The 57,671-nt window shown below is 37.6% G+C and carries 54 protein-coding genes, 1 riboswitch and 1 other annotated feature (2 of these 56 cut by a window edge); of the genes, 16 read left to right on the forward strand and 38 right to left on the reverse strand.

Annotation, left to right across the window (positions count from 1 at the left end):
• From J2S08_RS13540 to J2S08_RS13560, 5 genes are all read right to left on the reverse strand, one after another.
• Positions 1–601, reverse strand: the 5' portion of a protein-coding gene (locus J2S08_RS13540) for an ABC transporter permease (protein WP_307230365.1). 308 nt of this gene lie to the left of the window's left edge; the window shows 601 of its 909 coding nt (coding positions 1–601); the start codon lies at positions 599–601; the stop codon falls past the left edge of the window.
• Between the two features lie 28 nt (positions 602–629).
• Complete coding sequence (gene opp4B / locus J2S08_RS13545) at positions 630–1,598, reverse strand: oligopeptide ABC transporter permease (protein WP_307230367.1); 969 nt, start codon at positions 1,596–1,598, stop codon at positions 630–632.
• A 16-nt stretch (positions 1,599–1,614) separates the two neighbouring features.
• Entirely contained in the window at positions 1,615–2,541 is a 927-nt protein-coding gene (locus tag J2S08_RS13550; protein WP_307230368.1) for an ABC transporter ATP-binding protein, read from the reverse strand.
• On the reverse strand, positions 2,522–3,550 hold the full coding sequence (locus J2S08_RS13555) for an ABC transporter ATP-binding protein (RefSeq protein ID WP_307230370.1): 1,029 nt from the start codon (positions 3,548–3,550) through the stop codon (positions 2,522–2,524). Before J2S08_RS13555 ends, J2S08_RS13550 begins: the two co-directional genes overlap by 20 nt.
• A gap of 217 nt (positions 3,551–3,767) precedes the next feature.
• The gene (locus tag J2S08_RS13560) at positions 3,768–3,995 is read right to left on the reverse strand and encodes an XRE family transcriptional regulator (protein WP_307230372.1); all 228 of its coding nucleotides are present in this window, start codon (positions 3,993–3,995) and stop codon (positions 3,768–3,770) included.
• A gap of 168 nt (positions 3,996–4,163) precedes the next feature.
• Between J2S08_RS13560 and J2S08_RS13565 the strand changes: the two genes are divergently transcribed.
• Positions 4,164–4,556, forward strand: coding sequence for a helix-turn-helix domain-containing protein (locus tag J2S08_RS13565; protein ID WP_307230373.1), 393 nt, complete (start codon positions 4,164–4,166; stop codon positions 4,554–4,556).
• A gap of 163 nt (positions 4,557–4,719) precedes the next feature.
• On the opposite strand, the gene J2S08_RS13570 is transcribed toward J2S08_RS13565, so the two are convergent.
• Entirely contained in the window at positions 4,720–5,223 is a 504-nt protein-coding gene (locus tag J2S08_RS13570; RefSeq protein ID WP_307230377.1) for a hypothetical protein, read from the reverse strand.
• A 172-nt stretch (positions 5,224–5,395) separates the two neighbouring features.
• Between J2S08_RS13570 and J2S08_RS13575 the strand changes: the two genes are divergently transcribed.
• On the forward strand, positions 5,396–5,842 hold the full coding sequence (locus J2S08_RS13575; RefSeq protein WP_307230378.1) for a YtoQ family protein: 447 nt from the start codon (positions 5,396–5,398) through the stop codon (positions 5,840–5,842).
• A 48-nt stretch (positions 5,843–5,890) separates the two neighbouring features.
• On the opposite strand, the gene J2S08_RS13580 is transcribed toward J2S08_RS13575, so the two are convergent.
• The 3 genes from J2S08_RS13580 to J2S08_RS13590 all read right to left on the reverse strand — a co-directional run bounded on the left by J2S08_RS13580 (position 5,891) and on the right by J2S08_RS13590 (position 9,556).
• Entirely contained in the window at positions 5,891–6,406 is a 516-nt protein-coding gene (locus J2S08_RS13580; RefSeq protein WP_307230380.1) for a DUF84 family protein, read from the reverse strand.
• A 58-nt stretch (positions 6,407–6,464) separates the two neighbouring features.
• Positions 6,465–7,538, reverse strand: coding sequence for a M42 family metallopeptidase (locus J2S08_RS13585; RefSeq protein WP_307230382.1), 1,074 nt, complete (start codon positions 7,536–7,538; stop codon positions 6,465–6,467).
• A 164-nt stretch (positions 7,539–7,702) separates the two neighbouring features.
• Complete coding sequence (locus J2S08_RS13590) at positions 7,703–9,556, reverse strand: LTA synthase family protein (protein WP_307230383.1); 1,854 nt, start codon at positions 9,554–9,556, stop codon at positions 7,703–7,705.
• Positions 9,557–10,499: 943 nt separating this feature from the next.
• On the opposite strand from J2S08_RS13590, the gene J2S08_RS13595 reads away from it, so the two are divergent.
• Positions 10,500–10,811: a PepSY domain-containing protein gene (locus J2S08_RS13595; RefSeq protein WP_307230385.1), complete on the forward strand. Its 312-nt coding sequence runs from the start codon at positions 10,500–10,502 to the stop codon at positions 10,809–10,811.
• Between the two features lie 33 nt (positions 10,812–10,844).
• On the opposite strand, the gene J2S08_RS13600 is transcribed toward J2S08_RS13595, so the two are convergent.
• The 9 genes from J2S08_RS13600 to J2S08_RS13640 all read right to left on the reverse strand — a co-directional run bounded on the left by J2S08_RS13600 (position 10,845) and on the right by J2S08_RS13640 (position 19,845).
• The gene (locus J2S08_RS13600; RefSeq protein WP_307230387.1) at positions 10,845–11,690 is read right to left on the reverse strand and encodes a YtnP family quorum-quenching lactonase; all 846 of its coding nucleotides are present in this window, start codon (positions 11,688–11,690) and stop codon (positions 10,845–10,847) included.
• 112 nt (positions 11,691–11,802) lie between these two features.
• On the reverse strand, positions 11,803–12,441 hold the full coding sequence (gene trmB, locus J2S08_RS13605; RefSeq protein ID WP_307230388.1) for a tRNA (guanosine(46)-N7)-methyltransferase TrmB: 639 nt from the start codon (positions 12,439–12,441) through the stop codon (positions 11,803–11,805).
• A 13-nt stretch (positions 12,442–12,454) separates the two neighbouring features.
• Positions 12,455–13,240 carry a phosphotransferase family protein gene (locus tag J2S08_RS13610; protein WP_307230390.1) on the reverse strand — a complete coding sequence of 262 codons (786 nt, stop codon included), beginning with the start codon at positions 13,238–13,240 and terminating at the stop codon, positions 12,455–12,457.
• Positions 13,241–13,489: 249 nt separating this feature from the next.
• On the reverse strand, positions 13,490–14,485 hold the full coding sequence (locus tag J2S08_RS13615; RefSeq protein WP_307230392.1) for a nuclease-related domain-containing protein: 996 nt from the start codon (positions 14,483–14,485) through the stop codon (positions 13,490–13,492).
• A 140-nt stretch (positions 14,486–14,625) separates the two neighbouring features.
• The gene (gene thpR, locus J2S08_RS13620; RefSeq protein ID WP_307230393.1) at positions 14,626–15,207 is read right to left on the reverse strand and encodes an RNA 2',3'-cyclic phosphodiesterase; all 582 of its coding nucleotides are present in this window, start codon (positions 15,205–15,207) and stop codon (positions 14,626–14,628) included.
• A gap of 341 nt (positions 15,208–15,548) precedes the next feature.
• A complete protein-coding gene (gene dat, locus J2S08_RS13625; RefSeq protein ID WP_307230395.1) occupies positions 15,549–16,409 on the reverse strand; it encodes a D-amino-acid transaminase in 861 nt (286 codons plus the stop codon).
• 31 nt (positions 16,410–16,440) lie between these two features.
• A complete protein-coding gene (gene pepV, locus J2S08_RS13630; RefSeq protein ID WP_307230398.1) occupies positions 16,441–17,856 on the reverse strand; it encodes a dipeptidase PepV in 1,416 nt (471 codons plus the stop codon).
• 140 nt (positions 17,857–17,996) lie between these two features.
• Positions 17,997–19,148, reverse strand: coding sequence for an ABC transporter permease (locus tag J2S08_RS13635; RefSeq protein WP_307230400.1), 1,152 nt, complete (start codon positions 19,146–19,148; stop codon positions 17,997–17,999).
• Positions 19,141–19,845, reverse strand: coding sequence for an ABC transporter ATP-binding protein (locus tag J2S08_RS13640; RefSeq protein ID WP_307230402.1), 705 nt, complete (start codon positions 19,843–19,845; stop codon positions 19,141–19,143). The genes J2S08_RS13635 and J2S08_RS13640 overlap by 8 nt, the downstream gene beginning before the upstream one ends.
• 328 nt (positions 19,846–20,173) lie before the next feature.
• On the opposite strand from J2S08_RS13640, the gene J2S08_RS13645 reads away from it, so the two are divergent.
• A complete protein-coding gene (locus J2S08_RS13645) occupies positions 20,174–20,395 on the forward strand; it encodes a DeoR family transcriptional regulator (protein WP_307230403.1) in 222 nt (73 codons plus the stop codon).
• Between the two features lie 244 nt (positions 20,396–20,639).
• Here J2S08_RS13645 and J2S08_RS13650 read toward each other — a convergent pair whose 3' ends face one another.
• From J2S08_RS13650 to J2S08_RS13680, 7 genes are all read right to left on the reverse strand, one after another.
• Positions 20,640–21,470: a GNAT family N-acetyltransferase gene (locus J2S08_RS13650; RefSeq protein WP_307230405.1), complete on the reverse strand. Its 831-nt coding sequence runs from the start codon at positions 21,468–21,470 to the stop codon at positions 20,640–20,642.
• A gap of 33 nt (positions 21,471–21,503) precedes the next feature.
• Positions 21,504–21,947 carry a GNAT family N-acetyltransferase gene (locus J2S08_RS13655; protein ID WP_307230407.1) on the reverse strand — a complete coding sequence of 148 codons (444 nt, stop codon included), beginning with the start codon at positions 21,945–21,947 and terminating at the stop codon, positions 21,504–21,506.
• 264 nt (positions 21,948–22,211) lie between these two features.
• The gene (locus tag J2S08_RS13660; protein WP_307230409.1) at positions 22,212–22,886 is read right to left on the reverse strand and encodes a sigma-70 family RNA polymerase sigma factor; all 675 of its coding nucleotides are present in this window, start codon (positions 22,884–22,886) and stop codon (positions 22,212–22,214) included.
• 553 nt (positions 22,887–23,439) lie between these two features.
• Positions 23,440–23,832, reverse strand: a complete 393-nt coding sequence (locus tag J2S08_RS13665; protein ID WP_307230411.1) for a hypothetical protein — start codon at positions 23,830–23,832, stop codon at positions 23,440–23,442.
• A gap of 156 nt (positions 23,833–23,988) precedes the next feature.
• Positions 23,989–24,237, reverse strand: coding sequence for a hypothetical protein (locus J2S08_RS13670; protein ID WP_307230413.1), 249 nt, complete (start codon positions 24,235–24,237; stop codon positions 23,989–23,991).
• The gene (locus J2S08_RS13675; RefSeq protein ID WP_307230416.1) at positions 24,234–24,950 is read right to left on the reverse strand and encodes a pseudouridine synthase; all 717 of its coding nucleotides are present in this window, start codon (positions 24,948–24,950) and stop codon (positions 24,234–24,236) included. Before J2S08_RS13675 ends, J2S08_RS13670 begins: the two co-directional genes overlap by 4 nt.
• Positions 24,951–25,072: 122 nt before the next feature.
• Positions 25,073–26,692 (reverse strand): putative polysaccharide biosynthesis protein, encoded by a 1,620-nt coding sequence (locus tag J2S08_RS13680; RefSeq protein ID WP_307230418.1) that lies wholly within the window; start codon positions 26,690–26,692, stop codon positions 25,073–25,075.
• A 426-nt stretch (positions 26,693–27,118) separates the two neighbouring features.
• Here J2S08_RS13680 and J2S08_RS13685 point away from each other — a divergent pair, with 426 nt between their 5' ends.
• Positions 27,119–28,396, forward strand: a complete 1,278-nt coding sequence (locus tag J2S08_RS13685; protein ID WP_307230420.1) for a BaiN/RdsA family NAD(P)/FAD-dependent oxidoreductase — start codon at positions 27,119–27,121, stop codon at positions 28,394–28,396.
• 78 nt (positions 28,397–28,474) lie between these two features.
• Here J2S08_RS13685 and J2S08_RS13690 read toward each other — a convergent pair whose 3' ends face one another.
• From J2S08_RS13690 to J2S08_RS13705, 4 genes are all read right to left on the reverse strand, one after another.
• Positions 28,475–28,654, reverse strand: a complete 180-nt coding sequence (locus J2S08_RS13690; RefSeq protein WP_307230422.1) for a sporulation protein Cse60 — start codon at positions 28,652–28,654, stop codon at positions 28,475–28,477.
• Between the two features lie 75 nt (positions 28,655–28,729).
• The gene (locus J2S08_RS13695; protein WP_307230424.1) at positions 28,730–29,038 is read right to left on the reverse strand and encodes a rhodanese-like domain-containing protein; all 309 of its coding nucleotides are present in this window, start codon (positions 29,036–29,038) and stop codon (positions 28,730–28,732) included.
• Between the two features lie 199 nt (positions 29,039–29,237).
• Positions 29,238–31,652, reverse strand: a complete 2,415-nt coding sequence (gene leuS, locus J2S08_RS13700; RefSeq protein ID WP_307230426.1) for a leucine--tRNA ligase — start codon at positions 31,650–31,652, stop codon at positions 29,238–29,240.
• Positions 31,653–31,721: 69 nt separating this feature from the next.
• Positions 31,722–32,132 (reverse strand) — a binding site (T-box leader).
• A 567-nt stretch (positions 32,133–32,699) separates the two neighbouring features.
• A complete protein-coding gene (locus tag J2S08_RS13705; RefSeq protein WP_307230428.1) occupies positions 32,700–33,890 on the reverse strand; it encodes an MDR family MFS transporter in 1,191 nt (396 codons plus the stop codon).
• A gap of 161 nt (positions 33,891–34,051) precedes the next feature.
• Here J2S08_RS13705 and J2S08_RS13710 point away from each other — a divergent pair, with 161 nt between their 5' ends.
• Both J2S08_RS13710 and J2S08_RS13715 read left to right on the forward strand, forming a co-directional pair.
• Positions 34,052–34,996 (forward strand): TIGR01212 family radical SAM protein, encoded by a 945-nt coding sequence (locus tag J2S08_RS13710; protein ID WP_307230429.1) that lies wholly within the window; start codon positions 34,052–34,054, stop codon positions 34,994–34,996.
• Positions 34,997–35,001: 5 nt separating this feature from the next.
• Positions 35,002–35,574, forward strand: coding sequence for a class I SAM-dependent methyltransferase (locus tag J2S08_RS13715; protein WP_307230487.1), 573 nt, complete (start codon positions 35,002–35,004; stop codon positions 35,572–35,574).
• Between the two features lie 102 nt (positions 35,575–35,676).
• Here the strand turns inward: J2S08_RS13715 and J2S08_RS13720 are convergent, their stop codons facing one another.
• Positions 35,677–36,678 carry an LLM class flavin-dependent oxidoreductase gene (locus J2S08_RS13720; protein ID WP_307230431.1) on the reverse strand — a complete coding sequence of 334 codons (1,002 nt, stop codon included), beginning with the start codon at positions 36,676–36,678 and terminating at the stop codon, positions 35,677–35,679.
• Positions 36,679–36,813: 135 nt separating this feature from the next.
• Positions 36,814–37,887 (reverse strand): tetraprenyl-beta-curcumene synthase family protein, encoded by a 1,074-nt coding sequence (locus J2S08_RS13725; protein WP_307230432.1) that lies wholly within the window; start codon positions 37,885–37,887, stop codon positions 36,814–36,816.
• Between the two features lie 716 nt (positions 37,888–38,603).
• Here J2S08_RS13725 and J2S08_RS13730 point away from each other — a divergent pair.
• Positions 38,604–39,116 (forward strand): gamma carbonic anhydrase, encoded by a 513-nt coding sequence (locus J2S08_RS13730; RefSeq protein WP_307230435.1) that lies wholly within the window; start codon positions 38,604–38,606, stop codon positions 39,114–39,116.
• A gap of 81 nt (positions 39,117–39,197) precedes the next feature.
• Positions 39,198–40,061, forward strand: a complete 864-nt coding sequence (locus J2S08_RS13735; protein WP_307230436.1) for a C39 family peptidase — start codon at positions 39,198–39,200, stop codon at positions 40,059–40,061.
• Positions 40,062–40,133: 72 nt separating this feature from the next.
• Here J2S08_RS13735 and asnB read toward each other — a convergent pair whose 3' ends face one another.
• Positions 40,134–42,014 (reverse strand): asparagine synthase (glutamine-hydrolyzing), encoded by a 1,881-nt coding sequence (gene asnB / locus J2S08_RS13740; RefSeq protein WP_307230438.1) that lies wholly within the window; start codon positions 42,012–42,014, stop codon positions 40,134–40,136.
• 682 nt (positions 42,015–42,696) lie between these two features.
• Here asnB and J2S08_RS13745 point away from each other — a divergent pair.
• Positions 42,697–45,354, forward strand: coding sequence for a calcium-translocating P-type ATPase, PMCA-type (locus J2S08_RS13745; protein WP_307230440.1), 2,658 nt, complete (start codon positions 42,697–42,699; stop codon positions 45,352–45,354).
• 142 nt (positions 45,355–45,496) lie between these two features.
• On the opposite strand, the gene J2S08_RS13750 is transcribed toward J2S08_RS13745, so the two are convergent.
• Together J2S08_RS13750 and metK are read right to left on the reverse strand one after the other, a co-directional pair.
• Entirely contained in the window at positions 45,497–45,943 is a 447-nt protein-coding gene (locus J2S08_RS13750; RefSeq protein ID WP_307230442.1) for a DUF2935 domain-containing protein, read from the reverse strand.
• 239 nt (positions 45,944–46,182) lie between these two features.
• Positions 46,183–47,385, reverse strand: a complete 1,203-nt coding sequence (gene metK / locus J2S08_RS13755; RefSeq protein WP_307230444.1) for a methionine adenosyltransferase — start codon at positions 47,383–47,385, stop codon at positions 46,183–46,185.
• Positions 47,386–47,722: 337 nt separating this feature from the next.
• Positions 47,723–47,829: riboswitch (SAM riboswitch) on the reverse strand.
• A 977-nt stretch (positions 47,830–48,806) separates the two neighbouring features.
• On the opposite strand from metK, the gene pckA reads away from it, so the two are divergent.
• A complete protein-coding gene (pckA, locus tag J2S08_RS13760) occupies positions 48,807–50,393 on the forward strand; it encodes a phosphoenolpyruvate carboxykinase (ATP) (RefSeq protein WP_307230446.1) in 1,587 nt (528 codons plus the stop codon).
• Positions 50,394–50,641: 248 nt separating this feature from the next.
• On the opposite strand, the gene J2S08_RS13765 is transcribed toward pckA, so the two are convergent.
• On the reverse strand, positions 50,642–51,442 hold the full coding sequence (locus tag J2S08_RS13765; RefSeq protein ID WP_307230448.1) for an alpha/beta hydrolase family protein: 801 nt from the start codon (positions 51,440–51,442) through the stop codon (positions 50,642–50,644).
• Between the two features lie 562 nt (positions 51,443–52,004).
• On the opposite strand from J2S08_RS13765, the gene J2S08_RS13770 reads away from it, so the two are divergent.
• From J2S08_RS13770 to J2S08_RS13780, 3 genes are all read left to right on the forward strand, one after another.
• Positions 52,005–53,006, forward strand: a complete 1,002-nt coding sequence (locus J2S08_RS13770; protein WP_370875690.1) for an ABC transporter substrate-binding protein — start codon at positions 52,005–52,007, stop codon at positions 53,004–53,006.
• A gap of 86 nt (positions 53,007–53,092) precedes the next feature.
• The gene (locus tag J2S08_RS13775; protein ID WP_307230452.1) at positions 53,093–53,869 is read left to right on the forward strand and encodes an ABC transporter ATP-binding protein; all 777 of its coding nucleotides are present in this window, start codon (positions 53,093–53,095) and stop codon (positions 53,867–53,869) included.
• Positions 53,862–54,653 (forward strand): ABC transporter permease, encoded by a 792-nt coding sequence (locus J2S08_RS13780; protein WP_370875691.1) that lies wholly within the window; start codon positions 53,862–53,864, stop codon positions 54,651–54,653. Before J2S08_RS13775 ends, J2S08_RS13780 begins: the two co-directional genes overlap by 8 nt.
• A gap of 13 nt (positions 54,654–54,666) precedes the next feature.
• On the opposite strand, the gene ytkD is transcribed toward J2S08_RS13780, so the two are convergent.
• Positions 54,667–55,167: an RNA deprotection pyrophosphohydrolase gene (gene ytkD, locus J2S08_RS13785; protein ID WP_307230456.1), complete on the reverse strand. Its 501-nt coding sequence runs from the start codon at positions 55,165–55,167 to the stop codon at positions 54,667–54,669.
• A 263-nt stretch (positions 55,168–55,430) separates the two neighbouring features.
• Between ytkD and J2S08_RS13790 the strand changes: the two genes are divergently transcribed.
• Positions 55,431–56,303 carry a DUF6612 family protein gene (locus J2S08_RS13790; protein WP_307230457.1) on the forward strand — a complete coding sequence of 291 codons (873 nt, stop codon included), beginning with the start codon at positions 55,431–55,433 and terminating at the stop codon, positions 56,301–56,303.
• Positions 56,304–56,339: 36 nt separating this feature from the next.
• On the opposite strand, the gene J2S08_RS13795 is transcribed toward J2S08_RS13790, so the two are convergent.
• The gene (locus J2S08_RS13795; protein ID WP_307230459.1) at positions 56,340–56,663 is read right to left on the reverse strand and encodes a M14 family metallopeptidase; all 324 of its coding nucleotides are present in this window, start codon (positions 56,661–56,663) and stop codon (positions 56,340–56,342) included.
• A 144-nt stretch (positions 56,664–56,807) separates the two neighbouring features.
• Between J2S08_RS13795 and J2S08_RS13800 the strand changes: the two genes are divergently transcribed.
• On the forward strand, positions 56,808–57,059 hold the full coding sequence (locus tag J2S08_RS13800) for a DUF6154 family protein (protein WP_307230461.1): 252 nt from the start codon (positions 56,808–56,810) through the stop codon (positions 57,057–57,059).
• Positions 57,060–57,294: 235 nt separating this feature from the next.
• Here J2S08_RS13800 and J2S08_RS13805 read toward each other — a convergent pair whose 3' ends face one another.
• On the reverse strand, positions 57,295–57,671 hold the 3' portion of the coding sequence (locus J2S08_RS13805; protein WP_307230463.1) for a Dps family protein. 64 nt of this gene lie beyond the right edge of the window; the window shows 377 of its 441 coding nt (coding positions 65–441); its start codon lies off the right edge, out of view; it ends in the stop codon at positions 57,295–57,297.

Genomic DNA, 57,671 nt, shown 5'->3' on the forward strand with positions numbered 1-57,671 from the left:
AACTGCCAAGCACTTTAGATGCACTGACATAATCCAATTCTCTTTCCGCTAACGTCTTCGATCGGATAAGACGAGCTTTGCCAATCCATAAGAATGCCGTCATGATCACAATAAAATTAAATACATTAAATTTTGGTACAATTGAAACGAAAACGATCACAATCATTAAGAACGGCAATACCATAATGAAATCAATAATACGCATGATGATGTTGTCAATGACACCGCCAAAATAGCCAGCCGACAGCCCTACTAGAAGACCAATAATGCCGGTAAATACCGTAATGCAAAAACCAATTGTAAACGAATTTCTCGTTCCAATAATGAGTTGCCCAAAGATATCTCTTCCGCCATAATCAGTTCCTAGCCAATGTTCGGCAGATGGCGGTGCATGAAGAGCAAATAAATCAATTGATACAATTTCCTCTTGGTCTAATATAAGTGAAGTTCCATATACAAATAAGAGGATGAGTCCAAGCAAAATTAATGAAAAAAGTGCCAACTTATCTTTTATTAACTCTTTCCCCATGATTCTCCATGCAGATGAACTTTTTTCAATTTCCGCTATAAGATTGGTGTCCTCTTTCACTTCTACATTCATTGTTGCCCTCCCCTAATCTTCTGCATCTTTAATCAATCCGAATCCGTGGATCAACAGCACTCAAAATAATGTCGGATAAAAGTGTACCTAGCAAGGCGGCTACCCCTGAAATCATTACTAATGCGGTTACGACACTAAAATCACGCGTGGTGATTGACTGTAGAAATAGCTGCCCCATTCCTGGATAGCTATATATTGATTCTAAGAAAATAGAGCCGCCAATCAATCCGGTAATTTCATAGCCCAAGAAGGCAGCAATTGGCAATAAAGAATTGCGGAAAATGTGCCGCGAATATACTTTCGTTTCAGGGACACCTTTTGCCCTTGCCGTTTTAACAAAGTCTTTTATTTTCGTATCAATGACTTCATTGCGCAAATATTGAATTGTCCCGACTGTTGCGAGCAGAGCACCTGATAAAGTTGGCAGCACTAAATGCTTCATTTTACTTAACATATGTTCAAAAGTGCCTTCTTCCACACTGATATCGACGCTGCCTCCGATCGGAAACCATCCGAGCAAAAAGCCAAAAACAAATAATACTAAAAGTGCAAAAATAAATAATGGCGTTGCAAAGCTAAGATAGTTATAGCCGATAATCATTTTATCTGCCCACGAATCGGTCCATCGTCCTGCTATGATTCCAAGTGGAATCGCGATCAAATAACTGACAATGAAGATACTTAAAGATAAGAGCATTGTATTACCAATTCTTCCGGCCAGCAAATTCGTTACTGGCTGCTTATGTACATATGACATCCCAAAGTCACCGGTAAATATATTTTTAACCCAACGGCCATATTGCACGTGTATCGGATCGTCTAAGCCAAGCTTTTCCCGCAATTCTAAAAGTGTCCGCTGATCGATCTCTGGGTTGGCTGCCATTTGGCCAGAAAGTGCATCCCCAGGCATCGCTTTCGCTAATCCAAAAATCAATATACTGAGGATAAAAAGTTGCGGAATCATAATGACGAACCGCCGCAATATAAATTTCCACATTTTTCATCAGTCCTTTTTACGGTAATGCAACAAAGTGTGTGTTAGAAATTGGTTTTAAATCGTATGATTTACCGTCTTTTGTAAAATATTGATCGTATGATTGCTCATATTCTTCGTTTACTTCCTTTCGAAGCAGAGATTGCTTTTCGCGATTTTCTGGATCGAGATCGGGAATTGTTGACAATAATCGCTTCGTATAGATGTGCTGGGGACGGTTATAAATATCTTCGCTCGTTCCTTGTTCAACAAATCGGCCTCGATACATAATGCCAATCCGATCACACATATGTTGAATGACTCCCAAATCATGGCTGATAAAAAGATAGGTCAGTTGAAACTCTTTTTGAATATCTTGCATAAAATTTAAAACTTGCGCTTGCACGGAAACGTCTAACGCAGAAACAGGCTCATCCGCTATAATCAATTTCGGCTTTAACGTTAGTGCACGAGCGATCCCAATTCGTTGGCGTTGTCCCCCAGAAAACTCATGAGGGTATTTATAAATAGATTCTGGATTAAGACCGACCTTTTCTAAATAGTCTTGGACTTTTCTTTTTTCTTCTTGTGGAGACAATTTTTCAAAATTGCGAAGCGGTTCAGCAACAAGATCTAATACACGCTTGCGGGGATTTAAAGAAGAATAAGGATCTTGAAAAATCATTTGTATATCTTTTTTGTATTGATAAAGTTCTTTATGCTTGAGCTTTGTTAAGTCCTTACCTTCGAAAATAATTTCACCTGCTGTCGCCTTCATTAAACTTGTGATTACTCGCCCTGTTGTTGTCTTTCCACACCCAGATTCTCCTACTAACCCAAACGTTTCCCCTTCCTTTAATTCAAAGCTAACATCATCTACTGCTTTTACATGACCGACTACTCTCTTAAAAAAACCGCCACGAACCGGATAATATACTTTTAAATGATTAACTTTTAGAAATGACATCGACCTTATCTCCTGTATGATTTTGTGGAAAATAAAAATGTTCATGGCACGTACATCGAATCCAATGGCCTGGTTCGATTTCACGTAATGTCGGTGCTTCTTCATGCACAGAGTCATTCATCCAAGGAATCCTCGCTTGGAAGCGGCATCCTTGTCTTGGAATCGCCTGTAAAGAAGGAACAATCCCCTGAATAACATGCAGCCGTTCTTTTACGGTGTTACCCGATGGTATGGAGTTTAATAGCGAGCGGGTATACGGATGCCGCGGCCTTTTTAAGATCGTATTTACATCAGCTATTTCAACTAATTCACCAGCGTACATCACCGCTACTCGGTCAGCGATTTCGGCAACAACTCCAAGATCATGTGTAATTAGAAGAATCCCGGTTTTCATCTGTTTTTGCAAGTCTTTTAAAAGGTCAAGGATTTGCGCCTGAATGGTCGCATCTAACGCTGTCGTAGGTTCATCAGCAATAAGCAGCGACGGTTTGCATGCAATGGCTATCGCGATGACAATTCTTTGCCTCATTCCTCCAGACAGTTCATGTGGATATTGTTTATACGTTAAAGTTGGATTTGGAATGCCAACGAGACGCAAGAGTTCAAGTGATTCCTTTTTTAACTGTGCACTTGAATAATTTGTATGATAAAACATCGTTTCTTCAATTTGCTTTCCAATCGTCATTAATGGATTCAATGCAGTGAGAGGGTCTTGAAATATCATGCCGATCTCTTTCCCGCGAACTTTGTTTAATGCTGCAGTTGACATGGATAATAAGTTTCTGCCCTTAAAGTTGATCGTCCCTTCGAGTTTCGTACGCTCCTGCGGATGCAGCCCGATAATAGAAAGCGCCAACGCACTTTTTCCACAACCCGACTCACCGACAATAGCTACTACCTCATTTTCACGAACCGTTAATGAGACATCATCAACAGCTGCATAATAATGATCTTGAATCCGAAACGAAGTATGCAAATGTTCAAGGCTTAAAAGTGGTTTCTGCCCCAAAACGTTAACCTCCTGTTATACAATAATCATAATGTTGGGAAATTTAAATATATGATCATGATAAACTCTTTATGATTAAAAAAAACACTGCTATGTAACTTCAAATTAAAAAACAGCATAATAAAAGCGTTTTCATTTTTTCGTTATCAACAGCGATATTAATTAAATATAACCATTTCTACGATTCTAATAAAAATATATGTATGTTTAAATTTCCCTAAACTGTCACCTTCCTTTTCTGCTTTTCATCATACTTTCCAATTCCTAATTCCTTTTCTACGATGCTTCTGTATCGTCTAACTGGACGCTTTCCGGTAATCAGCTCCGATAAACGAGCTTCTGGAATATTATGTATTTTGCAAAATCCTTTTTGATCAAGCTTCAATTCAGTGAGCCGTCTCTTGACTTCCCAACCAAATGGTGTAATTTCCCTGCCTTTTTCCAAAACTTTCAACCTCCACATCTGTATTTTTCCATGTCCTTCACAATGTGATGTTGATATAATTCTGATATGGTAATTTACAAGTCATGACTTTATTCTACACGCTTTTACGTGTAAGTCAATAGTATTTTTGGAAAAATCACGCAAAAGCGTGAGATGGAGGCAGCAACCATGAATGATATTGGGAAAAGGATTAAAGAATTACGAAAGAAGCATCATTTATCACAAACAACTTTTGCTAATAGAATTGGCGTTTCATCAGGGAACGTCGGTGATTGGGAAAGCGATAAAAAGAAATCTACCCCTTCTGCTAAAGCAATACTCGCAATTTCGAGAGAATTCCAAGTCTCTACAGATTGGATTATATCAGGAAAAGAATCAACTGTACGTAATAATGAAAAGAAAAAAACATTTTTTTCATTGGAAAAATGCGAATTAAATTCGCAAATTAAAAATTTAGCAGAAGAAGATCGGGAACTTTTAGAAGAGATTATTGAGCTTTTTATTCATAAAAAGGTGAAAAGAACAGAGAAAGAAAACGCTTCAAAAAATAAACATCATTAATGCATGTGTAGCAGACAAACATATAAGAAAATAAAAAAGTGCTAAGTGTATAAAGTGGAAAATGAAGGCGTTTTTTCCTGACTTTTTAAAAAACCTGTAAATGATAAAAGGGTATCCCTTCCACACTTTGATACTTTTAGGGTACCCTCTGTTTGTTACATGATTACTGTATAGAAGCAACGATTTCCATCATTTTTTTGGCTTTCTCCGCAACATAGCGAGTATTGGTCTCGGTCGTCATTTTAACGCCTCCAATGCCAATCGTCACTTCATAAAGGTCATCCGCTGCTTCATAAATAACGACATAGCCAAACTTGCCTGCTTCCCTATATGTTTCTTTCATCACTAAGTATTCATTTTTTTCCGACATTTTATATAATGTTTCACTATCAGCTTTTTCATTTGGATTGCTAAATAAAATATATGTTTGTTCTCCTTCAGCAATTAAAAGGTTATAAGGCTGCTCCTGCTTAATCGCCATGCTCGCGGGAAGATAGAATGACAGCCCTGCTATCTTTTTATTCGGTTGTTTAGGAGGGCTAGTTAGTGTTTTTTCTAGCGTCTCATGGATGATTTCTGTTTCTTTTTCGATAGAAGGGGAACTGCATCCATTTATCACGACAAGCAATAATACGCCAAGTAAAAAATAGATATTTTTTCTTAACATGTATTTCCTCCCTTTCATCTTCGTACCACTTGCATCATTCAATTTTAAGGAAATATGCCATTATATCGTATCTCTCTTCACTAGTATTGACAAGTGTCATATATTTACAAGCTTTTAAAGAATAAATATGTTAAAATAAAGGAAAATTTCACTATTAAAGGAGGGATCTTAAATGAAACTTACTGTTTACTTAGCAGGAGAGATTCATACAAGTTGGCGAGATGAATTAAAAGAAAAAGCAAAAGCACTGCAATTAAATATTTCTTTTGTAGGACCAATGGAAAACCATGACCGTTCAGATTTTATTGGGGAAGAAATTCTTGGAAAACAACCAGATGAGATTTTTAGAGATGAAGCTGCTTCAAGTGTCAATAATTTCAGAACACAAGTCCTTATGCAAAAGGCTGACGTTGTGATTGCCTTATTTGGCGACAAATATCGCCAATGGAATACAGCGATGGATGCGAGTGCTGCCGTATCGTTAGGAAAACCATTAATTATCATTCGCCCTAAAACATTGCACCATCCACTCAAGGAACTGTCTCGCAAAGCTAATATTACAGTAGAAACGGTTAATCAAGCGATTAAAGTGTTGGCATATCTATTTGAAGAGAAATAAGTTATGAACGCTTTTAACGTTGCTTAAAAGCGTTCATTTAGTTGATGTCTATTTATACCAATATTCATACTGGCCAATCAAATTTTGCATAATATGCAAAAACATTGCTTTCCGCGTTATTTTGCCATTTGTAAAAATGCCAATAGCACCTTCATTTGTTCGGACATGCAGTTTTTGGGCATAATCGTCCATAACCGGACCCAACTCCTCACCATCTCGCAGACGAGCTGCGATTTCTTTAGGAAGAAAAAACCTGCCTCCACCTGCAATAATCGGTTGTTGCCCTCTTGGGATGAGCACTCCCCAATTGCAAACACATAATCCATATGACGTTTCGGTGACACCGCCTTCAAGCCCTACACCGATATCACATTGAACATCCTCCAAACAATAGGCAGCGCGATTGCTGGCTCCTTGAATTGTTTCATCATCTGAAAAAGGCATCTCACTTACTAGAGAAGGTGCAGCAAATGCTTGAAACAAATAAGAAGTGTTGATGCGATGAAACGCCTCTTTTACTGCATTTATTTTCACTGGATTTTTAGAACCGATACCTATTTTCATTTATTCACCTCTAATGAAAGCAAAAGTTCGGACAACTGTGTCCGAACTCAGCTTAATATTAACCATTTTGATAAATCGATGCAACTGTCGCTTGATCACAGCTTTTTACCGCTTTTATGAGCAATTCCTTAGCAGCCGCATAATCATCTACATGAATGATAGACGCATGGGTATGAATGTACCTTGAACAAATTCCGATAACTGTACTAGGAACCCCTTCATTAGAAAGATGGACACGTCCAGCATCAGTTCCCCCTTGAGAAACAAAGTATTGATACGGAATATCATTGGATTCAGCAGTATCTAAAATAAACTCACGCATTCCTTTATGCGTCACCATGGAACGATCATAAATTCTTAGAAGTGCACCTTTCCCTAATTGGCCAAAAGCTTGTTTATCTCCTGATGAATCATTCGCAGGACTTGCATCTAATGCGAAAAAAATGTCAGGCTTAATCATATTTGCTGCTACTTGTGCACCGCGCAAACCAACTTCCTCTTGCACCGTTGCTCCTGAAAATAACGTGTTAGGCAATGTTTCATTTTGAAGCTCTTTTAGCAGCTCGATAGCTAATCCACAGCCATACCGATTATCCCAAGCCTTTGCCATCACTTTTTTCTTATTAGCCATCGGGGTAAAAGGACAAATTGGCACAATTTGTTGGCCAGGTTTAATTCCGAGTCGCTTTGCATCTTCTTGATCGTCAGCACCAATGTCAATAAGCATATTTTTTATCTCCATTGGCTTGCCGCGTTGCTCATCAGAAAGCAAGTGTGGTGGAATGGAGCCGATTACGCCAATAATTGGGCCATTGTCTGTAATGACTTGTACACGTTGTGCAAGCATTACTTGATTCCACCAACCGCCTAGCGGTTGAAAGCGAAGCAGCCCTTTATCGGTAATCGCCGTCACCATGAAACCAACCTCATCCATATGGCCGGCAACCATCACCCTCGGAGACGCTTCCTTGCCTTGCTTTACGCCAAAAATGCCGCCAAGACGATCTTGGATGATATCGTCAGCATATTTATCAAGCTGGGTGCGCATAAACTGTCTGACAGCTCCTTCATTCCCTGGAGCACCTGGCAATTCTGTTAATGTTTTAAATAATTCCAATGTCTCTTTTTGCATACTATAGCCCCTTTTCTTACATTTGTTTATGTACGCTCTTCTGTAAAATGATCCTCATGCTTTATCTTTTACGATTTTAAATGGATGGAGAATCCTGCTTCTAAGCGAGATTCTCCCTTATCTAATCGTGTTTAGCGGCACTAAGCAAGTTAGACGAAAAAGTGTTAACGGAGAAAACGCAATAAATCGCCATAGATAATACTATCTGAATAATATAATTCTTTTTGTACATCATCAAAGTAAGGCTGGCAGTAATCCGTTTCTATTTGCTCATCCGTTTCTTTGTCAAAACAAAGGTTTTCTGTAAAAATGTATTGATCTGTTACAAAGCTGCCATCACGAAAAACAACCAGCTCTTTTCTTCCCTTCATAAAAAGATCTTCACCAAAATCAATCAGCTCTTTCTTTGGTTCAACGCCAAGTAAATGAAGAATCGTTCGTCTTATATCCGTTTGTCCACCCGTTGTAGGGATGAATTCTCCCTTTTGTCCGGGAATATGAATAATAAGCGGCACCTTTTGTAAATGAACATTCTCAGCAGGTGTAATCTCTGTTTCTAAAAATGTGGATAACTCTTTATAATAGTTCTTAGAAACACCATAATGATCACCATACAAAATAAAGATAGAATCCTCGTAAAGTCCTGCTTCCTTTATTTTCCCAAAAAAGATTTTCATCGCTTCATCTGTATAGCTTACTGTCGCTGCATATCTTTCCACTAAGTTGCTATTAGAATCGAGAGAAGCACGAACTTGATCTTCTTCTTCTAATATAAATGGAAAATGGTTTGTTAATGTTAACATCTTCGCATAAAAAGGTTTTGGCAGTTTTTGCAAATAAGGAATAGACTGTTCCACAAATGGAATGTCTTTCAAACCATAGTTAACGGAGTTTTCTTCGGTTACATCATAATCCTTATCAGAAAAAAAGCGATCATAACCTAAGCTTTCATACATTACTTCTCTGTTCCAAAATGTCCCCGTATTGCTATGAAAAACAGCGCTATAATATCCTTTTTCCGACAAAATATGTGGCAAACTATAAAACTCATTTTGTGGTCGGCGAACAAAAACAGATCCTCCAGATAGCGGATAAAGCCCATTGTCAATCATAAATTCAGCGTCCGATGTTTTCCCTTGAGCCGTTTGATGGTAGAAGTTAGGGAAATAATAACTTTCTTTTATTAACTGATTTAAAAATGGTGTCATTTCTTTCCCATCAATTTCTCTATTGATTACAAATTCTTGAAGTGATTCTAGAGAAATGACAAAAATATTTTTTCCTTTTGCTATCCCTTGAAGCTTATTTGGCTCTAATTTTTTTTGTTTTTGATCCAAATAATGCTTAATCTCGGTAATTTCATCCGAACTGGCAATCGCACTTTGTACAGACATTTTAGAACTTAATAGAATATCAAAAAGATGGTAATTAAAATTGCCAATCGATTTAACAAGCAATTCCCGATCATAAGGTTTTTGAAATAAATGTTTCTCATGAATAAAACTAGCTGAAATCGTCAGCACAATCATAAGAATGCTCACTATAAGTATCGGCTGTTTTTCTCTTCTCGTTATTTTTTTTCTGATCATATTTTTTCTAAAAATGATAACAAAAAGAATAATCACATCAGCTAAAAATAGCAGATCAAGCCAATTCATTAACTCAAGCGTACTTTGACTTAAACCACCGACATTTTGAAATTGAAATAATACAGGAACTGTAATAAAGTCGGAAAAAAATCGATAATAAAGCAAGTTCCCATATAAAATAAACGACAAGACAAAATGAAGAGCTAAGATCACCTTAGATTTTAAATGATCGGAAAAAAAGAAAGCCATTCCTAATATGAGCGCAATGATGCCTATTGGGTTGATAAGTAAAAGGAGCCATTCAAAAAAGGAATGCACTTTCAGGTGAAACCCAAAAACATAGACAAGTATTGTTTTAACCCATAACATAAAGACTGCTAAGTAATAAATGGACAGCTCATTGATGTTTCTCTTGCTCCATTTTCCCATTATCACCCACCCTTTCTAATAAAGAATACTTTTTGGATTTCTCTATCGTTTAATTAAATTAAGTCTTTTTCAATGCATCTTTATCATCTCTATGATTCAGATAATCTTTTGAACTTAAACCTAGACATCCTATGTAACAAAAAAACCATCTTTTATTATTTGTTTTCATTCACTCTCTCCATCTTATCTATATGGAAAAGAAATTTCAATGAAAGGATTTCTATAAAATCCAAAATATAACCATATTTTCAAGACAGTTTCTGGTCAAAATGCCCGTATCTTCGGCAGCTGTCCCAAGTATACCTCCCTATTTCTTCTCTATTAAATAACATCACACGAAGAAAAAGGAATTTCTTTTCTAAAGGGTGTGTTTGTCATATTTTTCGTTGAGATCACTGTACGGGGATGAGAGCCCTCACTAATGGAAATTCCACTTTCATTTCATTGAACACTAATAGTTAGTATACACTTCCACAAGTACATTCGCTCTCTTAGAATTACCCCCCTAATTCCGCGATCCTTAAACATCATAAAAGGAGTGATGAAATGTCTGTTATTGTAGTATACTTATTTTAACTCACATTCACTGACTAAGCGAATGTTTCAAGTTTGCACATAGAAAGTCATGTTGTGTGAATGAGAAAGGACATGCTTTGTTTTCTATAACGAAGTTGTTTAAAAAGTTTCAGAAAATCGGCACATTTGGATGATGCAGTAAAAATGTTGGTTATGTCCAAAATGTAGTCCGTAACTATTTATTGCAGTCTATGACTTTTTAAACAGATACTTAAAAAGTCATAAAAATAATGACGGCATTTTAAGCTGCAGCTAAAAATGCATTTGTGCCATTTCAGCTATTATAAGATTTTCCTTGCTGATTCCATGACTTTTTATACACTGCTTTACATAGTATGTCCAATTGGTATTTGGAGGTGTTCAATAAATGAACTGGAAAGCGTTTATAACAGGAGCAGCTGCAGGGCTTATTGGCGGCTATATGCTAAGGGAGAAAATGAAACAGTCTACTTTCGTCTCTGGAGAAATTGCATTAGCAAATGCCAAAAAAGCCTTTAAAGCTCAAGGACCAATCGATGGTTCCTGGATTCAGCTAAAACGTGAAGATTATCGTAAATATGCACTCGTAACAAAAATTTATCGCGGCGGGATTTCATGCAAAAAAGATGGAAAACAACAGCAATTTGAATTTATAGCAGATGCTTATACTGGAAGGCTCCTTGATGTAAACCCACTTTAGTTTTGGACGACCTTCCTCATTTTCCGAGGAAGGTTATTCCGGACGAATCCTTTTTATTTCATCAATGATGCCTTCTTTATCCAATTTGATTGCCCGATAATAGGCATCATGGTAAAACGTAAACCAAGCTCCTTCTGCAATTGCTTTAGGAATCCAAGTTTGTTTCGCCCTAATTGAATCCATCGGATAATCATCATAAGCAAGCACCCATAAAGGGTTTTGATGCGCATGAGTAGGCATAAGATCAGCTAAATGAATCAGCTTTTCTCCTTTACTTTCTATGACTATAATCGAATGGCCATCACTGTGTCCACCTGTGTGAATCATTTTTATCCCATTTGCAATCACAAGCTGATCTTCGTATGTTTTAACTTGATGTACGATAGGCTCCCAATTTGCTTTCCAATATGTATTTTTTGAGCGAATGTTCGGCGCCAGCATCTCAGCCCATTCAGTCTGAGAAGTGTAGATCGTTGCATTTGGAAATGTCGAAACTAGTTCCCCATTTTCCCACTTTGTCAAACCACAAGCATGATCAAAATGCATATGCGTCATACAGATAATATCAATTTGATCTGTGGACAAGCCTAAGCTCTCTAATTGCTCCGCTACCGTAGATTCTTCTTGTACACCAAAATTTCGCTTTTGTATTTTCGTAAATTTTTCATTGCCAATCCCAGCCTCAATGAGAATATGCTTCCCGTTTGCTTCTAAATAAATTGGGTCTGTCCGCAGTTCAATTTGATTGCGATCATTGACAGGATATTTCTTTGACCAAAGCGGCTTTGGAACAACACCGAACATCGCGCCGCCATCCATATGAATGACTCCGCCATTTAACCATTTTAAAGTAATTTCTCCGAGCTGCAATATTTCCAACTTCCTATTCCCCCCCATTCTTCCCTCTCATACCGAGAATCATGTAATTTGGACATACAAATATGGGTGTCACTTTCGCTGAAAATTGCTTTGGGTCTTTTCAAAAATCTTTTTATGAGTATTGTACTTCGCATCGGTAGATACGATGGCCTTTTTGTGAAAATTTTTCTTCATATTCGGTCATGATATTGCCCTCGAAACTGCTTCGATGCAAGTCTAGGCTAATTTCTGTTAATAATAAACCATATGCAGAAAAGCTCATTAATGAATATTCAAATAGCTGCTGATTATCTGTTTTAAAATGAATGCAGCCTTTATCTATTAATATATCTTTATAAAGTGATAAAAACGAGTGATGTGTTAAACGTCTTTTTTCATGGCGCTTTTTCGGCCACGGATCAGAAAAATTTAAATAAATGCGGTCGACATCATCTTTTTTAAAATAATTCTTTAAGTCCATTCCATCAATATGTAAAAGCTTAACATTGGGGAGTTCCAATGCTACTAAACGATCTAAAGCTGAAACAATCACACTTTCTTGACGTTCTATTCCTATGTAATTGATATGCGGATTTGCCTCCGCCATTCCAATAATAAACTTTCCTTTTCCAGTACCTATTTCTATGTGAAGCGGCTGCTGCTGCTCAAAAACAGCATGCCATTTTCCTTTATATTGTTCTGGGTGCTGCAGTACATATTGCGGAAATGCTTGAAGCTTTGCTTTTGCACCAGGCTTATTACGTAAACGCATCTTTCATACTCCTCTATTCTTTTTCAAAAAAATGCAATTGTAAAAAATGGATTAAATGATTCATTTCATGATAGCGGTGTTTTCTTCTATGCCAATCAATAGAAAGCAAGGTTTGTGCAAGTACATACCATTTCATGCGAAGGTGCAAACTATCGGTAAGCGCAATTCCATATTGACTTAGCCATTCAGGCCATTGTTCCTCAGGGATGTACCAGTATAAAAGCATGCCAATATCAACAGCTGGATCAGCGAGCATTGCACCATCCCAGTCTATTAAATAGAGTTGATTCCCTTCAGACAAAAGCCAATTATTATGATTTACATCACCATGACAGACAACATATTCCCCACAATCAATTGTTTGAATGCTCATTTCTAAAAATCGTAAAGACTTCTGAATAACAATCAAGTGTTGTAATTCTTTATCCAATTTAGTCACCACATCCGTGAGCATCATTTGTGGTTCAAAAATGGTCTTTCCTAACCGCTGTAACATTGTTTGTAAAGGAGCAGAGCTATGGATTTTTCGCAATAGCTTGGCCACTCTTATATCTTTCATCTCGTGCGGTTCCAATTCTCTTCCTTTGAGCCATTCCTGTGCTGTGATCACATCACCATTCTCAAGGCGCTTTGTCCAGACTAGCTTTGGGACAATTTTCTCTACAGATAACACAGCTAAAAAAGGTGATGAGTTTCTTTTTAAAAAGAGTTTCTCCTTCTTATGCTTAGCAATAAATGCTTCACCTGTAGCACCACCGGCAGGTGTGATTTCCCAATCTTGTCCCAATAAATGTTCCACAATCATTCACCTTCATTTTAGCAGGCAGCTTTTTGTGCCTACTCAATAGTCACTCATCATTATTATGATGAAAGTGTTCCCATCCGAAAGAAAAAAGATAGCTATTTAAAGTCCAAAAAAAATAGCTATCTTCTATAGATTTTATCGTTAATTCACTTTTGTCGTCAAGTTGATTTTTTATAATCAATCCTTTATATTATATGGTTAACGAAAGAATTCGGTTTACTAGAAATACGATGTTAAGCATGATCACGCTTCCTTTTCATCATCAATTAAATCACTGGCATCCTGTTCTTCCCACTCAAGTCTTTTAAAGGAGGTTGTTTGACAATATTCAAGAAAAATTTGTGCAGCTTGCAACTGTACTCGTTTTAATGGCGAACTAGATTTCCTTTGTCTATCAAACCATTGGCGATAGCTCCTTTTATCTAAAATGTGAAGATCAAGGGGCATGGAAGGATGGTCAATGTAGCCATTTCGACTGATAATCGCTTTTCGAACTGGCATGGAAATATCATGTACGTGAAATAGTTGTTGAATAATATTCGCCATCCGGTTGACTGATAATAATGGATTTAAAATTCTCTTTTCCTGTTCAATGAACATTTTTGTCCAAAAGTTATCATTAGAACCAATAAAAGCAGCATTATCCTCTGCCTCTAAGAAAGAAATACACCACACTTCAGTAGGCGTCAGCAAAATGACATCCATTTCAACAGGTGCTTTTTTTAATAAAAAGATTGGTTCATATAGAACTAAAAAAGTGTCAGGAAATCGTTGCAAAAGATAACGAAGCTTTTCTTCTCGCCAATATTTGGAGTCTATATAAGACTTTGATGTAAGTGTAGAACTTGCCCATTTTAATTGAAATTTGTAGAGCTGGTCTAAAAAAACATGCTTTAAATCCTCTTCCGTCTCAGGAGCAGTGATGAAATGCGCCGTAAAAGTGAATAAAGTATCATCTTTTTCTTGTTTTTCCTCTTCTAGCTCAAAAGGTTCGTCAATTTCGGCATTTCTTTTAAAAAGTGATTTAAATTTTTCTTTCCATCCTCTACGTTCTTCTTCCTGATCAAAAACTTCTTCTGTCTCATTTTCCCATTCAAAGGGACTTTCCTGGTTGTTTTGCCAAGCAACATATAATTTATCCCATTGTTGTTTTTTTAAGCGAACGTATTGCGCTGGGTATCGATAGACATCTGCTTCATAACGTGAAACATAGTCTTGCAATTTAATGAGCTGTGCCATTTTCACTCACCCTTCCCTTTCACATGGCGAAGTTCTTCTATTCCTTGTGTCCTTCACCTCATCATTGCTCTGAAGCATATCGATGAGTTTTATTCCCCTTGTTAGGGTCAATAATCAGAATTAATGTTGTTCATGCAGCCTCATCTTACCGGGTCTTCACCAATCAAATGAAAACGATTCTTTACCTTATATTTCGGTATTTGCTGTGGAAGTGTTTCATATAAGACAACCTCTTTAACAACAAATGTTTCTTCTTTAACAATAGGCTGTAGATGATTTTCTAATCTCACAAGCGAGAAAGGTCGATCTCCAATCCATTTTCGAGCCATCGTAATATGAGGACGGAAAGGTCTCTCATCTAAATAAAATTCTGCCGCTTTCATTGCATCATTTACTTTTTGCTGTAAAGTACATAACGGTGATGAATGCTTGACACCTTTCCATAAAATTCGTGGAGAGTCTTGCTTTCCGAATATGCCAACACGATCAGTAGCAAGTGAAAACGGCGCAGTTGTACTTGTAACTTGTGCCAGTTTTTCCTGCGCTCGTTGCAGCATTTCTGGTGAAACATTTCCTAAAAAAGCAAGCGTCACGTGAAAATCCTCTCGATGCACCCATCTTTTAAAAGGAAACATAGACTTGCTCTCTTTACAGACAGCATCTAAATATTCTTTGACATGGTTTTCCATCGGAACAGCAAAAAAATAATGAGGTGCAGCCACTTGTCTTCCTCCTTTCTATCATCGTCAATGATAGATTTTTTTTTAGTTTTTTATTATCAGATCGAAAACTATTTTATCGTTTTACTTTATCGTTTTACTTTTTCACTTAGGTGTTGCATTACAATACGCTTGTATATGATATGTTGCATAAACAAATCATTTTTATGTATAGAAATAGACGACGCTACATACTGTAGCAGCGGCGTTAAGATATACGAAAGCAGAAGGCGCAGCCGTTTATCATGCTGCCATTGAAATGACAACAATCTCAACATCTGCGCCTATAAAAACCTAGAGGATGCCTAGCCTTATGTCAAGTAAATGGTTGAACAAGACATGCGTTAAACGTGAGTTAAACCACATTCTGCTTTGATTCTCTTAGTAAATAGCTGCTGCATCTTTTTCGTTATTGGCCCTACTCTACCGTCGCCAATTTGTTTGCCATCAATTTGTATCAATGGAATCACTTCGGATGTCGTACTTGTTAAAAATACTTCCTCAGCATTAAGCAGTTCTTGAACTGAGAATGGTGTTTCTGTATAAGCGATATTGTTTTCTTGACAAAGCTTGAGGACAACTTGACGAGTAATCCCATTTAAAATTAGATTGGTAGCCGGATGTGTCAGCAATTGCCCTGCTTTTACAATAAACATATTCGATGAAGACCCTTCCATCACTGTATCGCCTCGATGCAAAATAGCTTCAATGCAGCCAGCTTCCGACGCTTTCTGCTTAGCAAGAATATTACCTAATAAATTCAGGCTTTTAATATCGCAACGCAGCCAGCGAACATCTTCAACGAGAAGGCCTTTTGCTCCTTTTGTCATTGCCGCTTCATTTCTTGCCATCTCATTTGTATAAGCAACAAATGTAGGAGCCGTCTCCTCACTAGGAAAAGCATGCTGACGTGGTGCAGCACCACGTGTAATTTGCAAGTAAACAATTCCTGTTTGCAGTTGATTTGCAGCTACTAGCTCCTCGATTCTTGCAGCGATTGTCTCTTGAGGATAAGGAATGGTTAATGAGATTTTTTCTGCGCTTTCATATAAGCGATTCAGGTGCTCATCTTTTGTAAAAAGCCGTCCGTTGTAGACCCGAATGACTTCATAAACACCATCGCCAAATTGATAGCCTCTATCTTCAATATCGATTTTTATATTTTCACGCTCTACCAACGCTTCATTCACGAGTATTTTCTTCATTACATTTCTTCTCTCCCTTTTTTTATGATCGCTATTCACTAGCAAGCTCATAAATCGCTTGCGCATAGATTGCGGTTGCTTTTAATAAATCATCTATATCCATATATTCATCCTTTTGGTGGGCAACATCGGGACAACCCGGAAATAATGCACCAAATGCCACTCCAGCCTTGAGCGAACGTGCATATGTACCACCGCCAATCGAAAGCAATGCCGCTTGTTCCCCTGTTTGCTCTTCGTATACTTTTTGAAGAATTTGAATAAGTCTATGATTTTCATCTACGTAGTGCGGTTTTAAATCGGTAAAGCGATCAAGATGACCGTCAAAAGATTCAATGCATTTAGATAATAATTGTTTGCCTTTTTCTATATCAAATGTAACAGGATATCGCATGTTAATGCCAAAACGAGCACCTTCTGTATGGGAATACGCTATCATCCCTGCATTCACTGTCAATTCACCTGTTACATCATCCTCATAGGCAATGTCTAAAGCATTTCCCCTTGTATCGTTCCATAAAAATTGTCTGCCAAAATCTAAGAAGTTTTTTGCTTTTCCTGTTAACGAGAGCTCTGACAAAAATACGATTAGATGAAGACCTGCATTTACGCCTTTTTCCGGTTCCATTCCATGAGCAGACACTCCTTCTAATTCAAAAATCAAATCACCGCTCTCCACATAATAGCTTCCCTTTAAGTGATGTTTTTGACAATAATCGTCGAAACATTGAACGATGCTTGTCTGTTCTCCTCTCACATACAGTCTTGCTCTTGCGAAAGAAGGAACCATATTATACCTCTCTCCAGCTTGAAAGGAATGTAAAAATATATTTTTTGTTCCCTCTTCCTCTTTAGCTGGCATCACAAAATCGAAATCAGCAATCCCTTTTTCTGCATGAATGATTGGAAAGGAGGCGTCTGGAGCGAAGCCTAAAGTGGGCATTTCTTCTTCGGCAAAATAGCGATCTACACAGCGCCAGTTGCTTTCCTCATCAGTACCAACGATTAAGCGTACACGCTTTTCAATTGGCAAGCCAAGCTCTTTCACGATTTTCATAGCATAATAGGCAGCCATTGTTGGTCCTTTATCATCGATTGCCCCGCGTGCATAAATTTTGCCATCTTTCATTTCACCGCCAAAAGGAGCAAACGACCAGCCTTCCCCTTCTGGTACGACGTCAACGTGGCATAGGATGCCGACCAGTTCTTTTCCCGCTCCCATTTCTACATGCCCAGCAAGATTACCAACATTTTTTGTTTGAAATTCATCTTTTTTTCCTAAATCAAGGACATACTGCAAGGCTGCTTTCACGCCATCTCCTAAAGGAGCATCAGGCGATGTTGCTTGTTCGTCCAAAACGCTATTTATCCGCAATAACCCCTGTAGATCCTTTAAAAGTGATGACTTTCTTTTCATTGCCTCTTGCATCCACTGAATTTCTTGCATCTTATACTCCTTTACTATCACCACTTTGGGTGTGGCCTACTCAAGCTCAGGTTAAGCTCCATAAAGAAATTTTCTCTCTATGAAAGCATTGCTCTGTCTCCTTATTGTACTATTTTTCCTTTAGGAACAAAATAGCCTCATCATCGTATAGAAAGAATAAAGAAAAGGAGTAAACTTAATGCAAATGGCACCATCATGACAATCACAACAAATTTTCTGCTCTCGCCGGAAGCTGGATGGTTTCGATATTTTAGTAAAATTGGATGATGTACCATTACTTTACTCCACATAAGTGCAATCCACATGCGCAGCATGAATAACGAGCCAAGCGACAACAGGATTTTCATCCAAATAGGAGGAAGCAACAATACAACTGCATTTGTAACCCCAAGCAACTGTAAATAAGAAAGAAAATATTTCCGATTGCGAAGCATGACCTTGATAAACATTTCTATAAAAGCATTTCTAGGAGTGCGGTTTTTAAAAATGTGTCTTGAATTGGCAAAAAGACGCGGTGACCTTCTTGACGGAGCCTTTCCTGCTTTCTCTATTTCAAACGAAAACGTAAAAATGAATTGTATATATTTTACATGCTCTTGCTCTTCAATGACCAAGTCTTCTTCAAATGTATCAACACTTGTATAACTTTTCTTCATTAGATAAAATGACAACATCATTTGCACGAAACTAAGAGAAGCCAACAGCCAAATCTGTTGAAGTATGATTGCATAATAGCTAACGCCCCACGTTATCATAAGTATGAAAATGACAGCAAATTGAAAACCAAACCGCTTCCATTTTACTGGAAAAATGATCCATTTCCGTTTTATTGACATGATCAACCATTTATGTGCCAACCATGTGGCACCTAATAGCAACAGTGAACCAACACTCATACTGAAGCCTTTCATCCAAATTGGAGCAATAATTGCTATAAGCAAAGCGGCAATCATTATTTCAAAAATATAATGAAAGCGAATACCATATTTTTTTAACCCGATAAACAATGCTTCTTTTTTTAATAAATAGATTCGATCAGCATCTTTAATATAGGTTCGAAAGTGCCCATTCCATAACAATAGAAATAACAGCACAAATAAAAATGCAACAGGCAAACCTTCTGCCCACTGTGGCGTCTCTAGCCACCAAGAACGATAAACCAACCCACTGAAGAATAAAGCAGGAACTAAAATGTATAAAATGATTGTCCAATCAAAAATCGACATGATCGCGCGATACTGATATTTCCATTCTTGCTTGTTTCTTTGGAAAAATAAGCGGCGGCTATTCATCCTCTTCTTCCTCCATTGCAATACAAGCATATAAATCTTGTTCTTCTGCTCCGCATTGATTCAATACTTCCGCTAAAGTGCCACTAGCTTTTAATGTTCCTTTTTCAATAATGAGGAAACGATCGCAAATACGCTGTGCCGTATCCAAAACATGTGTACATAATAGAATACTTGTCCCTTTTTGTTTTTCAATATTCAATAAATGCAGCAACAACTTTGTCGCATTTGGATCTAATCCAATAAAGGGCTCATCAATAATAAGCAATTCAGGTTTTGTCAAAAGCGCTAAGGCAATCATTGCTTTTTGCTGCATTCCTTTTGAAAAATTATTTGGAAATTGATGAATATGCTTCGTCAATTTAAATTTTCTCAACAGCTGTTTCACATCAACTATATCACGCTCTTCCAGCTTCTCAACAGCAGCAACAAACTCAATGTGCTCCCATAACGTTAACTCATCATAAAAGATTGGACGTTCTGGAACATAAGAATAACGGATCTCATTTATTTCGCTTATTTTACCTTTAACATACGAAAGCTGCCCTAGGATTCCTTTGATTGTCGTACTTTTCCCGGCTCCATTTGCTCCTATCATGCCAACTAGCTCATTCTTTTTAATATCAAAATTGATTTGATGAATGGTGGCTTTTTCTCTTTCATACCCTGCTTCTTCAATATGGACACGTAAAATGGACATCTTGAATCCTCCTCTCTCATTATTTAAATACGAAAGAAGTGTAAAATAGTTTCGAATGGATGAGAAGTGGGTTTACAACCATTTCCCCATCCATCTTTATGACACAAAAAGTTTCTTTTACTTTAAAAATATGTAAATTTTTTGTTTCAACTAGAAATTTTTTAGGAAAAACGCTATAATAAAATTGTCTGACATCTTATATTCCATTTATTAAGGTAAAGGGGTTGCATGTCCGAGAAAAACTTTTTCGAGCATTAGTATTTTAACTAGTGCATAAAGCCGTCCGTAGTCTTAGCCATTGGAAAAAAGATGAGGGAGTGGTTTTTTTATGAAACCTTCAACGAATCGAATGTTAACCCGGATTAAGTCCATCTATTTGTTTATCAAAGATAATGGAACTGTCTCCACGGATGAACTAGTAGATGAATTCGGCATCACTCCTCGCACCATTCAAAGAGATTTGAATGTGTTAGCTTACAATGACCTAATAACGAGCCCACATCGCGGCAAATGGACCACTACTGAAAAGAAAGTAAAGATGTCATCATAAAGAAAAAGCTTCACTTAAAAAATGAAGCAAAAAAATAAAATTGAACATTTATTGGAATTGCGATTCTCTTGCAATTCCTTTTTTATCTTATATAGACGATGTTTATCAACTATTCTTCCACTCTGAATGATAGTGAAAAATTTGTTAAAAAGTGAATGGTTATAAAGATGCGCTAAAACCTAGGGTTCAAATAAGGGCGATCCTCTTGCTTTTTAAAGTAAAAATTGCTTTTAACTATCCATCTTTAAAATTCGAACTCAAGCGTCTTACACTTCGACTCAAATTCAAACCCTAGTTTTTTTCCTAATCGGTTCGACTCCACATTCGTCTCAAGCGTTGACCAGTATGGTGTTATCCCATTTTTAATACAGTGCTCCAAATAGGCTGTACATACCAACGTTGCCAGTCCTTTATTCATTTCTTCTTCATCATACGTTTCTACACTAATCTCATGATTTTTTTCGTTTACACAGCAGGAAAGGCAAGCACTGATTATTCTCTCACCTTTCAATACACAGTACCCGACTCCCTGTCTAAGAAAATCATCTATTGAATACCAAAACTCACCTAAGACGTCAGATAATAATTCATTCGGGTCGTTATGTATGACTTCTGCATTTATTTTTTTAATCGTATATCCTTGCGGCAGGGGTCTGTAGCTGCTCTTTCGGGTATTAAACAGTTCAGGATTAAATTGGTAGTAATACTCATAATCCGTCTCATACTCTCGGTGTGAAATGACATTTTTGACTACCATTTCCCACGTTTCATCAGGTACGACCGCAAGGAAATAAGTTCCGCCACATGAAAGATACGTATCTATTTTCAATTGATTATCAATAAATTCACGTAGGTGTTTAATAAATTCTTCATTTTCAGCATCCCCAATAAAGATAGAAATTGTTCCCGTTGCATCTATCAACGCCGTCCGGGGCTGCTCCAGATTATCTACGTAAATCGTTCCTCTATTCGTACGGTTAATAATCGCATTTAGTGTCAAATCATTTTTTTGCTCGGGTGTTCTCAACAATGTTCTTATCTTTGGATAATCTTTTTTATCAAGTTTATAAATCATGGAAAAATTCCTCTCTCTTTCTTATGTCAGCAGTTATAATTTTTTCTTAAGAAAAAATTGTTTTATTCCTTCAGGATAATCATCCAGAATTCCAAATACTTCATATCCCATGCTTTTATAGAAATAAGGGGATTGGTAGGAAAATGTAGATGTATGAGAAAAAGTACATCCCATTTCCTTTCCAATTCTCTCAGACTCAGTAATCATCACTTTACCATATCCCTTATTTCTGTATTCATCTGCTATCCAAAAAACATCAATATATAAGCAATAAGAGAAAGTTTCGCAAAAAATACCGCCTATCACTTGTCCGGATTCATTTTTTAAAAATAAATGAATATCTTTCGCTGGTTTTTTTAGCAAGCCTTTCGTTGTTCTCACATTATACTCATATAAGTTGTCAGATACACTGTCATAATCAGCTTCATTATAGTCATATGTTATGCTTATATTACTATCTATTATTCTTTCCTTCATATAGATCCCTCTCATTCTGTTCTCATTATGATCAATATGTATCCGCCTTTACCGAATATTTCGATTTCTAATAACATTACATCTTATTTAGTGATCAATTTGTCCTTTATTGGCCTCCGTGCACTTATCATTCATATCAATGAAGGTATTAGTCGTCCCGAGTTTCAAGTATAGAATCGAGGCTTCCAAACCTATATCGCTATTACCGCCCTAATAAGAGTCATATACTGACGATCTTTAGGGCGGTCATACTTGCTACAAAATCTAAGATATAACGGCATCGACTAGATGATATCCGTTTCTCTGAGAACACGGAAAGCGCTCCATTAATTTGCTCGCGTACAATAGAAAGCAGCGGAACAGAGTCATCATGACAATGCTCCCCTGCATTAATTGCTGGTCATAGTCCACTCTCCTTTCCTGAGAGGATTCTAGTTCTTCGGCTAAGAGTGTACGAGCCCTGTGCAGTCGTGATTTCACTGTACCTTCCGGGACCCCTACAAACTTAGCAATTTGTTTAATAGATAAATCCTCGTAATAATAGAGCTGGATGACGACACGTAGATCTTTTTCCAAATACGCTACAGCTTCCTTTAATTCAATAGCTTCGTATGGAACATTAACTGATTCAGCGTCGCATTCGGACTGATTGAATATTCGTGTCCGTTTTTGGACCCGTAGCAATTGAATGCATTCGTTAATAAGAATACGGAACAACCACGTTTTGAAATAAGCAGGTTCTTTTAAGGTATGTATGGCTCTAAACGATTTGAAAATCGTTTCCTGTACAGCATCAGCACAATCCTCATCCCGCTTAAGATATGTATGTGCCAGACCATACAAGTTACGTTCATAGGCAACAATCAACCTACTGAAAGCATGACTATCTCCACGCTTAGCAAGTCGAACATCCTGCTCAATACTTTGTTTGGTAATCAAATTGTGAGGCCTCCTTTTGTCCTCTTTATTTGTGTTACATTAGTTTAGACGTCGGGAATCGTATCTAGGTTCGTGAAAAAGAAAAATTTTTTCTTGGAAAGATTTCATGCTTTTTCTACTGTCCTCTTTTACCAAAGTACCTATGTTTATAATTAGAAAGCAAAAGGTTTCTCTGTACTGAATAAAATAATAAGTCTCGCATCTGCATACTTTACCGCGCAACTACAGCCTTTCGAGTGCTCAAAATCGAGAACAAGACAGTGATGAACGCAATACCTGCAACGACGAGGACACCGTAAGTCATGTATTGATCTAACCAAATATCGACCGAATTGCGACAAATGAATCACCACTGAAAGAAAGTAAAGATGTCATAATAAAAAAGCTTAATTTCGTTAGACACTATAGATAAATGAGACCATATGGGTGAGTTTGTATATGCCCCACTAACATGTAAAAGACATGATAGGCCATATCAACTTATCATGTATCGCACAATAAGAAGAATAGTTTGTAGTGTTGAAAACGGAGTGAATAAAAAGGAAGAAAATGTCTAATTAGTATATTTTGAAAAATCATGTTCCATTATAATTGTCTTGAATTCGTAATTGATTGTTAATTTAACATAATAATCATTCTCCCATATAATATTGTATTGTCCAGGTTCGTGAGCCCAATTGAGATTATTCACATGACGTTTTTCTGACTTCACTGTTTTTCCTTCTTTAACAAAACGAATCTTTATGTCTGTGAAAAAACCATGTCCTTTTTCTACGATTTCCACTTCATTTACATTATTTGGGGATTCACTTAATAAAAAAGGTGTTTCATCAAAATAAATCCAATAAATAGAACAAATAATAAATGCTATCACAATACTGAATATCAAAATAGCCGATTTTAATTTAGTTTTCTTTATCTCCTTTTCAGCAATCTCATCATCCATCCAGTTATTCATCCCAAATATCACCACCATCGTTACATCATAACATACCACGAAGTTGTCCAAAAAGGCTCCTCAAATTTAGAAAAGCCATAGACTGTTTTCAGAGTGAAAGTCATCAAAGAGAATCTTAAAAGGAAAGCTCCTTCACAAATTGAATTAAATTTGGATCGCCATGGAAGAGGAGGCATCGGAAGCCCTTCCATAAAAGCACAATAGTTGATAAAAAGTTAAATAACGGAAGAACATATTAAATGCTTGGAGGTAGAGAAGACTTTCTAAAAAAGCTAGGCTTACTCGAAAGGCATTTTGTATACCTTTGCTTAACGGATAAATTACACCTAATGCTAGCGTACCACCAAAACGACCAACAGCACCTGCGTCTGTTGGTCCCCTGTCTTTCATCAAGGCGTATATTCTTTTAATAGTGTTACCTCCGCCTCCGTTAATTCTCGATACTCTCCCAGCGCCAGATCATCGTCCAAGTAAAGCGGTCCCATAGATACACGCTTCAAATAAACAACCTTCTTTCCAACCGCAGCAAACATTCGTTTTACTTGATGAAACTTACCTTCAGTAATCGTTAATTCAATCTCTGAACGTAAACCAGATTTTAAAATGTTTAAAATTGCGGGCTTTGTTTGATAGCCGTCGTCTAACGTTACTCCGTTTTTAAATGTCAGGATATCCTGGGCTGTTACTTCTCCTTTAACAACCGCATAATAAGTTTTTGGAACATGCTTTTTAGGAGAAAGCAGCTGATGGGAAAGCAATCCATCGTTCGTCAGCAATAAAAGACCTTCTGTATCCTTATCAAGCCTGCCAACTGGGAACGGCTTTAACACTGTATCTTCTATTGCTAGTAAATCAATTACTGTTTGATCACGCAAATCTTCAGTTGCTGAAATGACTCCTTGCGGCTTGTTCATCATCAAATATATAAACGGACGATAGTGCAGCTCTTCACCGTTTAGCACAACTGTATCGATATCGGGATTGATATGAAATTTAGGGTCTTTCACGATACCACCATTCACACTAACTTTCCCTGTTTTTAATATCTTTTTTACATCTTTTCTACTTCCATATCCTAAGTTTGCTAATAATTTATCAATACGCATGAATGAGAGCTTGCTGCTAACCTAACTGAGATATCACTTCACAAGTACTCCTCCTTTGGTGCAGCAGGCCTCCCTCCATTTCTGTTTATTTATAAACTTGCATAAAAATCGTGATTATCAACCTACTGCAAGCGCAGTTTTTGTTTTATCTTTTGTAATCGTTGGCCAAACAATCGATCCGCAAGCTTTGATTTCAGTCCTAAATATCCATATATCAAGGCGCCAATGAGCGCACAAATGATAATGAGTACTAGAGCTTGCAGCTTATGGTCAGGACTTAAGATCATACTTAAACCTTTATAGCTGGCAATAACCCCCACTGTCATCGTAAGATTAAAAAGCACAATAAGAATCGTTCTTCTTACTACAAGTTTGAATGGATATCCAATGAACAATCGAATCACAATAAAATTAATCGTAATCGAAGCTAAATATCCAAGGGCTGTTGCATAAACCGCACCTTTCGTTTCAAACATTTTAATAAAAGGAATGTTAAGGCTTAACTTTACTAAAATTCCTACAAGTAAACTGAGCATCGTGAAACGTTGTTCATTAATTCCTTGCAATATAGCAGCAGTCACTGCAAATAAAGCAAACAATATTGCAACAGGTGCATAAGTCATTAACACTTCCGTTCCAAGCGTACTAGGTTCATAGAAAACCGTGTATATAGGCCTTGCTAAAAGTGCAAGTCCAATAGCTGCAGGCATTGTGATAAATAGGAGAATCTGAAATGTTTGATTTAGATTTCGAATCATCACATCTCTCTCGCCTTTTACATATGATTCTGTCACGAGCGGCACTAAAGACAGTGAAAATGCAGTTGCTAATGATACTGGAATAATGACAAGCTTATGGACGCTAAAGCTCACAATCCCTAATGCTCTTCGTCCCTCATCAGCTGTTTTCGCAATCGCATCAAATGCACGGGAAAAGGTAACGTTATCTATTAATTGATATAATGGGTTGGCAATTCCTACTAATACAAACGGAATTGCATAAATAATAATCTCCTTGTACATATCTGTCATAGATACATCGATATTGCCTTTATCATGTTGCAAAAGCTCATCTAAATAAGGCTTGCGTTTTTTCCAATACCATAGCAACACCATTAAACTGCCAATGCCGCCTATAAACGCTGCAAAGGTTGCCAGACTTATTGCTGTAACCGTATCACCGTTAAAGACATTTAATACAAAAAACGTACCAACTAATACAAATGCAATCCGGACAATTTGCTCAACAACTGTCGAAACAGCAGAAGGGCCCATTGATTGATGCCCTTGGAAAAAGCCGCGAATTAAACTCATAAAGGGTACAACAATTAGTGCAAAGCTAACTGCTTTTATCACTGTAGTTACTTCCTCGTATGTAAAGGAAGGGTTTTGTTGATTTGCAAGCATGATATGTGCAAAAGTTGGAGCAAAAAAATAGAGGACTGCAAAGGAAATGATCCCTGTTGCCATCATCAAGTATATGCCAGACTTAAATAACCTTCGTCCGACTGCGTATTCCTCTAATGAATTGTACTTTGCTATGTATTTAGCAACTGCAAGCGGAACACCTGCTGTCGCGATACTGATAAAAATGGAGTATGGGACATATCCAATTTGGTAAAGCGCAACATTCTCTTCACCAATCATGGCGTAGAAAGGAATGACATATAATGCGCCTAACACCTTAGATAGAATCGTTCCTAACGTGATTAAAAACGTACCTCTCATTAACTTAGAAGTCATAAAATCCCTATCTTTCCAAAATATTTATAGACGCTTGATGTATCATTTCCAATGAGAGCAAAATCATGTTGATGAGAATTTATTTAAGCTGCTCAACAAGGAAGACTAAAGAAACAAACCTATCCAAGCCCAATAAGGATGTAAATCACAGCGTTAAGCTCATGTTTCTGAACTTATTAGACAACCTTATTAGGGGAAACACTAAGAGTAGTTTACCTCTAAGATCGGTAATTGACAATGTTTTTCTTCTTTTATAAAAGGAATATGCATAATATTTTTCCATTTATACCTTTTGTTTTTTTAAAAAAGTTGCTTTCTCTACAACTGCCAATTAAAATAGGAAAAGAAAAAAATAGTTGAGCAACGGGGATCAGATCTCTCCTGTATATTGGTCTGAACCTATTTCTAACACAAAGGATGGACACGATGCAAACGTATGATTGTATTATTATCGGCGGCGGGCCTTCTGGGCTAATGGCAGCAATCGCTGCTGCTGAAAAAGGCGCAAACACACTATTAATTGATAAAGGCAATAAACTAGGCCGCAAGTTAGCAATTTCAGGAGGCGGACGCTGTAATGTAACGAATCGTTTGCCTGTTGATGAAATCATTGCTCATATTCCTGGGAATGGCCGGTTTCTATATAGTGCTTTTTCTCTATTCGATAACGAAGATATCATTGCATTCTTTGAAAATCTCGGAATTGCTTTAAAAGAAGAGGATCATGGAAGAATGTTCCCAGTTTCTAATAAAGCACAATCTGTCGTTGATGCAATGCTTCGTAAGCTAGCTTCTTTAAAGGTCGCCATACAAGTGAACAGCCCTGTTAAAGATGTTCTCTATGATCATCATAAAACATCGGGTATTGTACTGGCAAATGGCGATATATTGAAAAGTCAAGCAGTAGTTATTGCGGTTGGTGGTAAATCGGTTCCTTATACTGGGAGTACTGGTGACGGATTTCCGTGGGCGCAAAAAGCTGGCCATACTGTAACAGAGCTATTTCCGACGGAAGTTCCATTGACATCGAAGGAACCTTTTATCAAAGCTAAAACACTCCAAGGAATATCCCTTCGCGATGTTGCAGTAAGTGTTCTCAATCCTAAAGGAAAGTCGCTTATTACTCATCAGATGGATATGATTTTTACCCACTTCGGGATATCGGGTCCTGCCGTTTTGCGCTGTAGCCAATTCGTTGTGAAAGCAATGAAAAAATGGCAGCTTTCTCAAGTGCTGATGGAAGTTGATCTATTTCCAAATGAAAATGAAGAAGCACTTTACAATCGATTCAGTCAATTATTAAAAAAGGAACCGAAAAAAATTGTTAAAAATGCTTTTAAAGGATTAATTCAGGAAAGACTGCTGCTTTTATTGCTCGAAACCGCTGCTATCGATCCGCAAACATCTGGTGGCATACTGGCTTCAGATAAATTGAGAGCATTTACGACATTATGCAAGCACTTTCGTTTCCACGTTGATGGCACATTGCCTTTGGAAAAAGCATTTGTTACCGGAGGCGGAGTATCTGTAAAAGAAATTGAACCAAAAACAATGGCTTCTAAACTGATGCCTGGCTTATTTTTTTGTGGAGAAGTGCTAGATATTTATGGATATACTGGAGGCTATAATATTACAGCTGCTTTAGTTACTGGGAGACTTGCCGGCATGAATGCAGCACTCTACAGTAAGAATACGTGCTCATAATCGAAAAAAGAAGGGAACAATGCATCACATTATCACAAGTTATTAGGGGCAGCAGCGAGTAAAATGCTGCTCCCCCCTTTATTTTCTATAAAGGATCATGCCGCTAAAGCAAAAGATTTGCTCATCCTCATCAGAAAGCATGGCAATATGGTACTTAATATCAACAAACTTGCGTGCATCTAGATTTGAAAGGAAATCGTTCATTTCCTCTTCTAAATCTTTTTCGTGCTCACAATCAAAAACCTTTACTTGAATCATAGACTTTTTCCTTCCTCACTAGTTTTTCCACTAGTTTAGCCAAGAAATAAGATTCACAATCATCCAAACGCCTTGTTAAAATACTATCTCACCGGTCCACTCTAACATGCCGCCAACCATATTTGTCACATCATAGCCTTGCTCTTGCAAAAATAAACAAACTTGGCCGCTTCTGTTGCCAGACCGACAAATAAAAATATACGGTGTCTGTTTATCCAACTTATGTAAGGTGACTGGTATCTCTCCCATTGGGATATGTTGTGCTGTCGGTATCATACCTGTTGCTACTTCCTCATGTTCCCGGACATCAATTAGATGCAGAGGCTCCTTATTATCTAATTTTTGCGCTAACTCCGCTGCTGTAATTGTTTTTATGAAATTCAAAGCTTTTCCCATCCCTTCTATTTGTTCCAAATAAAAATTATTCAAATTACAAGTTTATCATGATATCCATTAAGATTTTATCTTATTTTGATCTCTTCTCAGTTATTTCCCGCTTTATGAAGGTATTAAAAAGGGGTACCATCAAATCTTGAATGACGGTACCCCTGATTTCTCAATGTGCAAGCATTGCTAGAAGTATTTAATTTGCAACAATATTGACAAGCTTTCCTGGTACTGCAATCACTTTTCGAACTGTTTTTCCTTCAATAGCTGCAGCTATTTTCGCATCATCTAGCGCTGCTTTTTCCATTTCTTCACGTGTTGCATCTGTTGACATTCGTATTTTCGCACGTACTTTTCCATTAATTTGCACAACTATCTCAACTTCGTTGTCACTTAACTTTTCTTCATCAAAAGTTGGCCAAGCTTCATAGGTGATCGTCTCTTCATGTCCTAGCTTTTCCCATAATTCCTCTGCTACATGAGGGGCAATTGGAGAAAGTAATTTGACAAACCCTTCAATATAAGTTTTATTCAACTGCTCTACTTTGTATGCTTCATTAACAAACACCATTAATTGTGAAATAGCAGTATTAAAGTGAAGATTTTCGTAATCCTCTGTTACTTTCTTTACTGTTTGGTGATACACTTTTTCCAACTCATTACCGCCATCTTCGACAATTTTAGGATGCAGCTCGCTATCATTCACAATCACTAAACGCCAAACCCGGTCAAGAAAACGTCTTGAACCATCTAATCCAGTTGTGGACCAAGCAATGGAAGCGTCTAACGGTCCCATGAACATTTCATATAATCGAAGTGTATCGGCACCGTGGCTTTCTAATACTTCATCTGGATTTACGACATTTCCTTTTGACTTACTCATTTTTTCATTATTTTCTCCAAGAATCATTCCTTGGTTAAACAACTTTTGAAATGGTTCTTTCGTTGGGACGATGCCAATATCATATAAAAATTTATGCCAGAAACGTGCATAGAGCAAATGCAATACAGCATGCTCAGCACCGCCAATGTAAATATCGACAGGCAGCCATTTTTTCAGCTTTTCTGGATCAGCCAAAGCTTCTTCATTAGTCGGATCGATGTAGCGAAGGTAGTACCAACAGCTTCCTGCCCATTGCGGCATCGTATTTGTTTCACGGCGTCCTTTTTTCCCCGTTTCTGGGTCAACTACCTCTACCCAATCTTTTATTCCAGCCAGCGGCGATTCACCAGTTCCAGATGGCTTGATTTGATCTGTTTTTGGCAGTATGAGCGGCAGCTCAGTTTCAGGAACTGCTGAAGATGTTCCATCTTCCCAATGGATGATTGGTATCGGTTCACCCCAGTAGCGTTGACGGCTGAACAGCCAATCTCTGAGACGATAAGTGACCTTTTTTGTTCCTAAGCCTTGTTTTTCAAGCCAATTGATCATAGTCTTGATTGCTTCTTCTTTCTCCAATCCATTGAGGAATTCAGAATTAATATGCACACCATCGCCAGTATAAGCTTCTTTCTCTAAATTTCCGCCAGCGACAACTTCCTTTATCGGCAGCTGAAAAGCATTAGCAAATTCAAAATCACGCTCATCATGAGCAGGTACCGCCATAATTGCTCCCGTACCATAACTCATTAACACATAATCGGCTATCCAAATTGGCATTTTTTCGTTATTTGCTGGATTTATTGCGTAAGCACCAGTGAACACGCCTGTCTTTTCCTTTGCTAAGTCAGTCCGTTCTAGGTCGCTTTTTGATTTAATTTTATCTAAGTAAGCTTTTACATCAGCTGCTTGTCCAGATGTCGTGATCTTTTCCACTAAAGGATGCTCTGGTGCAAGGACAGCATAGGTTGCACCAAATAATGTATCAGGTCGAGTCGTGAATACTTTAAAATGCTCTTCTGTTCCTTCAATCGTGAAAGTCACTTCGGCACCTTCTGAGCGTCCAATCCAATTACGTTGCATTTCTTTCAAGTTTTCCGGCCAATCTAACTCATCCAAATCTTCCAGCAAACGATCTGCATATTCAGTTATTTTTAGCATCCATTGCTTCATTGGACGCCGTTCTACTGGATGGTCGCCTCGTTCACTTCTTCCATCGATGACTTCCTCATTTGCGAGAACAGTTCCAAGTGCAGGACACCAATTCACTGGCACTTCATCAATATAAGCAAGCCCTTTCTCATAAAGTTTCAAAAAGATCCACTGAGTCCATTTGTAATATTGAGGATCTGTTGTATTGATTTCACGATCCCAATCATATGAAAACCCTAGTGCTTTAATTTGGCGGCGGAAAGTATTAATGTTATGCTCCGTAAATTCTGCTGGATCGTTTCCAGTATCAAGTGCATATTGTTCGGCTGGAAGCCCAAATGCATCCCATCCCATCGGATGAAGGACTTGGTAACCTTGCATCCGCTTCATTCGCGCCAAAATATCTGTTGCTGTATAGCCTTCAGGATGACCAACATGAAGTCCTACACCAGAAGGATAAGGAAACATATCCAGTGCGTAAAAGTATTCTTTATCATTTTCTTCTATTGTTTTAAATGTTTTATTTTTTTCCCAATAATGTTGCCATTTGGCCTCTATTTTTTTGTGATCAAAGCTCATTTCTAAATCCTCCTTATTGACATACACATCTTAGCATTTATAAAACACAAAACACCCCTCATCCCAACATGCTGGGACGAGAGGCTATTATATTCGCTCCCGCGGTACCACCCACATTAGTGCAAAAGAGATTGTTCAAAAAACTGAAGAGAAAGCAACAGACAGAATGTCTGCTGCGCACTGATGTACTATCTTGATATGTTAAGTAGATAGATTCAGCATTTGCAGCCTCTCATCATGAACAAGCACTTAAAGTCACTCGCTTCTTTCATCCATAACGCGGAAAACGGCAAGCACTAATGGAAAAAAACGATTTTAGCATCAGCAATTTGATAAAAAGATACTATACAAACCCATTGCTTTATTTCTTTCGCACTTGCAACTCAAAAGGCGAGTTCGCAATGTTCCTGGTTGACTTTCACCAGCCGTCAACTCTCTGGGGCAGGGTTCATTGTTACTATTCCTTTTCAACGTCTAAATATAAGGTTGTTTTAAAAAGTCAGGGAAAAATAACTACGTATTTCTGTGTCGTTTTGCTGTTCCGGTTCTCACGTATTGATATACGCTGCGAGCCTCACAGCTTCACTCCTTGAAATCCTTGTTCTTTTTGTCCTCCTTTTTAAAACTTTCATTTTGGGAGGTTGTTTTAAAAAGTCCGGGAAAATTACCGGCGTATTTCGGCGTCACTCTGCAAATCCGGTCCTCACGTATTGGTATACGCTCCGGTCCTCTTTGCGATCGGTTCCTTGAAATTCTTGGTTCTTTTGTCCTCCTTCTTAAAACTTTCATTTTGGGAGGTTGTTTTAAAAGTTCGGGAAAATCACCGGTGTATTTCTGTGTCGTTTTGCTGCTTCGGTTCTCACGTATTGATATACGCTGCGATCCTCACAGCTTCACTCCTTGAAATTCTTGGTACTTTTTGTATACATCATTGTAAGAAATATTGATACTATTATAGCCAATTATTTTAGTTTAAACAAGTATCTTTTCGCAACGATCACAACTGAAAACGATTTTGCAATACGCCGCTTCTTCTTGCTCCTTTTACTAAGTAGACGCAGATAATTTTTTATTGGATGACTCTTTTAAAGAACGATCAAATACAATCGTGAGCAGGATAGCAATGACTAATAGCACAATTAATACAATAAATAGCATAGACATCCCGTAAAAATCAACAAGAATTCCTCCTAGTAATGGCCCAATCATTCTTCCGCCTGTTCCAGTACTATTAACAATTCCTTGATAGAATCCTTCTCTTCCCTTTGGAGCCAATTGATTTGCAATTGTTGGCACTGCCGGCCATACGAACATTTCCCCGAAAGTCAATATGATCATTGCTGCTGCTAAGCCTTTAAATCCATCTGCTGCCCCAGCAATGATAAATGAAAGGATAAAAATGATGATACCAACGATGATCTGTCCTTTTAAATGAAGCGAGCTTTTCTTAATAACCGGTGACACGATCGGCTGTCCAAGTACAATCAGCGCACCATTCATTGTCCATAATAAACCGTATTGTTTTAAAGAAATATTTATATCCTGTGTATAAGAAGCAATTGTCGACATCCATTGTACATATCCAACCCAACAAAGGAGAAAAGCAGTACAGAGAATGAGAAGCGCTATTAATTTATGTTTGTTTCTTTTCGGAACTGGCTGCTTTAATGAAGATGCTTGTGGAATCGATTGATTAGAAATATGACGATAGCCAAAAACAGCAATAAAAAGAAATGCGACAAACATCCATAAGTTAGCCATGAAAATATACTCAAAAGATAACGATGCAACAAAACCTCCTAATGCAGAACCGACCGCAACACCGACATTTTGGGCAATATATACTGCATTAAACGCCCTTCTTCCCCCTTCTTTCCACACTGAACCAGCCATTGCATACATAGAAGGCATAATCATACCAGTGCCAAGACCGATAATAGCTAGAAAAATAACATAGTGCGGCCAGCCATGCCAAATGTTTAATCCTGCTAGCGCTAAAACAGTCATTATCGTACCAAGCAAGATTGAACGGTAGCCGCCGATTTTATCATAAAGCACTCCGCCAGAGAGATTGCCAACAACTGTAGCAGCCGCATTTAGCATTAAAACGAGACCTGCAACTGACAATGATTTCCCCAGTTTGTCGTGAATGTAAATCGTATTTAATGGCCACAAAAAGGATGAGCCCGTTACATTCACCATCATCCCGATGACTAAAAGCCATAGAACTCTAGGCATAAAAAGCACCCTCTCCAACAAGTATTTCGATTATCAAAGTAATTCTATTCCTTTTGCGAAAAAGGTGCAAGCTGTTCACACTATTTCTTTCTTTATACAAAACTAGATCAAAAGGACAAATTCATGATACAATTTTCTTTATGTTCAAGAGGAGGATCTCTATGTTGAAATTTAACAATCAAGATAAAAGATATCATACATGGAACGCCCATTTACGCAGCCATTTTGGCCATAAAGTATTTAAAATTGCTCTTGATGGAGGTTTTGATTGTCCAAACCGAGATGGTACAGTTGCTCATGGAGGATGCACCTTTTGCAGTGCTGCTGGTTCTGGTGATTTTGCAGGCGACCGCGGGGACGATTTGATTACGCAATTTCAAAAAATTAAAGCAAACATGCACCATAAATGGAAAAATGGCAAATATATGGCTTACTTCCAAGCCTATACAAATACACATGCGCCTGTAGATGTCCTGCGTGAAAAATATGAGCTTGTTTTAAAAGAAGAAGGGGTTGTGGGCTTATCAATTGCAACTCGTCCTGATTGTCTTCCTGATGATGTCGTAGAATATTTAGCAGAATTGCACGAGCGAACTTATTTATGGGTAGAGCTTGGTTTGCAAACTGTCCATGAAAGAACTGCATTACTTATTAATCGTGCCCATGATTACGAGACTTATGTAGAAGGAGTAAACAAGCTCCGAAAACACGGAATTAGAATATGTACTCATATTATTAATGGACTGCCATTAGAAACAACTGAGATGATGATGGAAACTGCAAAGGAAGTTGCGAAGCTCGATGTGCAAGGAATTAAAATCCATCTCCTGCATTTGCTTAAAGGAACACCAATGGTTAAACAGTACGAAAAAGGCTTACTAGAATTTCTTACTTTTGAACAGTATATTCAGCTTGTTTGTGATCAGTTGGAAATATTGCCGCCAGAAATGATTATTCATAGAATTACCGGGGATGGCCCTATTGATTTAATGGTTGGTCCGATGTGGAGTGTAAACAAATGGGAAGTTTTAAATGCAATTGATGCAGAATTAAAACGGCGTAATAGCTGGCAAGGAAAAAATTACAAAGCAGAGGATGGAAAGTGATGGCGATGGCATTAGAACGTATTTTGCCTTTTGCAAAAAGCTTGTTAAAAAAAGCTGCTGCTCCGGGAGACATCGTTATTGATGCTACCATTGGCAATGGCCATGATACCTGCTTTTTAGCGGAGCTGGTTGGAGAACAGGGACATGTATATGGATTTGATATTCAGGCAGAAGCGATTCAACAAACTACGAAAAAGCTAGCTGCATCAGGGCTGCTAGAACGAGTCACCCTTTTTCAGCAGGGGCATGAAACAGTGCTGGAAGTATTGCCTTCTGACGTCCATGGAAAGCTGGCAGGGGCAATTTTTAATCTCGGCTATTTGCCAGGTGGGAACAAAAGTATTGTGACCCTCCCACATACGACGATATCAGCACTCCTTAAAATTTTAAGTATTTTAAAAACAGCAGGCATTGTTGTACTCGTTATTTATCCTGGTCATGATGAAGGCCAGAACGAGCGAGATGTGCTGTTGGAAGAAGTAAAGAATATCGATCAACAGCAGTTCCATGTATTGCAATATCAGTTTATTAATCAGAAAAATAATCCACCATTCGTTATTGCCATAGAAAAAAGATGATAAGGCGACCCCAAAAGACGCAAAAGCGTTCTTTTGGCCACCCTTTATACGCATAACGAACACATTTGAATTTCCTATTTTCATTCCCGAATTAATCATTACTTATAAAATTGCATCGGCAATGAAAGAAAATGAGTTTAGTTTCTCTTGAAAATCATACATGATTGAAACAATCATCACTTCATCGGTTTCATAGGCTTCGCTTAATTGATTGAGAGAAACTCTCACTTGCTTTGGCGTCCCGACGATCATTCGTTTGCGATTTTCTAGCATACGAGCACGCTCGAAAGGGCTATAATCGTAAGCTGCTGCTTTTTCTGGACTTGGAGTTCCAACAATTTTCATACCTTGTTCCATCATGAGTAATAATAGGTCAAGACTGGATGCAATTCGCTCAGCTTCTATTTCTGTTTCTGCACAAACAACAAAGACGGCAACCATATTTTTGGGCGTGCTTAAAAGCTTAGATGGTTGAAAGTGTTGGCGATAATACTGGGAAAATTGCGGACCACCTTCACCATTAATAAACTGAGCAAACGTATAAGGCAGCCCTTTTTCAGCTGCTAATTGTGCACTTGATGGACTAGAACCAAGCAGCCATATTGCTGGAATAGTTTTCGTTATAGGCGCAGCCTTTAATCCAAAGAATGGATGGTCTTCCTCTAAAGTATCATAAAGGTAGTCTAACAACTCATCAATCTGAGCCGGAAATCTATTCAGATTGCGAGGCCGGCCATCATGAAGAGCCATTGTTGCCCGCGGCATGCCTCCTGGAGCCCTTCCAATTCCTAAATCGATCCTGCCTGGATTCAATCCTTCCAACACACGGAAATTTTCGGCCACTTTATAAGGACTATAATGGGGCAGCATGATACCACCGGAACCAACTCGAATTGTTTCTGTTTTTGCTGCAAGATGAGCTGCCAGCACTTCCGGCGAAGAACCAGCAAGCGATGTAGAATCATGATGCTCTGACACCCAAAAACGGTTATATCCTAATCTTTCCACATGCTGGATAAGTGCAACGGTTTCCGATAAAGCTTCTTCTGCTGTCTTTCCTTCTGATATTGGAGATTGATCTAAGACACTCAATGTTAATGACATGATATATTAACCGTATAAAAAACGGTCTCCCTCCCTTGCTTTTTGCATACGATCACGTTTCTTACGCCGCGGGTTATTCTGCTGCATCGAGAACAGACAGGAGCAATTCCGTTTTTTTAAAACATAATTAAGATTTTATCCTCGTTGAAAAGTATGCTGGATTCTTCGATATGCTCTTCCATTCCAATAGAAAAAATGACTGATCATCCCACCATATTTCATGATTTTTTTTGCTAATGTTCGAACATTTTTCTGTTGATTTACTTTATTATCTGACAAGTACACACCTAATAAACCGCGATTAATGAGCTTATGAAACTTTTGGTCCGGCAAAAGCTTTGTATGATTATCTGCTTCTTCAATAAAATGAATAAATCTTTCTAACAGTTCTTGTTCATCTTTATAGTAAAAGCAAAAGTTTAAATCGCCGCCCATACGATCTTCATCTTGATCGATAAAGTAATCCAACAAAATGTGAAGTCCTTGTATATATGGAAAATAGCCATCTCTTATCATCTGAGCATGTATCGGCTCGAAGTCTTCCCTCATTGCATAAGAAACAAGGCAAAAAATACCAAGGGTCGAGCCAGCACAAGCTGAAAATTCATGCCAACCCATCTCTGGCAGCTTCTCTTCATAGGCTGCAAACCAATTTTGAAGGCGGTCTACTCGTTCATCTACGTGCACATGCTTATGAATTTGCAGGTCACAATAATAACGGGATAACTCCAGTAAATATGGTTTGATCACTTCATAGTGAGGAACTTTCGCCAATACTGCTTGACAGGTTTTCATTAACGATTGTAAATAACCTCCATCATTTTGATCATCACGAAAACGATAGTATTCACGAGGTTCGTTTCCTACCGTTAAGGCATCCTCCATTGCCTCATGCAAAGCTGCAAAATCTTCCGGGTCTAAAGATGTACTTCGATCACATAAATTATCCAAATAATCACTAATCGTTTGATAAGCAACGACAAATTTAATTGCTTCATTCTTTTTCTCTTGCGCCAAAAGACCTAAAATAGAACCTCCCTCACAATGAAATGTTTTATATTTAATACTTGATAGCGCTTGAGTTCTTAATTCTTGATTCGGAATATTTCTTGCTCTTTCCTTCCAATAAGAAAGTTCCTGATGAACCGTCGGCATTACTTTTCGATAAACCTGATTCATCAGAGAAATCGGATGTGAAGGTATTGACATTCCATTGCCACCTCATTCAAATTAATCTCCAATATTTCTTTAAAAAACATGTTCAAAAAGAAGCGAGATTGTTAAGCCGTGAACTACTCACCACTTATTGACCTTGCGGTCTGATTGAAGTGGGAGCTTCTTGGGAACTAGATACTTTTGTTAGCTATCTATATTTACCAAGCTATAAGGGCAGTCCCTGCCCCTAGAGAAAATACCAACTACATGGCTAGTTTCAGCAAGTTCTTACTTGCATTCACATCCCTGCCAATACTAGATGGTAATGCAAGAGAAAGACTGAGTGTTTGTTACTATCTAATTTCATAGTGCTATCAACTCCATATTGTATAGACTGATTATAGAACAATATTTTGGCTTACGCCAACCGAAAATTCATCTCCCACTTTCATTGGGCTATGCCCTTCACATTTAGAAGTGGGAGAATTATTTTCGGAAATCAAGTTAAATAACTCGACTATACACTGGCTGACTTTTTGACTGCGTTCTTTTATCATTTTTCACAAACAAACTTATTATCATTCTATCATCTCTCGAGAAAAGAACCAAAAGGAGCGATCGTAGAAGTTTTGACATGTTTGTGAATCTCTTCTGTTACTATTTGTCGGTTTTTATATTAGAATGTACAAGAATGACATGTTTTAATCTTGTCTTAATTCGTTCTAAAATAACTAAACAGCTCACTGATAACGATGAAAGGATGTTTTTGAATGATTTATCCTTATAAAGAGAAAAAACCAAACATTGCTGCTTCTGCTTTTATTGCTGATTATGCTACAATCACCGGTGATGTTGAAATCGGTGATTTGTCCAGTGTTTGGTTTAACACTGTCATCCGCGGCGATGTTGCTCCTACAATCATAGGAAAAAAAGTTAATATTCAAGACAATTCAGTGCTCCATCAAAGTCCAAATAATCCGCTCATTATTGAAGATAATGTCACAATTGGCCATCAAGTTATTTTACATAGCTGCAAAATCAGAAAAGGTGCTTTAATCGGGATGGGTTCCATTATTCTTGATCAAGCGGAAATTGGAGAAGGTGCTTTTATTGGTGCAGGAAGCTTAGTCCCTCAAAATAAAGTCATTCCTCCTAACACACTAGCGTTTGGAAGGCCAGCTAAAGTTATTCGAACCTTAAATGACGAAGATATTCAAGAAATGAAACGAATTTATCAAGAATACGTGGATAAAGGACAATATTATCGTTCATTACAAAAATAGTTCAAATGTACTTCATAAAATTAAAAAGTTGTCGATGTAGAGATTAGGTAGGTTATTATCGAAGTGCTTAGGTGATGGTAAATGTTAGTTTTTTTAGTCCTTTTCATTTTAATCATGCTTTTCAGTATCGTATTTTTTTTCTTTAAATATAAACAAAAAAACACCATTGTGTCTGGAATATTATCGTTTATACTTTTGTTATCATTTGGGGCAGGTATTATTTTATATGGCTTTCGAGATGATGTATTATTTGCACGCTCTTCTACTACAGCAAGTGAAGAAGGATTTTCACAAGAGCAGCGTAAATTACTCAATGAACAGCGAATTATTAAAATCAAAGACGCTGTTCTCATTGATGCACCTGTCATCCCACAATTTCCGGAACTGCCTAGAGGCTGCGAAGTGACCAGCCTTTCAATGCTTCTGCATACAGCAGGTATAGAAGTAGATAAAATGGTGCTTGCTGAACAAGTAAAAAAAGACCCAGCTGACCGAGTAATAAAAGATGGGAACATCTATTTTGGCAATCCTCATAAAGGATTTGTCGGCAATATGTACACATATGAAGAACCGGGCTACGGTGTTTATAATGAACCAATTTACGAACTTGCTGAACAATATTTACCTGGAAAAACAATCAATTTATCAGGGCAAACGTTTGAAGAGCTAAAAATTCATCTTTCAGATGGTAGACCAATTTGGGTCATTATTAATACGCAATATCGAAAACTAGAAGACTCTTATTTTCAAACGTGGCATACAAATGATGGACCAATTCGGATTACAATGAAAGAGCATTCCGTCATTATTACTGGATATGATGACCAATATATTTACTTTAATGACCCGCTTACAGGTCAAAAAAATAGAAAAGAACCCATGAAAGATTTTGAAGCCTCATGGGTGCAGATGGGCAGCCAGGCAATCACTTACAAACTTGAGTAGGATTGCGGATAGCTGCCGTTTTTTCTTTTTTTAAACTGTTAAAGAGCAAGCCTATTAGAGAAACTGTGTGCTTTAAGCGAGCTCCTTTTTTTTCTGGAAATCATATTGATCTTCCATATAGACTGCATGCCAAACCATAAAGACAAGTACTGTCCAAATTTTGCGGCTGTGGTCGAGCTTTCCTTGACAATGATCTTCCAAAAGTGATAATACATATTTTTTATCTATAAGATGATCGGTACCGCTATTTTGAATGATGTTTTTTACCCAGTCATACATCTCGTTTTTAAGCCAATGACGGATAGGTACTGGAAAGCCTAGCTTTTTACGATTAAGTACATGGTCTGGGACAATTCCTTCTACAGCCTTCCTCAACATATATTTTGTCGTACCTTCAGCTGTTTTCATGCTTGTAGGAATCGTAGAAGCGACTTCAAATACATGCTTATCCAAAAATGGAACACGAACTTCTAATGAATGAGCCATCGTCATTTTATCTGCTTTTAAAAGAATATCGCCGCGCATCCATGTGTGAATATCAATATATTGCATTCTTTCCACTGGCTTATAATCGCGAGTTTCCTTATAAAGTGGATCAGTGATCGTTGTATAATCAAGCCCTTCTTGATAGTTAGTTAATAATTTCCTTTTTTCCGCCTCACTGAACATTTTTGCGTTGCCAATATATCGTTTTTCAATCGGAGTTACACCTCGTTCGAGAAAGCTTTTCCCCTTTACTCCCTCAGGCAGCACTTTTGCAATTGCTTTTAAGAGAGATTTTCCAATTGCAGGAATATTATTAAACACTTCAAGTGACTGTGGTTCTCGATAAATATTATACCCGCCAAACAGCTCATCAGCTCCTTCACCAGAAAGAACAACTGTCACATGCTTTCTTGCTTCACGTGCGACGAAATAGAGAGGAACACAAGCAGGATCAGCTAATGGATCATCCATATACCACATTATTTTCGGCAATTCATTCATATATTCCTCTGGAGTAATCACATAGCTAATATTTTCAACACCAAGTTTGTCGGCCGTTTCTTTGGCAACATCAATTTCACTGAAGCCATCACGTTCAAAACCGACAGAGAATGTTTTTATATTTGGATGATATTCTTTCGCAATGGTAGCAACAATCGAAGAGTCAATTCCACCAGAGAGAAACGAGCCTACAGGTACATCACTGCGCATATGGACATGAACAGAATCAAAGAGCGCATCTTGAATCGCTTTTGTATACTCCATTTCTGTTTTTAATACTGGTCGAAAAGCCACTCTCCAATATCGTTTAATCTTCATTGGCTCTTGACATTTTTTTGTAAAATAGTGTCCTGGCTCAAGCTTATAGATATGAGCAGACATCGTATTTGGTTCTGGAACATATTGAAATGTCATATAGTGCTGAAGAGATTCCTCATTCAAAACGTTATCTTCAAGCGCTGCTAATATACTTTTCTTTTCAGAAGCAAATAAAGTCCGATTTTCTCCCTCATGATAAAAAAAAGGTTTTATACCGAAATGATCACGAGCACCAAACAGTACTTTTTCTTGTTTATCCCAAATTAAAAAAGCAAACATTCCTCGAAGTTTGTCTACAACTTTTTCTTTTACCTGACTGTATAAAGCGACAATCACTTCCGTATCTGAAGCTGTCGAAAACGTCAGCCCTGACTTTATTAATTCTTCCTTTAATTCAATGTAATTATAAATTTCTCCATTAAAAACGATCCAATATCTTTCGTTATCATAAGTTAAAGGCTGCTGGCCATTTTCCAAATCAATAATACTTAGACGACGAAAGCCAAGTTGAACATGCTCATCTTCATAAAAGCCATCTTCATCTGGACCTCTGTGTGTAATCATATCATTCATCTTTCTGAATAGCGTCTTATCTTCTTCTTTCCTCTCTATTGCAATATCATGTATACTACCAATAAATCCACACATGATGCATGTCACCTACTCCATTTAATTTCTAAGTATAATGGGTCCTTCTCATTTATCTGATCATCGTTCAATTGTACATTAATGCAACCAAGGCCCACTTTTCATCATATCATTTTTTGGCAGTGGTCGACAATGCATCTTCAGTAATCAAAGTTCCCCTAAAAACATCTTAAGCTAGCACTTATTTTGCATCAATTTTACGCTTACCAGCTTCCTATTTGCTTCATAATATGATAACAAAAACGTCTATATATCGGAAGATTTTTTTCTGTACATAAAGACTACAATCTATTCAGTTCAGTTTCATACAGAACTTTTTTTACAACAATCTCCTTTTAATAAAGTGAAACTTCCATGAGTGGGGATTTTCTATCATCCCCTACTGATAAGAAGTAGAACAAAGGCTAAGGTCGCAACGTCCTGTTGCAACGCCTTTGTGACCGACATCCTGTCGGCCCGAACCAATCGGACATTTGACTTTCAGTTATCTCCCACCTAGACTTCTTGTTACTCTAACTCTTGAGGTGGGGGTCTTGACTCGCAGTTAGATGTGGGATAAACAATGTTTTATGTTCTGTTTATTTTTTGCTGCTTAAATTAAATATATTTTTAGCATAAGAAATCAAAAAGGTAGAACATAATAATAAAGAGGAAAATAAATTACAGGAAAGAAGAGGATACCGTGTCGTATAAAAAAGATGTTCATGAAACATTACAAAAGCTTCATACAAATGCTAATACCGGGTTAACGAAAGAAGAAGCAGAAAATCGTCTTAAGCAATACGGAACGAATTCTTTTCAAGAGTTTAAACCGCCTTCTATGTTAAGGAGAATATGGGAGCAAATTAACAGTATGCTCATTTATATTTTAATTGGAGCTGCCATTATATCTTTCATAGTGGGCGAGGTTAGTGATGCTGTTATCATTTTATTAGTCATTGTCATAAATGCGGTTGTTGGTGTAATTCAAGAGTCAAAAGCAGAAAAAGCTTTAGAAGAACTAAATAAAATATCTACCCCAAAAGCAGTTGTGAAACGAAGTGGAATCATTCAAGAAATTCCATCAGAGCAAATTGTACCAGGCGATATTGTTATGATCGATGCTGGACGCTACATTCCAGCAGATCTACGCTTAATCGAAACAATCAATCTAAAAATCGAGGAATCCTCTCTTACTGGAGAATCAATAGCTGTAGAAAAAGATGCTGCTTGGATAACGGACAACGACATTCCTCTTGGGGAACAAAAGAATATGGCGTTTATGTCTACGTTATCAACATATGGCCGCGGAGCTGGAGTAGTTATTCATACAGGCATGGATACAGAAATAGGGAAAATAGCCAAGATGCTTGGAACACAAGAAAAAGCGATGACACCATTGCAAAAGAAACTAGCTCAACTTGGAAAAATCCTAGGAATCGGAGCTATCATGATTTCCATCGTTATTTTCCTCATTGGTTTTTTTCAAGGGAGAGAACCAATTGACATGTTTTTAATTGCTGTCAGTCTTGCCGTAGCTGCTATTCCAGAAGGGCTCCCTGCTATCGTCACAATTGTCCTTGCGTTAGGTGTACAAAGAATGATAAAAAGAAATGCCATTGTCCGCAAACTCCCTGCTGTTGAAACATTAGGAGCAGTAAGCGTCATTTGCTCCGATAAAACAGGTACACTAACACAAAATAAAATGACTGTAACAAATATTTATGCAAATAATAAACGCATTCCGGTCAATCAATTAACAATAAACGATCAAACGGAACAAAGACTAATGGAAAATATCATTTTATGTAATGATGCGATTGCAACTGAGGAAGAGCGTACAGGTGATCCAACTGAAATTGCACTCGTGGAAGCAGCTCAAAAAGTAGGATACGATCAAAAACAAATAAACAACACATATCCGCGTATTTTTGAAATACCGTTCGATTCAGAACGAAAAATGATGACTACCGTTCATCAAAAAGGCGACCATTATCTTGTCTTTACAAAAGGGGCACTTGAGCCGGTTCTTGATCGTACAGCGTATGTCGAAGAGAATGCTACTAAAATTCCTTTTACAAATGAACAAAGAGAAAAACTAATGGCGGAAGCAAACAACATGTCGAATGAAGCACTGCGCGTCCTAGCAATTGCATATAAAGAAATCGAAGCAGACAGCCCCTTAGACGAAACCGTTGAACAAGACTTTATTTTCCTCGGTCTGACCGGTATGATCGATCCGCCCCGTGAAGAAGTGAAAGCATCAATCACTCAATGTGATCGTGCTGGTATTAAAACCGTCATGATTACCGGAGACCATCAAAGAACAGCACTTGCTATCGCTAAAGAACTTGGCATTGCAGAACATGAGGATGAGACGATGACAGGCACAGAGTTAAATACGATCAGTGATGCAATATTACAAGAAAAAGTTGCTCATGTTCGTGTATTTGCCCGTGTCTCGCCAGAGCATAAAGTCCGGATCGTAAAAGCATTTAAAGCAAATGATAAAGTTGTCTCCATGACAGGTGACGGCGTTAACGATGCGCCATCGCTAAAGCAGGCTGATGTAGGAGTGGCAATGGGAATTACTGGAACAGACGTTGCGAAGGGTGCTTCAGATATTATCTTAACAGATGATAATTTTGCAACGATCACCGCTGCTGTTGAAGAAGGGCGTAATATATATAAAAATTTAAAGAAAGCGATTCTTTTTCTGCTTTCCTGTAATCTTGGAGAAATCTTCGCCTTATTTTTGGGGATTTTAATGGGCTGGCCTGCACCATTAACAGCTATCCATATCTTATGGGTCAACTTAATAACTGACACGCTGCCGGCAATTTCCCTTGGCATTGACCCCGATGATCCAGATATAATGGAGGAAAAACCACGAGATCAGCATGAAAAAATCCTTTCTAAAGAAACGGGATTGTTTACAATTTTTAACGGGCTGATCATTGGCTTATTAACTTTGTTTGCTTTTATCGAAGGACTGACGATTCATTCCAACGTTCGTTCTATTTTTGAACTTGATTTTTCCAATTTAAGTGAAGAAGCAATTATTTTTGCACAAACAATGGCATTTTCGGCATTAAGCATCTCACAGCTATTTCATTCCTTTAATTTGCGACATGAGAAAAAATCGATCTTTACGACAGGCATATTCAGCAATCCCTATCTCATTGGAGCCATACTTGTAGGAATTGCGATCCAAGTCATGATTGTCACTATTCCGATTTTCAATCAGTGGTTTCACGTTGTTGCATTGGATATAGGGAATTGGTTGTTTATCCTTTGCTTAGCGGTTGTGCCAATCATTGTGAATGAAATCATCAAAGCGTTTAAACGAACAGTTGCTTAGATATATGAACGTATCATAAGACAAAGCCGGTTGATCATCGAAAGATCAACCGGCTTCATGATAAAGTGAAACTTCCATGAGTGGGGGTCTTGACTCGCTAGTTAGATGTGGGATAAACCGAAGCTAGACAAAGACAGCCCCTTTATTTTGGATTAGCTTTTGCTACTTCTCCATATAAAAGCGCTTGCGCGATTCCAACAAAATATTCAGATTCACGGATGATATGGTCTAAGACTACAATTGCAGTCGGGTTTTTACTCACTGCTTCGCTTTGTGTTTTTATCTGTTCGCAAAGTTTAATAAAATCTAAACTTTGTTGCAAGCAAAACGAAACAAGCTGCAGAACATGCTGATATAATTGCATAGGTATATAATGGCCTGATCGGATGACCGTCTCTATAAAACGAATAACTTCATGATGTGTTTGTGAAAGAGCTTTTTCCCATTCTTTTAAAGCACGAACATATTCTTGTTCTAATCCTTGTACAAGCTCACGAATAACGACAGTATGCTCTTCCTCTTGGTGCTTCCAAAATTCCGCTTCATCCAAAATACGCAATGGCATTTGATGCCCGTAATAAAATTGCATACTCTCCTCCCGATTTTTATTCTTTTTTCAATATATGGGGAAGATAAATATTATATGCTAATCATTTCAATAAATCAGTCGATTTAGTTTAATCATCTAGAGAAACGGAGAGGTTTTTTCATTAGGAGAGGATTAACCCCAGAAGTGTCAATGAGGATGAGAAAAAAATAGTGAGAAGAGAGACAGGAAAATTCTCTCTTCTCACTATTTTACGTAAAAATGTATAGCTAGCGATTTATTTAAACACGCAATGCCGATGCTTTTAACTGCTCAGCTTTGTCTGTTCGTTCCCAAGGAAGATCTAAATCGTTGCGGCCAAAATGACCATATGCAGCTGTTTGCTTATAAATAGGCCTGCGCAAGTCGAGCATTTTCATGATTCCTGCTGGACGAAGATCAAAATGCTGACGTACCGCATCAATTAACGCTCCCTCATCTACAGCGCCAGTTCCAAATGTATCGATTGAAATCGAAACAGGCTGAGCAACACCGATCGCATAAGCAAGTTGAACTTCACATTTATCAGCAAGACCTGCTGCAACGATGTTCTTAGCTACATAGCGAGCTGCATAAGCGGCGGAACGGTCAACCTTGGTCGGATCCTTGCCGGAAAATGCGCCGCCGCCATGGCGAGCGTAACCGCCGTACGTGTCAACGATTATTTTTCGGCCTGTCAATCCAGCATCACCTTGTGGGCCTCCAATGACAAAACGGCCTGTCGGGTTAATAAAATACTTCGTATTTTCGTCGATCAATGTTTCAGGGACAACAGGCTTGATGACATGCTCCTTTAAATTACGCTGAATTTGCTCTAAGCTGATTTCCGGATGATGTTGTGCCGAAATGACAATCGTATCAATCCGTATTGGTTTTCCGCTTTGATCATATTCAACGGTAACTTGAGTTTTGGCATCAGGACGAAGATATGGCAAAATATCTTCTTTCCTTACTTCCGTAATCCGACGAGCAAGTTTATGAGCTAGCGAAATCGGGAGCGGCATCAATTCCTCCGTTTCGTTGCAAGCAAAGCCAAACATTAAGCCTTGGTCTCCAGCGCCGATTGCTTCAATCTCTTGTTGATCGTTCTCGCCATCACGTGATTCTAAAGCTACATCTACTCCAGCAGCAATATCAGGTGATTGCTCATCAATGGCAGTTAATACTGCACAAGTTTCCGCATCGAATCCATATTTTGCACGCGTGTAGCCAACTTCTTTAATCGTTTCACGCACAATTTTAGGAATATCGACATAAGTATTGGTAGTAATTTCTCCTGCCACTAGCACTAATCCAGTTGTCACTGTTGTTTCACAGGCCACTCTTGCATATGGATCTTTTTCTAAAATCGCATCTAAAATCGCATCAGAAATTTGATCACATATTTTATCAGGATGTCCTTCTGATACAGACTCAGAAGTAAATAAACGACGATTTCTGTTCATATTTATCCTCCTTGCAAACAAAATTTTCCGCAAAGATACTGGCAATCCTTTACTTCCGAGAACCCTTAACGTTCAGATAGGAAGGATGGCAGCCTTCCAACCATTGATCGTGTAAAAACAATCATACACCGCTCAAAAAGCGTTCACTGAATACATGCCGACAGTATTTGCGGGGTCAAACTTTACGGTACTCCTTATCCTATTTATAATAGAGCATTTGCTGTTAGGCACGATCTCTTCTTTATATTTTTAGGCTGAAAAAGACTATACGAAAAACAAAAACCTTTCGTCTATACTATGATAGAGGAAAGGTTTGGGTTTTACTATCTGCCTTTCACTCTTATCGTCCAAGGATTTTTTCCTTGCCGCAGGTTAGCACCTTTCACAATTTTGAAGGTTGCTGGGTTTCTCAGGGCCTGTCCCTCCACCAACTCGGGATAAGAGTATCCGTACAATATATGATCATAACGTAAATTGACGAATGTTGCAACAATTTTTGTTTTTAAAAAATGGATTTAATGGAATTATTGATTTTTAGCAGTGTGTATAAGGAGCATTTCTAAAACCTATATACAATTTAAAATCGATCCTACAAAAATGATATATTTATCCAAACATTTCATCCAGAGTTAATTATGCCAGCAGCATATTCAAGAATACATGCTTTATTTCTTTTTCAATGAATATATTTGCTTTTTTTCTTCACTATGTCACTTCAATTCAAAAATAATGTTACAATTTTACTTATTGTTATGAAATAAAGTGAAACTTCCATCAGTGGGGGTTTTCTATCATCCCCCACCTAAACTTCTTGATTACTCTAACTCTTGAGGTGGGGGTCTTACTGCCAGTTAGATGTGGGATAAAGGACTATTTTCGTTATCATCATCAATGTACTTGATACAATAACTTCTCCTCCTCTTTTTCAAAATCGTTAATATCCTTTACCTATACGTTGATAATAAGTAAGTAAAGCTTGTATCGTCCATATATTCCCCTTTATTTGACATCTTTATTTACATCTTATTAGAAATAACTCAAGTTATCGTAAAGTCTAGGTTTATCAGAAAACAGAAAGTAAACTTCTTCCTCGTAAATTTCCGATCAGTTTGAGCTTATACAATAAGGAAAGCTTCAGCAGCGGTACATCACTCAAAAAAAATGATTTTCCTTTTTGAAGGACGTTGCGAGCCTCTTTGTATTAGATAATCTCCACTAAATAATTTGCATCGCTTGCCTAAATGATGAAATGAAAGATACGATCTCTTGTATATAAATGAAGGCTTTTTTTAGCATATATTTTTTCATTAAATAGACAAAAAAATCCACGATAAATAGTATAGACTATTTCATTTAATGTGTTATACTATTTGTGAGTGAAGATGCAAATATAAAATCTAAACAATAAAGGATGGTTTTTAATGAGTTCAGTAAGCTTATCTAATAGATTAACAGAACTGTTAAACGGAAAACACGTTCATACACAGCTAGCCGTCCCACAGCTAGTTGAAAAAGTCTTAGACCGCCGCGAAGGAAAGCTAACCTCTTCGGGTGCGATTCAAGCAGAGACAGGTAAATATACTGGGCGTTCCCCCAAAGATAAGTTTATCGTAGAAGAAGAGACTGTGAAAGATAAAATCGAGTGGGGAACGACAAATCAACCAATTTCGCAGGCGGCATTTGATCAACTTTACAACAAAGTGATGAACTACTTAAAAACTAAAGAAGAACTTTTTGTTTTTAAAGGCTATGCTGGTGCTGATCAAAAACATCGGCTTCCGATTCAAGTCATTAACGAATATGCTTGGCATAACCTGTTTGTCCATCAGCTTTTCATCCGGCCAACAAAAGAAGAATTAGCTTCACATGAAGCAGAATTCACCATTATCTCAGCTCCAAACTTTAAAGCTGATCCTAAAGTAGATGGGACAAATTCAGAAACATTTATTATTATCTCATTTGAAAAACGTGTTGTTTTAATTGGCGGAACAGAATATGCTGGAGAAATGAAAAAATCGGTATTCTCCATTATGAACTATCTATTGCCTGAAGCAAATACGTTATCGATGCATTGTTCAGCAAATGTTGGAGTTGAAGGAGATGTAGCATTATTCTTCGGCCTATCTGGTACAGGGAAAACAACACTGTCCGCTGATCCAAATCGCCGTTTAATTGGAGATGATGAGCACGGCTGGTCACCAAACGGCGTCTTCAATATCGAAGGCGGCTGCTATGCAAAATGCATCGGGCTTTCTCGGGAAAAAGAACCACAAATATATGATGCAATCCGTTTCGGTTCTGTTTTAGAAAACGTCATCCTTGATGAGGAAACTCGTATTCCTGATTATCATGACACAATTTTAACAGAAAATACACGAGCAGCTTATCCACTTCATGCAATGGATAATATCGTGGATCCGAGTATCGCTGGCCATCCAAATACAATCATTTTCTTAACGGCAGATGCATCTGGAGTCTTGCCTCCGATCAGCAAGCTTTCAAAAGAACAAGCAATGTACCACTTCCTTAGTGGCTATACATCTAAGCTTGCTGGAACGGAACGAGGCATTACCTCGCCGCAAGCAACTTTTTCGACATGCTTTGGAGAACCATTCCTTCCATTGCCTGCTACTCGCTATGCAGAAATGCTCGGAAGAAAAATAGACGAACATCATGTGCAAGTTTTCCTAGTGAATACGGGGTGGACAGGTGGAGAATACGGAGTAGGCAAGCGAATGGAACTAAGCTATACACGTTCCATGATCCAAGCAGCATTAGAGGGAGAACTAACAAATGTTGAAACAATCCGCCATGAGATTTTCGGATTAGAAATCCCTCTACACGTAACTGGTGTTCCCGACGACGTTCTGCAACCCCAAAAAACTTGGAAAGATCAGAACGAATATGTGCAAAAAGCAAAAGAGCTTGCAATTAAATTTAAAGATAACTTTAAAAGATTTTCCTCCGTTTCACCTGAAGTCGAAAAAAATGGTGGACCTCAAATATAATATAACGAAAAAACACACTAGTATTAGTAGGGGCTGTTCCCAAAGTGTCATAAAAATGACTTTTGGGAAAGCCCCGTTCTGTTTAATTGGAAAAAAATTGATGAGGAGGTAATCGACTAAATTGGTGATTTATAAGCCAATCAAGCTGTTTATATCTAAGGCAATCCATTTTGAAAACCGCTTAATCATCCGATCCGTACAGCGATCATGCGACAGAACCTAAAACAAGGAAAAACAACTTATTTTTCTTATTGGTTACTATATCTTTGCTCTTTCATCCATTGACATAACGCTTGCACAATCATCCTATTTTTAGCAGGAGGAAAATAATGCGTATATGTAGGAAAGTACCATGATTCAACTGGCTTCTTTAACTGCAGCAAGTGATTTTCCAACCGATAGGCATGCTCCACTGAAACATGTTCATCTTTACATCCATGAATAATTAACACAGGAGCTTCCAGTTTTTCCAACTGATATAAAGGAGTTCGCGCTCGATAACGGTCAGGAAATTTCTTTGGGGTTCCTCCAATCACTCGTTTCATCATTCTCCGTAAATCTTTCCGTTCATCATAGGTTAAAAACATATCTGAAACACCGCCCCATGTGACAATAGATGCCACTTCACTGCACGTAATCCCTGTTAATAAAGCCATTACTCCTCCGCGTGAAAAACCAAAAACATGTACTTTTTTCCCAGTAGTACGAGAATATACTTGCAGCACCTGACATGCCGAAATTGCATCATTGCGATCATGGCCTGCAAAATCTTCATTCCCTTCTCCGCCCCTATTCCCGCGGTAAAAGGGAGCAAGTACAATAAACCCTTCCGCTGCAAATTGTCCAATTCTTGCTGGCCTTACCATACCAACATTTTTGATTCCGCCGCGCAAATATAAAAAGCCATCATAGCATCGATCATCATCTGGCTCAGCTAATAAAGCTTTCACCCTTAGGCCATCAGATAAATAAGTAACAAGAAACATCCTGATTTTTGGATTAGGTGATGGAAAGGGAATCTTCGTTAAAAATAAGACGCTGTTCGGCATATGATTGAATCCTCTCCTTTATAAAGTGAAACTTCCATCAGTGGGGGTTTTTATCATCCCCCACTGATAAGAATTAGAACAAAAGCTAAGATCGCAGGCGTCCTCGAAAAGGAAACCGCTTTTCTTCGTGCGATGTATCGCTGCCGAAGCTTTCCTTGTCCTGTTGCAACGCCTTTGTGACCGACAAAGCATTTTTTCTTCGTGCGATGCTGATTCAAGAAGCTTTCCTTATCCTGTCGGCCCGAACCAATCGAACATTTGACTTTCAGTTATCCCCCATCTAGACTTCTTCGATTTTTTTACTCTCTGAGGTGAAGGTCTTACTGCCAGTTAGATGTGGAATAAAGTGTTACAAATAAAAAATCCTTTGTAAATATGTTAAGCGTTCGAGAAAATGGGCATTCACACATTTTTTTAGCATGACATACCATATGTTAAATGGCAGCAGAGAACAAATGTGACAATTGAAACGAATTACAGTTTTCCTATTTTTATTCTAAAAAAGATCTCTGCTAAAAGCGACTTTTAAGCTGTCAAGCTAGAAAAGGCAAGGAGGATGTCTATGCGTATTCGTTTCACATTATGGATCACTTTATTCATTGCAAGTTTACTTGTGTTTGCAATCACAGCATGCACTCCCAAGAAAAATGTTGAAAAAATAAGGTTGTCTGAAGTTACCCGCTCCATTTTTTATACCCCTCAATATGTCGCATTAGAAAAAGGGTTCTTTACTGATGAAGGGTTAGATGTAGATTTAAAAACAGCATGGGGCGGCGACAAAGCGATGACCGCACTTTTGTCTAATAGTGTTGATATTGCTCTCGTAGGTGCAGAAACATCTATCTATGTTTATACCCAAGGCACGAATGATCCAATTATAAATTTCGCACAATTAACACAAACAGATGGCACATTTCTTGTCGCACGCGAGAAAACAGAAGAATTTAACTGGGAACAATTGAAAGGTGCTGTTTTTCTTGGTCAACGCACAGGAGGAATGCCGCAAATGGTCGGAGAATATGTGCTAAAAAAACATGGCATCGATCCTCATCACGACTTATCACTCATTCAATCAATTGATTTTGGCAATGTTCCAAATGCCTTTGCTTCAGGAACAGGAGATTATGTTCAACTTTTTGAGCCAACAGCTTCGATTTTTGAGCAAGAAGGAATCGGCCATATTGTTGCTTCTTTTGGAGAAGAGTCAGGCCAAGTTCCTTATACGACATTTATGGCAAAACAAAGCTTTTTAAAAGAGAAGCCAGAAACAATCGAAAAATTTGTTCGTGGAATCTATAGAGGTGAACAATGGGTACAAAATAACGAACCAAAAGTAATTGCTGAAGTTGTTGCCCCTTACTTTGATGATATAGATGCTGATACGATTGCAATGGTTATAGAGCGTTATAAAAAACAAGAATCTTTCGCAACCAATCTCCTTTTAACAAGAGATGGCTGGAATCATCTTCAATTGATGATGAAAGAAGCTAATGAACTGTCGGAGGAGGTTCCGTATGAAACACTAGTAAATACGAAAATGATAGATAAAGTTATGAAAGAATAATTTCTCGCTTTCATTTAGCATAATGGTTTTTCAACAACACTACAGCCAATAAAAATTTGATTATGCAAATAGAGGTGTTTCTCAAGATGAATGTGATGACAGTTGAACATGTTCACCACTGTTATTTTTCAAACCACAGTGCAGTTCATGCGCTTGAAAATATTTCTCTTACTATTGAGGAAGGGGAGTTTGTATCTTTTATTGGCCCAAGCGGCTGCGGAAAAACTACTTTACTGTCCATTCTTGCCGGCTTGCTGCCGCCAACAGAAGGCAAGGTAGTGATCGGTGGGAAACAGGAAGCAGTTTATACGGCCTCAGGCTATATGTTGCAGCAAGATTACCTTTTTCCTTGGAAAACAATAAAAGAAAATATACTTATTGGGCTAAAACTACAAAACCAACTTAATGACGAAACAGAAGCAAAAACATTAAAACTTTTGGAAAAAATTGGTTTAAAGGGCGTTGAATCTCACTATCCAAGCCAGCTATCTGGAGGGATGAGACAACGTGCAGCATTAGTACGTACACTAGCTGTCAATCCAACCATTCTCCTACTTGATGAACCATTTTCAGCCTTAGATTATCAAACAAAATTAAAATTAGAAGATCTTGTCTATAAAACCTTAAAGCAATTTGGAAAAACAGCTGTTCTTGTCACCCATGATATTGGCGAAGCAATTGCGATGAGTGATCGTATTATGCTGTTATCACCTAAGCCAGGAAGACTTCACAAAATATTCGTTGTACCAAATGAACTTCGCACATTAAAGCCTTTTGATGTACGAAACGAAGCAGCTTATTCTCATTTATTCCAATCTATTTGGAAGGAGCTGGAATTCGTTGAAAAGCAGACAAATGCTTGATTTACACAAACAATATCAAGCAAAACAAAAGAAAGAAAAGTTATTTGTCCAATTTTATCAGCTGCTGCTTTTTCTATTATTTTTTTCGTTGTGGGAAGTGCTTACAAAGCTGCAATGGATTGATCCACTTATATTTAGTGCTCCATCAAAAATTTGGAACTTGTTCATAGAGAAATTAATGGATGGCTCTTTACTTGCTCATTTGAGTGTAACTGTCTTTGAAACGATTGTCGGCTTTATCCTTGGCACTTTTTTAGGCACTGCTTTGGCAGCTGTTCTTTGGTGGTCGCCATTTCTTGCGCGTGTTTTAGATCCGTACCTCGTTATTTTAAATGCAATGCCAAAAGTGGCCCTTGGCCCCATCCTGATTGTTGTACTTGGGCCTGGTTTTACGTCTATTATCGCAATGGGTGCGATCATTTCTATTATTATTACTACCATTGTTGTCTATACTGCTTTTCGTGAAGTAGATGAAAATTATTTAAAAGTACTTCATACATTCGGAGCTAGCCGCCAGCAACAATTCAAAGAAGTCATCATGCCTGCCTCGCTCCCGACTATTATATCGACTTTAAAAGTAAATGTTGGTCTTGCTTGGGTTGGAGTTATTGTTGGTGAATTTCTTGTTTCTGCTAAAGGGCTAGGCTATTTAATTATCTATGGTTTTCAAGTTTTCAACTTTACACTCGTTCTATTATCTTTAATGATCATTGCTGTTTTTGCTACAGGCATGTACCAGCTTGTTGGTATGCTTGAAAAAAAGCTCTTGCATCATAAGCGTTAGCATCATTGTGCCTTCAATGATGCTCTATTTTCCATGTATCAACAAGAAGTTCTTTTCTCTTCATTTCTTCTAGCACTAAAGGAAGCATGTCATCTTTCATGATAAAACTAAAGTGTGTCTGTTGACGATGAGTTAAAATATTTCCTTCTAACAAAACCGGGCCTTTTGTTTCTAAATAATCTTCCTTTTCTTGGATTTCATCCACTTCAGCAAAAAATACCGCCTTGACAAAAGACTGCTGTTTGTCCTGAACTTCATATTCGCCTATGTATATCAAATTCGAAATCTTGCCTCCCGTTTCTTCAAAAACTTCACGTACAGCAGCAGCTTCAATCGTTTCATGCTCCTTACATTTTCCCCCAGGGAATTCAAAACCTCGGATACGATGATTTGTTAACAACCATTTATTTTGATGCATACAAACAATAAAAACATGTTGTGGTGCTTTTGCAAAGGCCTGTTTAGCAAATGAAAGCGTTACTTGTTGATTATTTTTATCTATAAACTTTTTCATCCGTTATTCGCTCCTTTTAAGTCATTCCCATTCTTCAATAAAAAGTTTGGATATTTCTCAAATATTTATAGTATATCACTACAAATTTGCAGTATTATAATAGAATTAGAAACCATTTATATTTAAAATTTTTAGAAATTTTTATTTATTAACGAAAACATTAGTTTGTAATATATTTGAAACATTTAAACGCTTATTTTCGTATATAATGGATAGGTTCCATATTTTAGATTAAAAAGAGGGAAGAGGAGTGTATTTGTATTATGAAAAAAGTTTTTCTTGCAATGATGTCACTTCTGCTGGTCTTAGGGTTGGCAGCATGTGGCAGCACTGCAAAACCGGTTGATTCCGACAAAGATAAGGGAAACAAAAAAGGCGACAGTTCACAAAGTGATTTAACATTAGAAGAAGTGTTTGAAAAATCGTTAAAAGCATCAGAAGAAATGAAGAGCTTCCACGCTAAAATGGATATTAAACAAGAAATAGAGCATGAAGGATCTCCGTTAAATGTCGATGTAAACATGGATATGGACGTTATCGTTGACCCAATGTCTTTATATCAAAAAACAACAACAAAAATGGAAGCAGATGGAGAAAGCATAGCGGAAGGAACACTTAATACTGAAACATATTTGACAGAAGAAGGCTTTTTTATGTACTTAGAAAATGAAGATACTTGGGCAAAATTCCCAAGCGAACTTTCTGATCAGCTCATGCAAATACCTAATTCACAATCAAATCCAGCTGAACAGCTAGAACAGCTTAAAACATTTGTTGAAGATTTTTCTTTTGAACAAAATGATAAAGAGTTTATTTTAAAATTAACAGCTTCTGGAGAAAAATTCGAAGCATTTTTAAAGGAAACAGCATTAAATGCACTACCTGAGCAAATGAAAGCGAATGAAGAAATAATTAATAACATGAAAATAAACAATGTAGAATACGAAATTTTCATTGATAAAGAAAACTTCTATACTACTGGACTTAACATGATAATGGATTCTGAAATGAAAGTAGAAGAGTACGAAATCAAGCTTCATCAAGAAATGACAGGAACATATTCTAATATTAATGGTATTGATCAAATTAAAGTGCCGCAAGAAGCGATTGACAATGCCGAAGAAATCAATATGTAAATGAAAAGAGGCGTTGTTGCAAACGCCTCTTTCTTATTAATCAATAATGCGAATAATTCCTGTGCTTCTAATATGTTCTCGTGCTTCCTCATCACCAAGCTGATAAATCATCGCATAAACCTTCTTCATATTCGCATCGTATTCGTCATTAGATTGATCGTGATGATATTCTAAGAATGGTACATGCGCTCGAAAAAAGTTAACCCATTCTGTCGTATAATTGTCGTCAAAAATTTGTCGAAGCTTCGTAATTTCTTCATCTGTTGCTTGTATTTTATAATTCCAAGTTGATGATGTTTTAGAACGAGAAATTTCGCCACTGCCTATTTCTATATAGTAAGTATTTTTTTCTCCATTCATCATGTCGGACCCCTTTCTTCTCCTTTTTACTTATCCCACAAAGAAATAAAAATATGCAAAGATTGTGAAAGGAGGGTATATCTCAAACAAAGAGATATACTATATAGGAAGCGAGCTAAAAAGCGCAGAAAGGAGGTTAAGCTATTGCGGCTTGTAGATGAGCTTTTTGAATTGTATCGCGACCAGTTGTCCGATGAAGAAGATTTAGATATTATTGCCTTTTCTGTTCTTGAACATTGTAATCACAAGCAATTATTAGGAATTGTTGAAGAAATGAATAAAGAAGAACTCGCTTACTTTATTAGGTTGTTTTTATTAGAAATGCTAAAGGAAAAATTAGACAATTCCGATAAACAAAGAGAGGAATTGTCCTCTTCAGCAAAATATTTACATTAAGTACATAAGTTGTTCTTCTCATAGTCAGAAGAACATTGTCACAAACAACAAGAGTCACTCACACAAAAAAGCAGAGTGACTCTTTTATTAAAGTGAAACGTTCATGAGTGTTTTTTCTCTCATTCCTCATATCACTCTTGAGAAATTCCTTATCCTAAAGGCATCATCCGGATTCTTGACTTGCAGTCATGCACAACTTTTCTACAAACTATCGAGTAGTAATAATTTCTTCATTTTATTTTCCTAAATAAGCATTTAGCATCCAAAGGTGTTTTTCTAAGCTTTTTTGGACAGATAGCAAAATGTCTCCTGTTCCTTCATCCCCTACTTCCTCAGAAAGTTGAATTCCTTCTTTTAGCTCGGAAATCAAAAGGGAAAAATCGTTTGCAAGAGCTTGTACCATATCATCTGCAGATTGATTATCATCAGCTTCTTTTATACTTGCCAATGAAAGGCATGTTGTCAACGTTGCAACAGGCTTCCCCTCTAACGCTAATATGCGTTCTGCTAATTCATCAATATACGTATCTGCTTCATTATACAGCTCCTCAAATTTCTCATGTAATACAAAAAATTGCGGCCCTTTCACATACCAATGAAAATGATGTAATT

This window comes from Bacillus chungangensis (assembly GCF_030812995.1).
Classification (GTDB): domain Bacteria; phylum Bacillota; class Bacilli; order Bacillales; family Bacillaceae_C; genus Bacillus_CF; species Bacillus_CF chungangensis.

Bases quoted from the DNA above. Each gene is read 5' to 3' on its own strand.
- opp4B (WP_307230367.1), bottom strand. From the start codon at position 1,598: ATGTGGAAATTTATATTGCGGCGGTTCGTCATTATGATTCCGCAACTT.
- J2S08_RS13550 (WP_307230368.1), bottom strand. From the start codon at position 2,541: ATGTCATTTCTAAAAGTTAATCATTTAAAAGTATATTATCCGGTTCGT.
- J2S08_RS13565 (WP_307230373.1), top strand. From the start codon at position 4,164: ATGAATGATATTGGGAAAAGGATTAAAGAATTACGAAAGAAGCATCAT.
- J2S08_RS13570 (WP_307230377.1), bottom strand. From the start codon at position 5,223: ATGTTAAGAAAAAATATCTATTTTTTACTTGGCGTATTATTGCTTGTC.
- J2S08_RS13575 (WP_307230378.1), top strand. From the start codon at position 5,396: ATGAAACTTACTGTTTACTTAGCAGGAGAGATTCATACAAGTTGGCGA.
- J2S08_RS13580 (WP_307230380.1), bottom strand. From the start codon at position 6,406: ATGAAAATAGGTATCGGTTCTAAAAATCCAGTGAAAATAAATGCAGTA.
- J2S08_RS13585 (WP_307230382.1), bottom strand. From the start codon at position 7,538: ATGCAAAAAGAGACATTGGAATTATTTAAAACATTAACAGAATTGCCA.
- J2S08_RS13590 (WP_307230383.1), bottom strand. From the start codon at position 9,556: ATGGGAAAATGGAGCAAGAGAAACATCAATGAGCTGTCCATTTATTAC.
- J2S08_RS13595 (WP_307230385.1), top strand. From the start codon at position 10,500: ATGAACTGGAAAGCGTTTATAACAGGAGCAGCTGCAGGGCTTATTGGC.
- trmB (WP_307230388.1), bottom strand. From the start codon at position 12,441: ATGCGTTTACGTAATAAGCCTGGTGCAAAAGCAAAGCTTCAAGCATTT.
- J2S08_RS13615 (WP_307230392.1), bottom strand. From the start codon at position 14,485: ATGGCACAGCTCATTAAATTGCAAGACTATGTTTCACGTTATGAAGCA.
- dat (WP_307230395.1), bottom strand. From the start codon at position 16,409: ATGAAGAAAATACTCGTGAATGAAGCGTTGGTAGAGCGTGAAAATATA.
- pepV (WP_307230398.1), bottom strand. From the start codon at position 17,856: ATGCAAGAAATTCAGTGGATGCAAGAGGCAATGAAAAGAAAGTCATCA.
- J2S08_RS13635 (WP_307230400.1), bottom strand. From the start codon at position 19,148: ATGAATAGCCGCCGCTTATTTTTCCAAAGAAACAAGCAAGAATGGAAA.
- J2S08_RS13640 (WP_307230402.1), bottom strand. From the start codon at position 19,845: ATGTCCATTTTACGTGTCCATATTGAAGAAGCAGGGTATGAAAGAGAA.
- J2S08_RS13645 (WP_307230403.1), top strand. From the start codon at position 20,174: ATGAAACCTTCAACGAATCGAATGTTAACCCGGATTAAGTCCATCTAT.
- J2S08_RS13650 (WP_307230405.1), bottom strand. From the start codon at position 21,470: ATGATTTATAAACTTGATAAAAAAGATTATCCAAAGATAAGAACATTG.
- J2S08_RS13655 (WP_307230407.1), bottom strand. From the start codon at position 21,947: ATGAAGGAAAGAATAATAGATAGTAATATAAGCATAACATATGACTAT.
- J2S08_RS13665 (WP_307230411.1), bottom strand. From the start codon at position 23,832: ATGGATGATGAGATTGCTGAAAAGGAGATAAAGAAAACTAAATTAAAA.
- J2S08_RS13675 (WP_307230416.1), bottom strand. From the start codon at position 24,950: ATGCGTATTGATAAATTATTAGCAAACTTAGGATATGGAAGTAGAAAA.
- J2S08_RS13680 (WP_307230418.1), bottom strand. From the start codon at position 26,692: ATGACTTCTAAGTTAATGAGAGGTACGTTTTTAATCACGTTAGGAACG.
- J2S08_RS13685 (WP_307230420.1), top strand. From the start codon at position 27,119: ATGCAAACGTATGATTGTATTATTATCGGCGGCGGGCCTTCTGGGCTA.
- J2S08_RS13690 (WP_307230422.1), bottom strand. From the start codon at position 28,654: ATGATTCAAGTAAAGGTTTTTGATTGTGAGCACGAAAAAGATTTAGAA.
- leuS (WP_307230426.1), bottom strand. From the start codon at position 31,652: ATGAGCTTTGATCACAAAAAAATAGAGGCCAAATGGCAACATTATTGG.
- J2S08_RS13705 (WP_307230428.1), bottom strand. From the start codon at position 33,890: ATGCCTAGAGTTCTATGGCTTTTAGTCATCGGGATGATGGTGAATGTA.
- J2S08_RS13710 (WP_307230429.1), top strand. From the start codon at position 34,052: ATGTTGAAATTTAACAATCAAGATAAAAGATATCATACATGGAACGCC.
- J2S08_RS13715 (WP_307230487.1), top strand. From the start codon at position 35,002: ATGGCATTAGAACGTATTTTGCCTTTTGCAAAAAGCTTGTTAAAAAAA.
- J2S08_RS13720 (WP_307230431.1), bottom strand. From the start codon at position 36,678: ATGTCATTAACATTGAGTGTCTTAGATCAATCTCCAATATCAGAAGGA.
- J2S08_RS13725 (WP_307230432.1), bottom strand. From the start codon at position 37,887: ATGTCAATACCTTCACATCCGATTTCTCTGATGAATCAGGTTTATCGA.
- J2S08_RS13730 (WP_307230435.1), top strand. From the start codon at position 38,604: ATGATTTATCCTTATAAAGAGAAAAAACCAAACATTGCTGCTTCTGCT.
- J2S08_RS13735 (WP_307230436.1), top strand. From the start codon at position 39,198: ATGTTAGTTTTTTTAGTCCTTTTCATTTTAATCATGCTTTTCAGTATC.
- asnB (WP_307230438.1), bottom strand. From the start codon at position 42,014: ATGTGTGGATTTATTGGTAGTATACATGATATTGCAATAGAGAGGAAA.
- J2S08_RS13750 (WP_307230442.1), bottom strand. From the start codon at position 45,943: ATGCAATTTTATTACGGGCATCAAATGCCATTGCGTATTTTGGATGAA.
- metK (WP_307230444.1), bottom strand. From the start codon at position 47,385: ATGAACAGAAATCGTCGTTTATTTACTTCTGAGTCTGTATCAGAAGGA.
- pckA (WP_307230446.1), top strand. From the start codon at position 48,807: ATGAGTTCAGTAAGCTTATCTAATAGATTAACAGAACTGTTAAACGGA.
- J2S08_RS13765 (WP_307230448.1), bottom strand. From the start codon at position 51,442: ATGCCGAACAGCGTCTTATTTTTAACGAAGATTCCCTTTCCATCACCT.
- J2S08_RS13770 (WP_370875690.1), top strand. From the start codon at position 52,005: ATGCGTATTCGTTTCACATTATGGATCACTTTATTCATTGCAAGTTTA.
- J2S08_RS13775 (WP_307230452.1), top strand. From the start codon at position 53,093: ATGAATGTGATGACAGTTGAACATGTTCACCACTGTTATTTTTCAAAC.
- J2S08_RS13780 (WP_370875691.1), top strand. From the start codon at position 53,862: ATGCTTGATTTACACAAACAATATCAAGCAAAACAAAAGAAAGAAAAG.
- ytkD (WP_307230456.1), bottom strand. From the start codon at position 55,167: ATGAAAAAGTTTATAGATAAAAATAATCAACAAGTAACGCTTTCATTT.
- J2S08_RS13790 (WP_307230457.1), top strand. From the start codon at position 55,431: ATGAAAAAAGTTTTTCTTGCAATGATGTCACTTCTGCTGGTCTTAGGG.
- J2S08_RS13795 (WP_307230459.1), bottom strand. From the start codon at position 56,663: ATGAATGGAGAAAAAAATACTTACTATATAGAAATAGGCAGTGGCGAA.